Below are 57671 nucleotides of genomic sequence, written 5' to 3' on the forward strand. Positions count from 1 at the left end.
GAGTTTTTTCAAATTCCTTTTGTAGTAAGAGCAGTTAGTATTGATGCATTTATGTATTTTAAAATGCTTACGCTCCTTACGTTCAGAGAGTGTGCTACCGCAGTAAGGACATTTAAATACTAGTGGCTTAGTTGCAAAATTAGACTCCTTAAAGGTTAGACCACATACTTTGCATTGGTATTGACCCTTATTACCATTATTATCATAGATATATTGGTGCGGAGCGCCACATTTAGGACACTTTATTTTAGTCGGTATAGACTTACCATTACGTCGTTTTACAGGAGTTACGATTTTATTGTATTTATGGTTATAGTAAGCTAAAAGTAATTTGTAATCTACACTATGAAATTTAATTATTTTAGGAAGTTTATCTATTTTAAATTTTTGATACTCTGGGCTATTTGAATCATCAAAAGATAATTGTCCAAGTGGTATATATTTAGAAATAAATATGAGTAATTGAAAAATTATATTAATTAAATATTGATTATATGCTAGTAAATAAGTTATAATTGAATCCACAATAACGACAACCTTTCTAAGTTATTTTTGTTTGTTAGGAGATTCAATTTTAACATAGAAATCAGGGGGTCGTTGTTTTTTTATACAAAAAAACTTCTAAAACCTTGATATATAAAGATTTTTAAAGAAAGAAGTGTAAATAAACTTTACACTATCTATTTGGGTGAGGAGAGAGATATATGAAAAAGTTTAAACTGGGATCATTTGATTTTTGGCAAAAGTTTGGAAAAGCATTATTAGTAGTAGTTGCTGTAATGCCAGCAGCTGGTATAATGATTTCTTTAGGTAAAGTAGTAGGCATGACATCAGATGCTAGCTTTATAACAGCAGTAGCAAGGGTTATGGAGGATATAGGATGGGGCATTATCAATAACTTACATGTTCTATTTGCAGTTGCTATTGGTGGTTCTTGGGCTAAAGAACGTGCCGGCGGTGCATTTGCAGCTTTACTAGCATTTATACTTATTAATAGAATAACAGGGTCTATGTTTGGCGTAACATCTGATATGTTAGAAAATTCAAAAGCAACAGTAGATTCTTTATTAGCTGGATCATTACCAGTATCTGATTATTTTACTTCTATTCTTGGTGCACCAGCACTTAATATGGGAGTTTTCGTAGGTATTTTATCAGGGTTCTTAGGAGCAGTAATATATAACAAATTCTATAACTTCAACAAGTTACCAGATGCATTAGGATTCTTTAATGGTAAAAGATTTGTACCTTTTGTAGTTATCGGTGGATCAGTTGTAGCAGCAATTATATTATCATTATTCTGGCCATTTATTCAAAGTGCATTAAATTCATTTGGACAATGGATAGCAACATCTAAAGATACTGCACCAATATTAGCACCATTTGTATATGGTACATTAGAAAGATTATTATTACCATTCGGATTACATCATATGTTAACTATTCCAATGAACTATACAGAACTTGGAGGAACATATACAATTTTAACAGGTAGTGCACAAGGAAGCATAGTATCTGGACAAGATCCATTATGGTTAGCTTGGGTTACAGATTTAAATAACTTAAAAGCTGCTGGAGATACAGCTGCATATAAAGAATTATTAAATACTGTTACACCAGCAAGATTTAAAGTAGGACAAGTAATATTATCATGTGCATCACTTATCGGTGCTACATTTGCAATGTACAAAAATGTTGATCCAGATAAGAAATCTAAGTATAAATCAATGTTCTTCTCAGCAGCACTTGCAGTATTCTTAACAGGTGTATCTGAACCAATTGAGTTTATGTTTATGTTTGTATCACCAATCCTATTTGTATCTTATGCAGTTATGACAGGTTTAGCTTTTGCAGCAGCAGATATAGTACACTTAAGAGTACATGCATTTGGTGTAATAGAATTAATTACTCGTACACCAATGATGATAAAAGCAGGTTTACTTGGAGATTTAATTCACTTTTTAATAGCATGTGTAATATTCTTCATATTAAACTTTGTAGTATTTAACTTCTTAATTAAGAAATTCAATATCGCTACACCAGGACGTAATGGTAACTATGTTGATGATGAAGCAGATGAAAATGCAGGAAATGAAAAGAAAGTTGATTCAAAAACAGCTAATGATGAACAATGTATAAAGATTATTGAATTATTAGGTGGAAAAGAAAACATAGTAGATGTTGATGCTTGTATGACAAGACTTAGAGTTACTGTAAAAGATCCTTCAATCGTTGGAGATGAAAAGGCTTGGAAAGCATGTGGAGCATTAGGACTTGTCTTAAAGGATAAAGGAGTACAAGCTATTTACGGACCAAAAGCCGATGTGTTAAAATCTAATATACAAGATATATTAGGGGTGTAATATAAATGAAATTATTAACAGTTAATTGTCATTCATGGCAAGAATCTGATCAAGAAAAAAAGATTGGTATATTAGCTGATAGAATAAAAAGAGAAAAGTATGATGTCATTACTCTTCAAGAGGTTAGCCAGTTAATAGAATCAGAAGTATTATATGAAAATATAAAAAAGGATAATTACTTAGTTGTTTTAAATGAAGCATTAAAAAGTATAGGATGTAATGATTATAGCTTTGTGTGGGATTATTCCCACATAGGCTATGATATATATGAAGAAGGTATTGGTATACTTACTAGACATCCTATTGTAAACACAGAAAGCTTTTTTATATCTAAAGGTAAAGACAGAAGTTATTGGAAAACAAGAAAGATATTAAAAGCAACAGTTGATATAGATGGTACTGAAACAGATTTCTATACTTGTCATTTAGGATGGTGGGAAGATGAAGAAGAACCATTTAAATATCAAGCAGATAAGCTTCTAAGTAAAGATTCTAAAGATAGATTAGCATTCTTTATGGGAGATTTTAATAATAATGCTAATGTTAGAAATGAAGGTTACGATTATATGATTTCAAAAGGATTAAAAGATACTTTTATCCTTGCGAAGGAAAAAGATTCTGGTGTTACTGTAAAAGGTAAAATTGCTGGATGGGAAGAAAATAAAGTTGATATGAGACTAGATATAATATTTGCAAACAAAGAAATATCAGTAAAAAATTCAGCAGTAGTATTTAACGGTGATAATGAAGCAGTAATCTCAGATCATTATGGAGTAGAAGTAACTATATAGGAAATAAAGTTAAGAATATCGCTAACAAATTAATATTTGTTAGCGATATTCTTTTTTATATAATGATTATTTTGAAACTGACTTTGATTTGTATATATTACTAAAAAGTAAAAAATATCATTAGAAGTTTATACAAAGTTTTGCCATTAATAATATAGAAAATTACGAATTAAAACGTTTTCCCTTTTGAAAATAAAAACAATATGTTATTATACTTACATAAGTTGTAATAATTATATATTTTTAGGAGATGATATTAATGGGTAAAACTAAACTGGGATCATTCGACTTTTGGCAAAAGTTTGGTAAGGCATTAATGGTAGTTGTAGCAGTTATGCCAGCAGCAGGTCTTATGATTTCTTTAGGAAAATTGATAGGAATGACTTCAAGTGCAAACGTTATCGCAACAATAGCTTCAGTTGTAGAGGATATTGGTTGGGGAATTATAGGAAATTTAAACATATTATTTGCAGTAGCTATTGGAGGATCTTGGGCAAAGGAACGTGCTGGAGGAGCATTTGCAGCTTTAATAGCATTTATACTTATTAACAGAATTACAGGAACAATTTTTGGAGTAACATCTGATATGCTTAGTAAGGATGGTGCAACTGTAAACTCATTGTTAGCTGGTGCACTACCAGTAGGAGATTATTTTACATCTGTTTTAGGAGCACCTGCTCTTAATATGGGAGTTTTTGTAGGTATTATTTCAGGATTTTTAGGTGCAGTATTATATAACAAGTATTATAACTTTGATAAATTACCACAAGCACTTGGTTTCTTTAATGGTAAACGGTTTGTTCCTTTTGTTGTTATTGGAGGATCAGTTGTTACTGCATTGATATTATCATTAATATGGCCATTTGCTCAAGCTGGATTAAATGCCTTTGGAGAATGGATTGCTAAATCAAAAGATTCAGCACCAATATTAGCACCATTTGTATATGGTACATTAGAAAGATTATTATTACCATTTGGATTACATCATATGATTACTATACCAATGAATTATACAGATTTAGGCGGAGTATATACTTCTCTTGAAGGTGTAAGAGTTGCCGGACAAGATCCATTATGGTTAGCTTGGGTATCAGACTTAAATTCATTAAAAGATTCTGGAGATACAGCAGCATATACTGCATTGTTAAATGATATCACACCTGCAAGATTTAAAGTAGGACAAGTAATTTTATCTTGTGCATCATTAATTGGTGTAGCTTTTGCAATGTATAATAATGTAGACAAAGATAAAAAGGAAAAATATAAATCAGTATTTTTCTCAGCTGCTCTTGCTGTATTTTTAACAGGGGTAACTGAACCAATAGAATTTATGTTTATGTTTATATCACCAATACTATATGTTGTATATGCAGTAATAACAGGACTTGGTTTTGCATTAGCCGATATTATTAATTTAAGAATTCATGCATTTGGTGCAATAGAATTATTTACTCGTTTACCAATGATGTTTAAAGCTGGACTTGGTTGGGATTTACTTAACTTCTTAATAGCATGTATAGCATTCTTCTTCATTAACTTTGTAGTATTTAATTTCTTAATAAAGAAATTTGATATTGGAACACCAGGACGTAAAGGAAATTATATAGATGATGAAGCTACAGATACAAAGGCTGAAGACAAGGTTGCTTCAGAAACTACATCTTCTAATGATGAACAATGCATAAAAATAATTGAATTATTAGGTGGAAAAGAGAATATTGACGATGTAGATGCTTGTATGACAAGATTAAGAGTTACAGTTAAGAATAAAGATTTGGTTGGAGATGAAAAAGCTTGGAAAGCTGCGGGAGCATTAGGACTTATAATAAAGGATAAAGGTGTTCAAGCTATATATGGACCAAAAGCTGACGTATTAAAATCAAATATTCAAGATATACTTGGAATGTAATAAAGATAACTATTTTAAAGGAGGTATCGCAGTAACAATGAAAATTTGTTAGCGATACCTCCTTTTATTATATAACAAGATAGGGCACAGATTAGATGGTACAAGGCACAATTCAGTGTACAGTTAAGGCAGTTCACAGTTTCGGTTAATTTTCCCCTGTGGGGAAAATATTATAGTCCTGCGGACGGCGAATTACAATTGTATTTATAGATATGTTTAGTTCATATATAGAACTATTATACTTAAGTGTTGTTTTTCAGAAATCATGGGTTCACACTACAAGCTATATGAAGGTGCAACCTTCATTAGCCCCTCGTGATAGTTCTATATAAAATACAAATATATTAATGAAACTATCTTATTTTATACACAAAATTATTGCACTTAAAATCTCAGAAATTCCCCAAAGAGAATTTCATCAACAACTGTGCACTGATATATAACTGTGCCTTGACCTGTTCACTATTTAAGTTTATTCATCATCGATAGTATTTTCAACATCTTTTCCATAAGACTTGGAAGGTGTAATCATTAATTTATGTCCTTGTTTTTCTAAATCGCTATAAATAGATTTTGTTGGCATAAGCCATACTTCACCAGTTCCACTAAATACATTTAGAAGACCTTCACCAGAGGCTGCGGAACCAATAAGTGTTTTAGTTGACTTTTCAACAGTAAGTTCAACATCTTCAGTTCTTAAAAATGCGAAGTTACCATCAATTTTTAAATAGTCATCACATAATCTAAATTTCATTATTTCGGTAACAGGAACTGGAGACTCCAAAACTACAATTCCGGAACCAGATAATTTGGTTTGAAATAATCTTTCATTACTGAAAAGAGCAGAAGATGCAGTATTTAAAATAGATGTAGATATATTTACAGAGGATTCACAGCAAAAGAACATTCCAGGATCAACAATGATTTCTTCATCGTCTAATTCTAAAAGTAGATAATGTCCAAAAGAAGGTTCAAGATATATTGCACCGGAACCAGTGTATACTGGCTTTATCATTGATTCTTTATTTAGTTTAGAAGAAATAAACTTTTTGCCAAGACCTAATACTCCACCCATTTTAGAGGAAATATCAATATCGCCTTTTAAAAATGAAAGAGAACCAGATTCTAATTTAACAGAAGAATTATTTAATAGAATTCTTACTTGTCTTAATTTGACATTACTATCTTTCATATATTTAAATGCAACGGCAGATTCTAAAGAGTTGCCCCCATTTAGCATTGGATATTCAAGAATTTCAAAACGTGAATCATTTACCATGGAATCTATTATTGAAAAAGAATTTTCAATAGAAAAATTTGATCTCATTTTTAAACACCTCCGTAATTTAATATTATCATAAAAGGTTTGAATAGGAAAATTTTAAGGAAAACATAATCTTAGTAATTATTATATAGAATTTGGAGATAATAATATAGAAATAATAAAATTTGGAGGAAAATAATGTTTTCGCTAAAAGAGGAAAGTAGAAGAACTAAGATTATACTAATCTCAGTAACAGTTATTTTTATATTATTAGGTATATATGCAACATTTAAATTTGGAAACGATACGTTACTAGGAAGTTTAGAAGCTCCAGATAATGATGATGTGAAATTTATAAGAAGTGGATGGAATCTTTATGAAAGAGGTTATTATTCATATCATTATCCAGAAAATAAATCAGCGTTTATGATGCCGGGGTTACCTATTGTTATAGCAGGTTGTACTGCTATTTTTGGAAAGATGGGAGCAATCACAGCAGTAAGAATAATACAGGTATTATTGCAAGCTGTATCATTACTTTTAGTATTTTTTATTGCTAGAAAAATATTTAATAATTCTATTGTATCGTTATTAGCATTTATATTAAATGCAATATATTTGCCAAATTTATGGGCATCTCAACTTATTTTAACTGAAACTATATTTAAAACATTACTACTATTATTAATATATGTAACTATGTATGCTATAGAAACTAAAAAAGTTTTTTATTATATAATAGGGGGCATACTATTAGGGGTATCATCATATTTTAGACCGCAAGTAGCACTTTTACCAGTATTGGTTTTAATAATGTGGATAATAAATAAGAAATATACTTTTTTTGATATGGTTAAGTTTGCATCAATAGTAATAGTAATATTTGTTGCTATAATGGCTCCATGGTGGATAAGAAATTATGTTGTTTTTGATAAAGTGATATTATTCACATATGCTACAGGAAATCCAATGTTGCAAGGAACATATATAAATTATGATCAGAGTGTTAAATATACAACAGATATTGAATATAGAATAGATTATGATAAATTTCCTTATTATGAAAGAGATGAATTTAAAAATAATGAGACAGAAGTTGCTTTATCTAAGGAACGTTTTTGGAAGGTATTAAAAAATGAGCCGTTAAGATATATAGGTTGGTACACAATAGGAAAAACTACTCATAATTGGATAAAACCATTTTATTGGGTGGAGATATATAATATTAATTTGAATATTATTTTTGTATACCATTGGATATTATTAATTTTTGCAGTGGCAGGATTTATATTTTATTTATATAAGAGAGGAAGAAATTTAAATTTTCTGTTTATATCTATGATTATATTGTATTTTAATTGTGTATACTTGCCTTTTTATGCATTTTCTAGATATATGTATCCAGTTACATCACTTATGATTATATTATCTGTATATGGCATTTATACAGTATATGAGTTAATAAGATATGGATATTTTGATAAAAATAATATGGGAATATAAAATATATAGTTGAAATCTTTGGTAAAAAATGGTATACTATTTTAGTAGTAATTTTTAAGGAGTAGTATTTTGTACGGTGATCAATTAACTGATAATCAATTATATACTATAGCAAAAAAGAGAGTGGAGGATAAAAAAGATTTTTTCTTTCATCTAATTATATACATATCAATAAATATAATCTTATGGATTATTACAATTAGCGAATCAGGAAAGATAATAATTCCAATATCAACCACTGTAGGTTGGGGAATTGGTGTATTAAATCAAGGTATTAATTTATTTTATAATGAGAAATCTGGTTCTGTTGAGAAGGAATTCAAGAAATTAAAAAGAAATTTTAATGAAGATGAGCCAGAAGAATAGATTAGTTATTATCAGTTTTGGCATTGTTATAAGCTGAATAATTTATAAAAATTTCTCCAGAATTTTTGTAAAATAAAACTGCAGCAATGATAAATAAGAGTTTATTATTGCTGCAGTTTTTTATAATTCATTTAAGTTGAAAGGTGTTGATTGATAAACATAATAGTTTAACCAGTTTGAAAATAATAATGATGCAGTAGCTTTCCAACGTATTAGTGGTGCTTTTGTATCGTCATCGTTTGGAAAATAATTTTTAGGTATAGATATATCTAAACCTCTTTCTTTATCTCTAAAATATTCTTTAGCAAGAGTATCTGCATCATATTCAGCATGTCCAGTTGAGAAGATTTGACGACCGTCTTTTGAGATAATCAATTGAGGACCTGCTTCATCGGACTCTGTTATAATAGATAACTCTGGATGCTTTAATATATCTTCTTTTCTAACTTCAGTGTGTCTTGAATGAGGACAATAAAATACTTCATCAAATCCTCTTAAAAGTGTAGTTTCAGGTCTAATTACTCTATGTTCAAAAACACCAAACATTTTATTTTTTAGTGGATGTTTTTCTATTCCATAATGATAGTACAATCCAGCCTGTGCTCCCCAACATATATGAAGTGTTGAATAAACATTTTTCTTACTCCATTCCATAATTTCACAAAGTTCATCCCAGTAGTGAACTTCTTGGAACGGCATTTGTTCTACAGGAGCCCCTGTAATTATAAGACCATCAAATTTTTGATCTTTTACTTCATCAAAAGTATTATAAAACTTTGCAAGATGAGCTGCAGAAGTATTTTTTGAAATATGAGTTTTAGGGTGTAAAAGCACAAACTCAACTTGAAGTGGAGTATTAGCTAAAAGTCTAAGTATTTGTGTTTCTGTAACTATTTTTGTTGGCATTAAATTAAGAATTGCAATTCTTAGAGGACGTATATCTTGCGTTGAAGCTCTATCTTCAGTCATTATAAAGATATTTTCTTCTTCTAATATTTTTTCTGCTGGTAATCCCGCTGGTAATTTTATTGGCATATGTGAAAGCCCCCCTATAGTAAACAATAAAATTTTAATATATTTAATATTATATCATTTATTTTATTGTAATTGATAAAGGATTAATAATATTAATTACAAAGGCTATCTATTGAGAAAAATAATAATATGTGATAGTCTAAACTAAGCAAATAGAGAATATAGGGTGATAGTATGAAAAGAGAAGTACCAGTTAAGAAAAATGAAGAATATATAATTGATATAAAAGGTTTTGGTCATGATGGTGAAGGTGTGGGTAAAGTGGATGAATTTACACTATTTACACCAATGACTTTAAAAGGTGAAAAAGTTAAGGTAAAAGTAGTTAAGGTAAATAAAAACTTTGGTTTTGGAAAGTTGCAAGAAATAATAGAGCCAAGTGAAAATAGGGAAGAACCAGTTTGTGAAAATTATTATAAGTGCGGAGGGTGCCAATTACAACATCTAAACTATAAAGGTCAATTAGAGTTAAAAAAGGAAAGAGTTAAAGATGTATTAGAAAGAATTGGTGGGTTCACCGTAGGAAAAGATATTGTATTAAATGATGTCATTGGTATGGAAGAACCTTATAGATATAGAAATAAGGTTCAATTACCAGTTGGTGAAGATGAAAATGGTATAAAAATAGGATTCTATGCGAAAAAGAGTCATAGAATTATTGATATGGATAAATGCTATATTCAAAATGAAGAGGGAGAGATTATCACAAAGCTTTTAAAAGAGTGGATGAGAATTGAAAAAGTTTCTGCTTATGATGAGAGTACTGGTGAAGGTATAGTAAGACATGTTATGGTTAGAAAAGGCTATAAAACTGGAGAAGTTATGGTAGTAATAGTAACAAATAAGAAGAAGGTTAATGGTCTTGATAAATTAGCAGAAATTCTAAAGGAAAATATTGAAGGGTTAGTTTCTGTAATTCAAAATATTAATACAAAGAAGACAAATGTAATTTTAGGGTTAGAAAATAAAATTATATGGGGAAAAGAAGATATTGAAGATTATATAGGTAAGTTTAAGTTCAAAATATCTCCATTATCATTTTTTCAAGTTAATCCTATTCAAACAGAAGTGTTATACAATAAAGCATTAGAATATGCTAATCTTACAGGAAATGAAGTAGTATTTGATGCTTATTGTGGTACAGGGACAATATCATTATTTTTAAGCCAAAAAGCGAAAAAGGTTTATGGTGTAGAAATAATAGATGAAGCAATTATAAAAGCAAGAGAAAATGCTGTGGAGAATAATGTGGATAACGTTGAGTTCTTTACAGGAAAATGTGAAGAAGTAATTCCTAAAATTATAAAAAAAGGTGTAAAAGCTGATGTAGTTGTAGTAGATCCGCCAAGAAAAGGCTGTGAAGAATCATTATTACATGCTATAACAGAAATAAATCCTAAGAGAATAGTATATGTAAGTTGTGATCCAGCAACTCTTGCTAGAGATCTTAAAATTTTAAGAGAACTGGGATATATGGCAGAGGAAGTAACACCGGTAGATATGTTTCCTCATACTGCACATGTCGAGACAGTTGTTCTTTTGTCCCAACTGAAACAAAAGCCGGATGATTACATTAATGTCACAATTGAACTTGATGATGTGGATATAACATCTGCAGAGACTAAGGCAACATATGATGAGATAAAGAAGTATGTGGCTGAACATAATGCCGGCATGAAGGTTTCCAATCTGTATATCTCACAGGTAAAGAGAAAATGCGGAATTGAGGTTGGAAAGAATTATAATTTACCTAAAAATGAAGATAGTAGGCAACCACAGTGTCCAGAAGATAAAGAGAGTGCAATTGTGGAGGCATTGAAGCATTTTAAGATGATTCAGAAGAACTAAAAAGAGTCTGATAAATCGGAATTGACAGAGGTAATGAAATGTTTGAAGAATTAGGAATTAGTTTTGACACAGCACTAATCGTCTTACTTGCATTATATTTTATAGTTAAGTGGGCGGTCAAAAATGGAATAAAAGAAGCCTATAGGGATATTACAGGGAAAGTCACTACCGAGTATATCGTGGCAGAACAAATATGTAACGAACTCGGTCTTAACGAAGAGGAAAAATAGTTAATAAAGAGAGGTGCATATGCTATGCCAGGTATACTCGTGGTTGAAGATGATGAAAATTTAAATCGTGGAATTACATTTTCACTGAAAAAATCCGGATATGAGGTTTTTTCAGCAGAATCAGTGAAAAAAGCGAAAAGAATTGCAAGTGATAATAATGTGGATGTTACCATTTGTGATGTGAATCTTCCGGATGGGAATGGACTGGAATTTGTAAGGTGGATGAGATGCAATTATAATACATACATTATTTGTCTTACAGCACTAGATCAGGAGATGGATCAGGTCATGGGATATGAAGCAGGGGCAGATGATTATATTACAAAGCCGTTTAGTCTTTCGGTACTTCTTTTGAAAATAGAAGCACATTTCCGCCGCAGACAGGAGAAAACGGAAGTCGGAAAGATGATTTCGGGAGATATCGTATTTATCGCAGGAGAAATGAAAGTCCTGATAAAGAGTCGTGAAATCAGTCTGACAAAAACGGAGTTGAAAATGCTGACTTTTTTTCTTCAGAATCCTAAACAGATTCTTTCAAAAACACAAATATTGAAAAATGTGTTTGATCTGGAAGGGGATTTTGTGGATGAAAATACAATCGCTGTCAATATCAGAAGACTCCGTGAGAAAATCGAAGACAATCCGGCTGCACCGGTCTATATAAAGAATATCAGAGGTCTTGGGTATATATGGAATCAGGAGGTAAGGCAGTGACAAAGAGATATCGCAAGAAGATTACAGTAGTGCTCTCCTTGGTATTACCTGTCATATTATTGTTTGCAATATTAAATTGCTTTACCACGTATGTGTTTTATGAAGATTATAAATATAAAATGAATCTTATGACAGAGATTGCTGCAAAGGAAGAATTTTATGGGCTGGATGCTGTTTCGGAATTGCTTAAGGATAAGGATATTGAAACTAACGAACAGGGAAGGCGATTATTGGAGCAATATGGATACTGGGGGAATAAAGGAAATGCATTTTATTCGCAATTCCGGCATCAGGTTATGGTGACCGGTGCTGTAAGCACTGTGATATGCGTGCTTCTTTTGACTTTTTTACTTTATTGGAAGAAAAAAGAAGATGCGTGTCATCAGAAAATTTTAGACCAGTTGGAAGAAATTCTGATAAGATTCCGTGAAAATAAATTTGATGATTTACTGAAAACGGAAAATCATGCAGAACTGGAAAAATTGAATGACCAGCTTGAAGCAATCGGACATCATATTCAGTTGATAAAGGAAGAAGCAAGGGCAGAAAAGGAGAACACGAAAGAAATGGTTTCTGATATTTCTCACCAGTTAAAGACACCGGTTGCAGCTTTGGATACATGTTTTAGTGTGCTGATGCAGAATGACTTAAGTGCCACAGAACAGGAGGAGTTTCGTATCCGTTGTCGGAGTGCTCTGGATGGACTGGAGACATTATTGCAGTCGCTTCTTGAAATATCCAAGATGGAAACTGGACTGATTCAGATTAATAAGAAAAAACTTCCGCTTATGGATACTGTCATATCTGCTGTGAACCGCACTTATCCTAAAGCGGATGAGAAAGAAATTGAATTCGTTTTTGACTATGAAAAAGAGCTGGAAACATGCACGATTATGCAGGATAAAAGGTGGCTTGGTGAAGCTGTGATCAACGTTCTGGATAATGCGGTCAAGTACAGTCCGTGTGGTTCAAAAATATTTATCCGGTTACAAAAAAGAAACTATCTTGTAAGAATGGAAATTGAGGATCAGGGAATTGGTATTCCGCAGAATGAGTATCACAAAATTTTTCAACGATTTTACAGAGGAAGTTCCAAGGAGGTCATGGAAAAGAGTGGTACAGGAATCGGACTTTTTCTATCGAGAGAAATTATCGAAAAACACGCAGGTACGATTACGGTAACCTCCGGCAAAAAGAAAAAAGGAAGCATGTTTGTGATTCAATTACCATATGTTGGTTAAATTTTAAGTGAGCAGAAATCTTACAATTCTGTAAGATTTCTGCTCGTTTTTTGAAAGTGAAATGAAAGATTGTCCTGATACAATTTGGATGTAGGTTGAAAAATGACCAAATATATAAACAGGCAAAGAAAGCGTGCTGAAAAGGTACGCTTTACAGAATTGAAAAGGAGGCAACACATGAGTGTGATATTAGAAACCAAGCAGCTTTGTAAGTTTTATGGCGCAGGTGAGAATCAGGTCAAAGCGGTCAATCAGGTGGACATTCAGATTGAGCAGGGAGAATTTGTCGCAATTGTTGGAAAGTCAGGTTCCGGTAAAAGTACATTACTTCATATGCTTGGAGGGCTAGACACCCCGACAAAAGGCAGTGTTACTTTAGCAGGGAAAGATTTATACAGGATGAAGGAAGATGCCCTTGCTGTTTTCCGCAGAAGAAAAATCGGATTTGTTTTTCAGGCATTTAATCTGGTTTCATCTGTTAATGTCTGGGAAAATATTGTACTGCCACTGGGGCTGGATGGAAGAAAAGTGGATGAATCGTATGTAAATGATATTATTGCAACTCTGGGGATTGAAAACCGGATTTATAATCTGCCAAATCAGTTATCCGGAGGACAGCAGCAGAGAGTAGCAATTGCAAGAGCACTGGTGAATCGTCCGGAAATTATATTTGCAGATGAGCCGACAGGCAATCTTGATTCTAAGACCAGTGATGAGGTAATCGCTCTGCTTAAGATGACAGCAAAAAAATATGGACAGACAATTGTAATGATTACCCATGATGACGAAATTGCACAGGTCGCTGACCGTATTCTGGTGATTGAGGACGGACAGGTGGTGGATTTCAGATGAAGACAATAAGCAGGATTGCATATAGCAATGACAAAAGGAACAGGACAAGAAGTATACTGATCATGATGGCAATCTGTCTGACCACGATGCTGCTTGTTATCATCAGTACTGTGGGAAATGGGGTAATTCATTTACAGAAAAGTCAGGCGGCAAGCTCATACGGAAGTAACTACGGCCTGTTTATCGCCGCAGATGGTACGCAATTAAAAGAAGTGGAACGCAGAGCTGAGATATCTGATATCGGCATCATGTGTACGGAGGGCATCCTGAAAGGAAATGAAAATGGCGGCTTTGTCAGTGCGGATGAAACGGTCAGGAAAATGCTTCCCTATAATCAGGAATATGTGTTGAAGGAAGGTACCTATCCGGAAAAGGTGCAGGAAATTGCCGCAGGACGCGCTTTCTTTGATGCAGTGGGATACCATGATGTAAAGGTCGGAGACACCGTAACATTGGAGTACCGTTCCGGCATGCAGTCGGAATACGCACCGGTGGAATTTACTGTAAGCGGGATTTTATATGACCGGGATGAATATACCATCGAGGCTTCCTATGTTGTATTCGGTTCGCAGGATTTTTATAATGAGCGTGTTGCGGAGGGTGACAGGCAATATAATATCTATTTTACCTTGAGCGATTCTGCAAATGTATCTATGAATAATGTTGCGCCTGTTATAAAAGAAATCGCGGATTCCTGCGGCATTGACCAGAAAAACGTGATCATCAATGACCTCTACCTGCAGTGGGTATTGCAGCCGAGCTATGAAATGATTGTGGTTTGTGGAACCCTGATCCTCGGAATCGTGCTGTTTTCCGTTGTGGTCATTTATAATATCTTCCAGGTCGGGATCGCCCAGAAGGTTCAGGAGTACGGAAAAATCAAGGCGCTGGGTGCAACCAGAAAGCAGATGAAGCAGTTGATCTTTCGTGAGGGCATTCTTCTGGCGGTTCCTTCGATACCGCTGGGGCTGCTGTTTGGTTTCCTGATTGCAAAAGTCAGCTTCAACTGGCTGGTGGAGCAGGGAAATCTGGTATCGTCCGGAATCAAGAACCATCAGGTGCCTCTGTTTTCACTGACAATTATGCTCATCTGCATTTTTGTATCGTTTCTTACGGTCGTTTTGGCTCTGCGCAAACCCATGAAAATTGTTTCACGGATTTCACCCATCGAAGCGACACGGTATCTTGACGGCTCCAAAACGCAAAAACAGGGCAGACGAAAAGGCAGAAAAGATGTCACCGTTTTCTCCATGGCAATGGCAAATGTGACAGGCAATCCGAAAAGAACCATTGCTACGATTCTTACCATGGGGCTTTCCTGTGTATTGTTTGTAATTATCTCTAATTATGTTGGGAATATTGACACGGAGCACGAGGCGCGGATTGCAATCAACCATGGACAATTTGAGTTGCAGCTGGATTATTCCCAGAATTATGATGAAGCCTATTCGGAGAATAATCTGGACACAATCCTACAGAACAACCCACTGAATGATTCTTTGATTAAAGAAATCAAATCCATCCCCGGTGTAACGGATGTACTGACGAGAGAAATCGTCTCTGCAGATTTGAACGGAACAAAATTTCCGGTTGCAATCGTAAATCAAGAGGATTTTGAAATGATGCGCGGGGATGGCGATATCGGTTCCATGGACTATGCACAGGCTGTCAAAAACGGGGATGTTTTCTTTGGCTGGTCCATGTGGATGGAAGCTGACGGGTATTCTGCGGGTGCACCGATTACATTCAACTTTGATAACGGAAGCGGAACCTATACCTATCATGGAAAAATCGCAGGCTCCTTTGTAAGCGCGGACACTTATCTGGTCATTCCGGAAGAAGTATACCGCTCTGTAAATCCGAAAGGGACATCTTATGGATACCTGTGGGTGGATTGTGCTAAAAAAGATGTGGCATCTGTAGAGCAAAGCCTGAATGACCTGCTCTCCGATACTTCTCATATCAAGCTGAACACCTATCACGCAGAATTGCAAACCGCAGAATACGCAAGCCGTATGATGAAGCTTGGCTGCTATCTGTTCATGGCAATTGTCGGTCTCATTGGGTTTATGAATCTGGCAAACACCATGATCATCAATATCACCACGAAGAAGCAGGAATACGGTGTGCTGCAAGCGGTAGGCATGACCAATAAGCAGTTGAATCTGAGCTTACAAATACAGGGCTTGATTTTTACGGTTGGCACCATCTGCGTCGCACTTGCTGCCGGTCTGCCCCTTGGCTATGCACTGTTTTCCTATGCGAAGCATAATGGGATTTTTGGAATGAACGTTTATCACGTTCCTCTTATCCCGATTCTTGTTATGATTCTTCTGGTTGGTATTCTACAAATTGTGCTTTCCTGTGTTTTAAGCAGTAATCTGAAAAAGGAAACGCTGGTAGAAAGAATAAGGTATCAGGGATAGCAAGTAATATGTAATGAACTAGGTCTTAACGAAGAGGAGAAATAGATACTTTCCAGATTTGTATGTATGGTAAATCTAAACTGTATTTTAGCAATATTTCCTGAGTGGGGGCAGAAAGTGCCCCCACTTTCACTATTTGGGGGCGAAAAGCGCCCCCCGGAATTCAAAAATGGCTCCATTTTGCGCCCCCTGTTTTTTAAAATCTGGCATCTAAACAAGATTACAATGAAATCAGAACATAAAAAGTGGGGGCAAAAAGCGCCGTCAAAATCATAAAGTGGGGGCGGAAAGCACCCCCACATATAATAAACAAAGGGTTCAAGGGAAAAATCCCTTGCTAGAACAGCATTTGGATGGAGACATCTCTAATGCGTATCTAGCCGTCGCCGGGGACTAATATATAAGAAGGAATATTGTTTGAGCAGGAAAAGACATAGAAGACTCTGGTTATATCGCAGGATATGTGCCTTGAAAGAATTGATTTGCGATAGATAGAAATATTTGAAAACTACCATTCAGTAAAATCTATTCCATTTTAGTAAGTCTTGAGATAAAATATGTTCTGTGAATTATTCACAAGATAATATTTTGAGGAGGCTTGGCAATGAACAAGGATTTTGAACGTTGCTGCAGCTTTCTTGCAGACATGATCATTAAATATGCACCAGAGATAAGAGATGAAGTAGAGATGTGTATGATGATCAAGGATTCCATTGATGACGAGAAAGCTAATAGGCAGAAACAATTTGACAGGTTCTGTTATTACTTAGGCGGAGTAAAACAGCTTCTGGACGAAAAGACTGCTTAGGCAACCGGCGTCCTGCGGATAATTGGTCTTACGTCAATATATTGGACACAAAAAGTCAAACTTTTTTTATTATACACTTCTAGCTGATAGCTCACATTGTTCTGGAGTCATGTAATTTATAGCTGAATGTAGTCTTCTTCTGTTATATCATCCTTCTATGTATTTAAATATAGCTATTTTAGCTTCTTCGAAGGTACGGTAAGTATTTCTATATACTTCTTCTTTTTTTATTGATGAATGAAAAGATTCTATACAAGCATTATCATAAGGACATCCTTTTTTACTAAAGGATTGTACAATACTAAATTCCTTACATAAATCTTTTAAATCATTACTAGTATATTGAGATCCTAAATCACTATGAAATATTAATTTATTATCTTTATGAGGATTTTGATTGTGATAAGCTCTCTTTAGAGCTTTAATAACTAAATCATCTGTCATTTTTTTACCGAAAGCATAGCCAATAATTTTTTTAGAATATAAGTCAAGTATAGAAGCTAGATAACACCAACCATCTTGTGTAGTATGAATATATGTAATATCTCCAACCCATTTTTAATTAATGGAAGTAGTGGTAAAATCTCTTTTTAAAACGTTTTCTAAACCATCTTTTACTTTCTTATTTGAATGAGGTTTATATTTTTTACAGTTATTGCATAAAGCCCGAGTTCAGACATTTTTCTTTGAACTCTTTTCAATGAAACAGTAAAGCCTTCTGTGCTAAGTATATAATGAATTCTAGGTGCTCCATATATACCTTTATTAGATTTATATATTCTTATAATAGCTGCTTTTAATTCCTCATTTTCTATTTCTCTTGCAGATTTAGTTTTATCAAAAGATTTATAATATGTACTTCTGGCTACGCCTAAAACGGTGCACATAGTCTTAATATCATGATTGCTTTTATTAGCATTTATAAATTCTATTACTTGTTCTAATTTCTTGTTGCAAATATGGCCATAGCTTTTTTTAATATTTCATTTTCCTCTTTAAGTCTACTATCATATCCTTATATTCTTGATCATATCTTCTGCCCTTTCCCATAATGGACACATCTTTTCTTAACTAAATAATATTTTACTTAGTTCGATTTAATGTGTCCACTACTTTATACTAACATCAAATTTAATCTTTTCTTCTGGAGAATATTTATTCATACAAAAGCTCCCTCCTAGATAAACAGTTTTATTATTTCAACTGTCTACCTAAAAGGGAGCATATCATAGATCGCCCTATCGGGATATTTTAATATATTTTTTAATTAATAAAAGGTACCAAAACTTTGACACTTACACAGCTTCATATTATTATGGACCACTAAAACCTGAACAATAGAACTTGATTTGTTAGTAAATTGATGATATAGTAACTTTTGAAAATAGGGGAGCTCACAAGTTAGTGGGCTGAGAGTAGGCTGAAGGTCTTGACCCTTAACCTGATTTGGATAATGCCAACGTAGGAATATATTATGACGTACTTTTACGCGGATATACTCACTTTGGTATATCCGTTTTTTGAATACATTTAGAAGAAAGTAGGGGAAATATTATGTTAGGAACTTGTATTGAAAATGTAAGGAATAAGATGCCATTAGTACATAACATAACTAATTATGTCACAGTAAATGATGTTGCAAATGTATTGCTAGCTTGTGGGGGAAGTCCCATTATGGCTGATGAAATAGAAGAAGTTGAGGATATTACATCAATTTGTGGTGGCTTAAATATTAATATAGGTACATTAAATAAGAGAAGTATTGAAGCTATGTTTGCTGCTGGTAAGAAGGCAAATGAATTAAATCATAAACTTTTATTAGATCCTGTTGGAGCTGGAGCTAGTGAACTTAGAACTAGTACTGCAATAAAATTAATGGATCAATTAAAGTTTGATGTTATTCGTGGTAATATTTCTGAGATTAAAACATTGGCTCTTGGGAGTGGTAGTACAAGAGGAGTAGATGCTGATATAGCTGATAAGGTTACAGAAGAAAATCTTGATGAAGCAGTTAAATTTATAAAAGATTTTGCAAAGAAATCTGGTAGTACTATTGCCATTACAGGTGCCATCGATTTAGTAAGTGATGGAGATAAGTGTTATGTAATTCGTAACGGAAGATCAGAAATGGGGAAAATCACTGGAACTGGTTGTCAACTATCTGGAATGATTACAGCATTTATTGTAGCTAATTCTAAAAATAATTGTGAGGCAGTAGCAGCAGCAGTTTGTACAATGGGAGTTGCAGGAGAAATTGCATGGTCAAGAATGCAAGAGGGTGATGGTAATGCTACTTATCGTAACCGTATAATAGATGCAATTTATAATATGGATAAGGATACATTAGAGAAAAAAGCAAATTATGAAATTAGATGATAAAAGAAGAGAGGAAAGATATTATGAAGCCAGTATTAACAATTGCAGGAAGTGATTCTAGTGGAGGCGCTGGTATCCAAGCCGATATTAAAACAATGATTACCAATGGTGTATATGCTATGAGTGCAATAACAGCATTAACTGCACAGAATACTATTGGAGTAACATCTGTTATGGAAGTAACACCAGAATTTTTAGAAGATCAGCTTGATAATATTTTTACAGATATCTATCCAGAAGCTACTAAGATTGGAATGGTTTCTTCTACGTCATTAATTAAAGTTATTGCTAGTAAATTAAAAGAATATGGAGCTAAAAATATTGTTGTAGATCCAGTTATGGTAGCAACTAGTGGTGCAAAACTTATAAGTGATGATGCCATAGACACACTGAAAAGAGAATTATTTACTATAGCATCGATTTTAACACCAAATATTCCAGAGGCAGAGATTATTTGTGAAAGAAAAATAGAAACAGAAGAGGATATGATAGAAGCTGCTAAAATCATTAGTGAAAAATATAATTGTGCTGTGCTTTGCAAAGGCGGGCATCAAGTAAATGACGCTAATGACTTATTATATTATAATGGTAAATATCAATGGTTTTATGGGAAGCGTATTAATAATCCTAATACTCATGGAACAGGCTGTACATTATCTAGCGCCATTGCATCCAATCTTGCAAAGGGCTATGATTTAAACACAGCTGTGGATAAAGGAAAAAACTATATTTCCGATGCTTTAGCGGCAATGCTTAATTTAGGAAAAGGTAGTGGCCCAATAAATCATGGTTTTGATATAACAGGAAAATATGCAGAGTAATGTAGTGAAAAAATATAACTTATAGAAAAAGGCGGCATCGCATTAACAAATGAAAAGTTGTTAGTGATACCGCCTTTTATTATTATACAATGTAGAGAACAAGAACTGTGCACTGATTAGCCCATTAAGAAGTCAAGTATATTCCAACCATCGATTGATTTTGCTTTATACAATTCAGTAAAACCACATTGACTGCAACTTATTGTTATAAACTTTTTGTTTTGTACATCGAATATTTTTGCAAAGTTACCACCTGTAGCTTGAAATTGATCATGATCATAGTGAGTACATCCACATTTAGGACATACATATTGTTGTTTTTCCATAATAAAACCTCCATATATTTGTTTAATAAAGTTGTCCACTGCCTTCTTCCATTTCTAAGGCTTTAATTCTTTTAGGCATAATAGGATGACTAGAAGATAAATTATAACACCATACAAAAAATCCTCTTACTTCATTAGCATAATTTAAATAGTCTTCAATATCAATAGATTTATATAAGTGTTTTCCAGCCATTAAAGACAGCATAGCATTTATACCATTATCACCGGTAACTTTTTGTGCTAATCTATCACAACTATATTCTCTTGTTCTAGAAGCTGTAGCTCCTAAAATAGGAATAAGACTAGAATAAAGAATAGATATATTATATAAAAAAGTAGCATGTTTTAACTTAATATGAGACAATTCATGAGCTATAACAAAAGAGATAGAATCTAAATCATGATGCTCTCTATAAGCTATTTCAAAAAGATCTGCATTAACTTGTATATATTGTTTTCTAATTATAAAAGCAGAGAAAGCATTTAACACACCATTTTCTTGAACAATATATGCTTCAGGGACTTTTTTTAGTCCTAAAATATGAGAGTATGTTACTATTCTTTCATATATGTCTGGGAAATTTTTTTCTGTTATTCGTATAGCTCTACTTCGTACTCCTGCATACATGAAGTTAACTGAAAATGGTAGTACTAAAAGCATTGCTAGTCCATAGCAGAAAATCTTAACATCAGTAGGTATATCTTCGATATCGGTTTCATCACTATCTTGATTATTGTATGTTTCAACTATTGATTTCTTAATGGTATTATAATTATTTTTAAAATTATAAGCAAATATAGAGATTGCAGATACAATAATCAATATATTTATTATTACAAGGGCCCTATACCAACGTTTTTCAGATTTATGCCTACATTTTTTTATTTTATTATTATCTAGTATTTCATTAGAATTTAATAAGTTGTCCAATTTATCATCTCCAGATATTAGAATTTGATATAATTATAGCAAATGCTTTTGTTATAATAAAGATAACAAACTGTAAATAGGTGAGAAAATGAGATTTAATAGGTTATTTGAGATTATATATATACTGATTAATAAAAGAACTATAACAGCAAAAGAATTGGCAGATAAATTTGAAGTATCTCAGAGAACAATTTATAGAGATATTGATTTACTATCTTCTGCAGGTATTCCCATATATACTACTAAAGGTAAAGGTGGAGGAATCGGAATTTTAGATAATTATGTATTAAATAAATCGATGCTTTCAGAAGGTGAACAAAATGAGATTATAGCTGCATTACAAGGGTTGAGTGCAATAAATTATACCAATGTAGATGACGTACTTTCAAAAGTCAGTGAATTTTTTGGTAAGAGTAATGAAAAGTGGATAGAAGTTGATTTTTCTGATTGGAGTGAAAATCAAAAAGAAAAGTTCAACATTATAAAAGAAAGTATTATTAAAAAAGAGGTTATATCCATAGAGTATTATAGTAGTTATGGAGAAAAGAGTAAACGAGTTATAGAACCTTTGCAATTAATGTTTAAGGGAAAGTCATGGTATATAGTAGCATTTTGTAGAGTTAGAGAATCAATAAGAATATTTAAAATTAATAGAATACGTAAGATAGAGGTATTGGAAGAACGGTTTACAAGATGCTTTAAAAAAGATATGGATATGGAAATTACTGAACCTAGTGATATTCAATGTATAAATATGAAGATGAGAGTTGATGCATCACAAGGATATAGGGTTTATGATGAATTTTCAGAGGATGAAATTTATAAAGAAGAAGATGGCTCATTTATTGTAAGCACAACTTATCCTATAGGTTCATGGGTGTATAGTTATATTCTTTCTTATGGATCTTATGCAGAAGTTATAGAGCCTCAATATTTGAGAGATGAAATTAGAAAACTATTAAGGGAAACTTTAAATAAATATTTATAATATGACAAACATGGGTCAGTTTATCATTGATATTATAAGTACATAAAAAATAATTATTTATGGAGGGATATTAATGGAAAATATGAATTATTGTCAAAGTTGTGCAATGCCTATGGGAGGAGAAAAAGATCTACTTGGTACTAATGCAGATGGAAGTAAGAATGAAGAGTACTGCAAATATTGTTTTAAAGATGGAGAGTTTATAGCAGATATATCTATGGATGAAATGATAGAGGATTGTATTCCTCATGTTGTAAATGCTAATAGTAACATGACAGAGGAATCTGCTAGGGCAATGATGAAGGAAGTATTTCCAAAGTTAAAAAGATGGAGTAAGTAAGAATATTAAGAGCTTTGCAATTAATTTTATAAGCAAAGCTCTTAATATTTTATTTTTATTACTTAGAACTTGTTAATGTAAGAAAAAGGAGATATACTATAACAAATATACATATATTTGAAGTTTGGGGATGAAATTCATGATTATAAAAACGATAATAGAGAATACATCAATTTCTGATGAATTTCAAAATGAACATGGTTTAAGTTTATATATAGAAACAAAAAAACATAAAATATTATTTGATTTGGGGAAAACGGATTTATTTATTGAGAATGCAGAAAAATTAAATATAAATATTAAGGATATTGATTTAGTTATTATTTCTCATGGCCATTATGATCATGGTGGAGGATTAAAAAAGTTCCTAGAGGTGAATACTAGAGCAAATATTTACATTAATAAACATGGTTTTGAAGAGCATTACTCAAAACGACCTACAGGTATTATTGAAGAAATAGGTTTAGATAAAGGATTAAAAGATAATAGTAGAATTATTTTTGTAGATAAATATTTAAGGCTTGATGAAGAATTAGAAATCTTTTCTGGAGTAAGAAATAATAATTTATTATCAAAATCTAATAATGTATTACTTATGAAAGAGGAAGGACAATTTATAAAAGATAACTTTAATCATGAACAAAATTTAATTGTAAAAGATAACGATAAATTAGTATTAATTGCTGGATGTGCCCATAGAGGAATATCAAATATAATAGATGAGTTTATTGATATAAAAAGAGAGGAACCGAAATATGTATTAGGAGGATTTCACCTTTCAAGTCCTAGTCACAAGAAAAGTGAAGATACCTCTTTAATTAATGAAATAGGATGTTATTTAAAAAGTAAAGATTCTTTTTACTATACATGTCATTGTACAGGACTAGCTCCTTATAATCAGTTAAAAGATATGTTAAAAGAAAGATTACAATATTTATCTACAGGTACATGTATTGAGATATAGCAATTATTATAATTGAATATTAAGAATTGTTGATAACTCAGTTATATCTTTTGCTATGTATGTGGCTCCAGCGTTAGTAAGTTCTTCATAATCTCCATAACCATATAATACTCCAATGGAATCTATTCCTAATTCTTTAGCAGCAGTTATGTCATATTTTCTATCACCAATCATCACAATATCGCATAGAGAAGTTATGTTATTAGAAGATAAGGCGTATTTAATAATATCCATTTTTTTAGATAGACTTCCATCTAAAGTGCTACCACTTACAAAATCAAAATACTTAATAATATCAAAATGTTTTAATATTTTTTCTGCATATATTTTCGGCTTTGATGTTGCTAGTATAACAGTTTTATTATTATCTTTTAGTGATTTTAATAATAAATCCATATTTGTATATAGAGAATTTTCAAAGATACCTTTATCGGAGAAGTATTCTCTATATTTTTTTATTGCTAAGTCTGTTTCAATGTCATTAAAATTATAGTACTCCTTAAAAGATTCCTGAAGAGGAGGTCCTATAAACTTATATAAATCTTTATTGTTAGAAACTTCTATGCCAAAAGATTTTAATGCGTATTTGACGGAATTAGTTATTCCTATCATAGGATCGGTGATAGTACCATCTAAATCGAATAGAATAATTTTCTTATTCATAAAATACCTCCTTATATTAAGTTATAAGATTTTAATATAAAAATCCATAAAGTTAATGTTACCGAGCTTAGAAGAGTAGTTAATACAACGATACTAGAAGTCAAGACGCCATCATTATTCATATTCTTAGCCATAATATAACAACTTGCAGTTGTAGGAGAGGCTAACATAATTACAAGAGCTATTAATTTTGCATCTGTAAAGCCCATTAAAATAGCTATAGGAAGAAATATGGCAGGTTGAATTAGTAATTTTATTGACGAGGCAATAATTGTTGGTTTAAGCTTCTTTAGAGCTTTTCGACCTTCAAATCCTGCACCAATTGCTATAAGAGCTAATGGCGATGCCATAGCAGCAAGACTACTTACTGTTTTAGTAATTATTATTGGAAATTTTATATCAATTACTGATACCATGAGACCAGCAATAATAGCAATAATAATTGGATTTTTAGCAATATTTATTAAAGAGTGTTTGATTTTATCTACAATTCCTTCAGTAGATGATCCAGCCCCTTCCAAAGTAAGAACTATAACTGAATATATATTATATAAAGGAACAGTACCTATAATCATCAAAGGAGCCATGCCAGAGTTACCATATATATTTTGAATAAAAGCTATTCCAAGAATAGCAGCACTACTTCTAAAAGAAGCTTGTACAAAGGCACCCACCATAGATTTATCTTTCATAAATATTTTTGTTAAAATCCATATAGTAAAAAAACATATAGTAGTTGCAATTGAGCAAAATAATACATATTTTAAATCCCAAGCTTCTTTTATATTAGTAGTAGAAATATCATGAAATAGGAGCGCTGGTAATGTTATTGTAAAGTTAAACTTATTTGATACCTTAACAAACTCATCATTTAGAACTCTAATTTGTTTAAGTATATATCCTAAAACTATAACTAAAAATATAGGAATTGTAGCATTTATACTATAAAAAAAGCTATTCATCTTTACCTCCGTATTATTGACTAGATTGGTTTTTAATATTATAGCATATAAAGAAAAAATAGGGAAAAGATATAAAAATTTAATATATCAAGAGAATATAAAAAGAAACGATAGATAAATATAAGCACAAATGATAAAGGGTAATTAAAAATTACTAAGTTAACTTTTATTTTGGGGGCAATATTTATGAAACATTATTATGAAGAAGGTTTAATGATTTTTAAGCTTGAGGGAAAAGTTCATAAAAAGATTCTTTTGTATAATGCAAATTTTCAGAGTCACATTAAAGTAAGACATCCGGAAATGGATTTGAATAAGATTGAAAGTATCTTAAGGGATCCAGATTATGTATTTAGAATGTCAAATAACAATCCTGAATGTTATTATGAAAAGATAATTGGGGAACATAATTATAGGGTTGTTGTTTCAAGAAGAAAAAAACATGTAAAAGAAGTAGTAACAGCGTATGAGATTAATAACGAAGAAGAGTTTACAATAAAGCATACTCATTGTATATATGATAAGAATAATGAGTTGCATTACACAAAAATTAATGAAACCTTAGAGAATGATATGGACTATTTTTACGAATTGTTTAACGTTGTAAAATAATCTAGATGGGGTATAACAAATGAAAAATCAGTATTTAGGAGAAAATATGAAAAGTTGATTTAAAGTTATAAAAAACAAACTTTAAATCAACTTTTTCTTATTTATATAGTAAAATTAAATATGAATAAGAAAAAATGTAATAAAATCATAAAAAATAGTGTATACTAAAGTTAGGTGGAATTTTCACCTTGATAAACCAAATAAGGAAGCAAAAGTTTGCTTCCTTATAGGATACTTTTATTTAGTATAGGGACTTTTCAAAGATAGATTTAGGGCATCTTTGAAAAGTCTTTATGCTTATTTGAGGACGTTTATTAGTACATATGCAATAACACACATTATACCAAATAAAAATATCAAAATACTTAAGAATCTCTCATTCTTGGGGCTACAACTAAAGTTGAATTTTTTGTTGCCGCTAATACCTGATATTTTCATACAAGGTTCCTCCATTCTAAAGTCCATTATTAAACCAAAATACTCTACAATTTAACTTACTAATCAAAGATAAATGGGGACTTTAACATAATTCTTTGTTATATAAGAATTCAGATGTACTTCAGTAAATTAATAACTATGAATGGAAATAAATGAGGAATCTTTTATAAAATTTAATGAAATCTTTAGAACTTGAATACGTTAACAATTAAATGTTGATTTAATTGTTAAAATGCTTCATTAAATTTTTATTCTGTGCCCTAATAATATATTAACATATTTTACATAATATGTATGTAAAATGTGATGAAAAATATTTTATAAAATTTTAGGAATATTATATAATCACGATTACTGGGTATAAATTAAGAATATAAAATGCTTCATGTTCGATGTATTAGTTTTACAAATAAGGTGCTATAATATAATTGTGTAATATATTTCATTTTATATAAAAAAATGAAATAAACTCAATTTTAAAAAAGGGGAAGTCTTTTATGGAGAAATTTTTTAAGCTAAAAGAAAATGGTACAACTATTTCAACAGAAATTATGGCAGGGATTACTACGTTCTTTGCAATGGCATACATAATTTTTGTAAATCCATCTATGTTAATACTGGCAGGTACAGCAGATAATCCAATGCCCGCAGGAGCGGTTTTTTTAGCAACAATAATAGCTTCTGCTATAGGTACATTGGTAATGGGGCTTTTTGCAAATGTTCCCTATGCTCAGGCACCAGGTATGGGACTAAATGCATTTTTTACTTTCACTGTCTGTGGAGCTTTAGGTTTTACATGGCAACAAGCATTAGCAATGGTATTTATTTGTGGACTAATCAATATCACTATAACTGTTACAAAGATTAGAAAGTTAATCATTAAGGCAATACCAGAGAGCATACAACATGCTATTGGTGGAGGAATTGGAATTTTTATTGCTTATATTGGAGTAAAAAATGCAGGACTTATAAATTTCACATCAGATCCAGGAACTTATAAAGTTTTAGATAGTGGAACATCTGTAGCAAACAGTAGTGCAGTGCCAGCGCTTGTTAGCTTTAATACACCTGCTGTTATTTTATCATTAATAGGAATTATACTGATGGTTGTTCTTTTGATTTTTAAAGTAAAGGGAGCAATTATTATAGGAATAGTAGTTACTACAATAATAGGAATACCTCTTGGTGTAGTTGATTTGTCTGCAATAAATACTACAGCAGGATTAGGAGAATCATTTAGACAATTATCAGATACGTTTTGTGTCGCTTTTGGAAATAAAGGTTTATTATCTTTATTTAGTGATACATCACAAATCCCATTAGTGTTAATCACAATATTTGCATTTAGTTTATCAGATACTTTTGATACAATAGGTACTTTTATTGGGACAGGTCGTCGTACAGGAATATTTAGTGCAGAAGATCAAAAAGCTCTTGAGGATGGAAAAGGATTTAAATCTAAAATGGATAAAGCATTATTTGCAGATTCAATAGCTACATCAGTAGGTGCTATTTTAGGTACTTCAAACACTACGACTTATGTTGAGAGTGCAGCAGGAATAGGTGCTGGAGGCCGTACAGGACTAACAGCTGTAGTTACAGCTATATTATTTTTATTAAGTATGGTATTAGCACCTGTTATAGGAATCGTACCATCACAAGCAACTGCACCAGCATTAATTGTAGTTGGAATTATGATGCTTTCATCATTTAAGGAAATAAAGTGGGATGATTTAGAAGAAGCTATTCCAGCATTCTTTGCAGCTATATTTATGTCATTTTGTTATAGCATATCATATGGAATTGCATCAGGATTTATCTTCTATTGTATAGTAAAAGTTTGTAAGAATAAAGCAAAAGAAATTCATCCAATTTTGTGGGTTTGTACTGCTTTATTTATAGTTAATTTTATAATTCTAGCAATAATATAGGTTAAAAAGGGAGGTGTCGCATTGACAAATGAAAAGTTGTTAGCGATATCTCCTTTTATTATGGTACAATTTCAGCGCACAGTTAAGGCAGCTCACAGTTTCGGTTAATTTTCCCCCTGTGGGGAAAATATCATATGTTCAATTCACAAACTGTGCACTGTGAACTGACAATTGTGCACTGATATATACCTGTGCCATGTGCCTTCATACTTGTGCCTTGACATTCTATTTTATTAAAAAACTGCCACACTTTAATCTTTGACTCATTTGTGAGCAGCCTTTTTTGCAATGATTTTAATAATAAAATGTTAATAAATTTTTATTTTCTTAGTAATATGTTGACATTAAATAAAAAAAGGAGTATATAAAATATAGAGGTTAGCACTCAACTGGTTAGATTGCTAACAAAACGAGATTTGAGGGTTATATTGAAAGGAGAGGTTTAGCGTGGAAACTAAACAATTTAAAGCAGAATCAAAAAGATTATTAGATTTAATGATTAACTCTATTTATACTCATAGAGAAATTTTCTTAAGAGAACTTATTTCTAATTCTAGTGATGCTATTGATAAGATTTATTATAAAGCATTAACAGATGATTCTATAACTTTTGATAAAGATAATTATTATATAAAAGTATCTATAGATAAAGATAATAGAACTTTAAAAATTTCTGATACTGGTATAGGTATGACTAAAGAAGAACTTGATGATAATCTTGGAGTTATTGCTAAAAGTGGTTCTTTAAAATTTAAAAAAGAAAATGATACAGAAGATGGTCATGATATAATTGGTCAATTTGGTGTAGGTTTCTATTCTGCATTTTTAGTTGCAGATACAGTAACTGTTATTAGTAAAGCTTTTGGTAGTGATGAAGCTTATAAATGGGAATCAAAAGGGGTAGAAGGGTATACAATAGAACCATGTGAAAAAGATTCTGTTGGTACAGATATCATTCTTAAGATAAAAGAGAATACTGAAGATGAGAAATATGATGAATACTTAGAAGAATACACTATTAAGTCTATAATCAAGAAGTATTCAGATTTTATAAGATATCCTATTAAGATGGATGTTACAGAAAAGAAATTAAAAGAAGGTACTGAAAATGAATATGAAGATGTTATAGAAGAAAAAACTATAAATAGTAGAGTACCAATCTGGAGAAAGAATAAAAATGAATTGACTGATGAGGATTATGATAATTTTTATGCTGAAAAGCATTATGGTTATGATAAACCAATAAAACATATCCATGTAAGTGTTGATGGAATTGTAAGTTATAATTCTATATTATATATTCCAGAAAAAACACCATATGATTTTTATACAAAAGATTACGAAAAAGGATTAGAACTATATTCTAATGGTGTTATGATAATGAATAAATGTTCTGATTTACTTCCAGATTACTTTAGTTTTGTAAAAGGTATAGTAGATTCAGAAGATTTATCACTTAATATTTCAAGAGAAATACTACAACATGATAGACAACTAAAACTTATTGCTAAAAATATTAAAACACAAATAAAGAATGGTTTATTAGATACATTAAAAAATGAAAGAGATAAATATGAAAAGTTCTATGCTTCTTTTGGAAGACAATTAAAATATGGGGTATATAGCGAGTTCGGTAGCCATAAAGAGGATCTTCAAGATTTATTAATGTTCTATTCTTCAAAAGAGAAGAAATTAGTAACATTAGATGAATATGTATCAAGAATGCCAGAAGATCAAAAATATATTTATTATGCAGCTGGAGAATCTATTGAAAGAATAGAAAAATTACCACAAACTGAAATGGTATCAGATAAAGGTTATGAAATCTTATACTTTACAGAAGATATTGATGAATTTGCAATTAGAATGTTAATGTCATATAAGGAAAAAGAATTTAAGTCAGTATCTAGTGGTGATTTAGGTATTGAAGATAAGGATCAAGAAGTAACTGAAAGTGAAGAAAAAGAAAATAAAGACTTATTTGATGCAATGAAAGAAGTTTTAAGTGATAAGGTTAAAGAAGTTAAGGCTTCAAAGAGAATGAAGAAGTATCCTGTTTGCTTATCAAATGCCGGGGATCTTACTATAGAAATGGAAAAAGTTTTAAATTCTATGCCTAATAATGAAAATGTAAAAGCAGAAAAAGTATTAGAAATAAATATGAATCATGATGTATTTAAATCTTTAAAATCAGCTTATGAGAATGATAAGGATAAGTTTAATTTATATACAAATGTTTTATATAATCAAGCATTACTTATAGAAGGATTACCAATAAATGATCCAGTTGAATTTACTAATAACATATGTAAGATAATGAAATAATGCTAAAGAAAGCTTTGGAAGTAACGATTAATTTTCGTAAGTACCAAAGCTTTTTTTTATAATGTAATTTCTTATTAAGATAATGTTAATATATTATTAATATAGTTATGATATAATATTTTAGAAAAAACCTGCAAAGGTTAATGAAGATATGTAACTATATTACAAAAAATGTGGAAAAATACACAAAAATGTAGTATTATGTATTTATGGATTAATAATAGTTTATTAAGAAGGAGAATAGCAATGAAGTTAAAAAAGAGATTGATTTCTTTAGGGTTATGTGTTGCTCTTGTATTTGGAAGTAGTACTTTTGCTTTTGCCGACGGTTCAAGAGTAGTAACATTAGGTGCGAATTTAAATGAAGAACAAAAAGATAAAATGTTAAAATATTTTGGTGTAGACAAGAATGAAGTGGTTGTATTAGAAGTTAACAATGATGAGGAAAGACAATACCTAGAAGGTGTTGCTTCAGAAGCACAAATTGGGACAAAAACTTTTTCTTGTTCATATGTAGAACCAAAGGAATCTGGAAATGGTATAAATGTAAAAACAGCTAATGTTACATGGGTAACAAGTTCTATGGTAGCTACAACACTTTCAACAGCTGGATTAACTGATGCAGACTGTGTAATTGCAAGTCCATTTCCAGTGTCAGGTACTGGTGCATTAACTGGTATAATGAAGGCATTTGAAGATGCTACAGGTAAAAAGTTGGATGAAGATAAAAAAGAATTAGCTTGTGAAGAATTGATTACCACTGGGGATCTTGGTGATGATATTGGACAAGAAAAAGCAACAGGAGTAGTTAATGATATAAAGAAAGATATAATAAAAAATGGTACAAGCGATGCAAAACAAATTGCTGATACTATAAATAATGTAACTAATAATTATAATGTAACATTAACTGATGAACAAAAGGAACAAATTCAATCATTAATGGAAAAAATAGCAGCACAAGACTATAATTATAAAGAAATGAAAGATACATTAAATGGCATAGGAAAAACAATATCTGATAAGTTAGATGCAATGGGTGAAAAAGTAGATAAAGGTTTCTTTGATGGAATGAAAGATTGGTTTTCTGGAGTTGGAGACTGGTTTTCAGGTATTTTCAGTAGCAAAGATAAAGATTCAGGTATTTTAGGTGAGACTAATGACAGTGTTCTTGGTGACAATGTAAAAATAGATTCTACTGATGATACAGTTGTTAATAATACGTCAGATACAAATAAGTCAAGTGAAGAGGGATTCTTTAAGAAGGTTTGGCATTGGTTCACAGGATTATTTAGTAGTGATGACAGTGATAATTCACAAAATTCAAATGAAACTGAGGACAATTCTACAAATGAAAATGTAGATAATTCAGAAAGTAATGCTGATAATAGCAATGTTGAAGGTGAAGAATCAAGTAACTAAGTTGTATAATATTGAAATTTGATTTTAAAGAGCTGTGGCACAAATGAGTGTGGCAGCTTTTTAAATGAAATAGAAGTGTAGGTCACAAGTATGAGGACACAAGGTACAGGTATACATCAGTGCACAGTCAGGTATATATCAGTGCACAATTGTCAGTTCACATTGCACAGTTGTTGATGAAATTCCCTTTAGGGAATTTCTGAGATTTTAAGTGTGATAATTTTATGTATAGAATAAGTTGGTTTCCTAAATTGCGAAATGTGAATTGATTGAATTGTGAATTGAACAAGTGATGTTGACAATATGATAAAATTGTAAAAAATATATAAAGATGGATAATGTATATTGAATAAATGTAAAAAAATGCTATAATGATATATACAAAGTAGTTATATTTGATTGGGGTGAATATATGTGTGGAGAATATAATTGCAATGAAGTAATAGATATTATAAACATTTTAAATAAACATAATGCCGGAAGTAAATTAAGTTTAGAATATATAATGACATGTTTAAATAGATATGAAAAAGTCGCAAAAGAATTATCAGAAAAAGAGGATAATATAAGAGATTGGGTTATCATTGGAGATATACTATATAATATATCTAACTATTATTTAGGGTATAAAAATAAATATGATAAAGATAAATGTGGTATGGATAGAATGTTTAAGGATTTATACATATTAGAGACACATTTAGATAAAATAAAGATAGGAAAAAGATTAAATAAAAGGCTAATGAAAAAGTTTATTAAAAATCTTAAAATTTTTAATGAAGAAGAGATATTATTAAAACGAATTAATATTAACAGATTTTATTATGATAATATTGATAAGAATGACACGATAAAAGAAATAGTCGATAAATATTTAGAATATAAAATTATTGATGATGAAATTGAAGTTCATAAAAAAGAATTTTATTTATTTATAGAAATGTGGAAAGATAATAAGATAAAATCGCTTTTAAAATATGATACTGAATTATATTTTAGATTGATACGTATATTTGAAAAGTTAGACTATTTAAAAGATAAAGAAGTTACAAAAGAGAATTTAAAAAGACAAATATCAATTATTGATAAAGAGTTATATCCATTATTAGATGAATATACTAATAATAAATAGAATGAGGGTTATACATATGCTATTAAATGAAAAAGAAATAGATTATTATATGGAATGTATAGAAGAATTTATGAATCTTGAAGAATATAGATCTATGAGTGAATTTATTCAACATGGAAAGGTATCTTGTCTTGAACATAGTTTATCTGTAGCATATTATAGTTATCTTATCAGTAAAAAGTTTCATATTAATGTTGATGCAAGAAGCCTTATCAGAGGAGCTGCTTTGCATGATTTCTTTTTGTATGATTGGCATATAAAAGAAGGTAGAAAAGGATGGCACGGATTTAGGCATCCTAAAATAGCTTACGAAAATGCTATTAAGTATTTTGATATAAATGATATAGAAAAAGATATAATATTAAAACATATGTGGCCGTTGACTATTAAAATTCCTAGATGTAAAGAGGCATTTATTGTGACATTTGTTGATAAGATGTGTTCTTTAGCAGAAACATTTAGAATATATCCGTCTTTGATTTCACCATAAAAGAAAATTATTTTTAGATGAATAAATAATAGTAACTAGGAAAAGATAATACCACAAAATTAATTTGGAGGTGTTATTATGGATAAGAATCATGATGGAATGATAGGAGGATTACCTGTAAATATCAATAAAGAAATTCCTACTGCCAATAGTGATGCTAAGTCAATAACAGCTTTGATAAAACATTCAGGAGATGTGGTAGGATATCAACTTTCAGATGGTGCAAAGGTAACAAAAGAAGAAGCAATTAATATAGCTAAAGCTGGAGGAATATCTGGAGTAGCAATAAGTACTAGAAATGGAGAAGAATATTTGAGAAGTTTACCGGATCAAAGTGAAGGAAACAATTTAAGTTCTTTACCATCTATAAAAGAATAAAATATAGTTATTATGGAGACTGTCGCACAGATTAGTGTGGCAGTTTTTTTATAAAAATTAAGTGGATATCATAATAATATGCATTAGTATATAGTTTTAATGAGATATAGTAATAAAGTTTTATGGTATAATGTTACGTAAGAGAAATAAAAAGGGGGACAATTATGAAGATTGAAACAAAGTGTTTACATGAAGGATACAAACCGGGAAATGGGGAACCGTTAGCATTACCAATATATCAAAGTACTACTTATAATTATGATTCTACAGAACATATTGGAAAGTTATTTGATTTAACAGCAGAAGGACATATGTATTCTAGAATATCTAATCCTACTGTAGCAGCAGTAGAAGAAAAGATAGCTGCCTTAGAAGGTGGAGTAGGAGCATTATGTACCACATCAGGACAAGCTGCGATATTAATAAGTATTCTTAATATATTAGGTGCTGGAGATCATTTTATTAGTACATCTAAAATATATGGAGGTACAATAAATTTATTTTCTGTTACATTGAAAAAGTTTGGAATTGAATGTACTTTTGTAGATCAAGACTTACCAGAAGAGGAATTGCAAAAATACTTTAAGGAAAATACTAAAGCTGTATATGGTGAGACACTTGCAAATCCAGCATTATCAGTATTGGATATCGAAAAGTTTGCAAGATTAGCTCATAAAAATAATGTACCATTTATTATAGATAATACTTTTGCTACACCTATACTTTGTAGACCAATTGAGTATGGGGCAGATATTGTTGTACATTCTACAACAAAATATATGGATGGACAAGCAATACAAGTTGGTGGGGTTATAGTAGACAGTGGTAATTTTGATTGGTGTAATGGAAAGTATAAAGAGTTTACTGAGCCAGATGAATCTTATCATGGAGTAATATATACAAAGGATTTTGGGAAGGCTGCATTTATTACAAAGGCAAGAGTTCAGATGATGAGAGATTTAGGAGTATACCCATCAGCTAATGCAGCGTTCCTATTAAACTTAGGATTGCAAACATTAGCAGTTAGAATAGAAAGACATTGTGAGAATGCAAAAAAGGTAGCAGAATATCTTAATAATTCAGAAAAAGTTGAATTTGTAAATTATCCAGCGTTATCTGATAACAAGTATTATCAATTGTATAAGAAGTATTTACCTAAAGGATGTAGTGGTGTTATTTCTTTTGCAATAAAAGGAACAAGAGAAACAGCAGTTAAATTTATGGATTCATTAAAGTTAGCATCAAATGCTGTTCATGTTGCTGATGTACATACATTAGTTTTACATCCAGCAAGTTCAACTCATAGGCAACTTACTGATGAACAATTAGTTGCTGCAGGGATAAGTCCCGGGTTAATAAGATTATCAGTAGGAATTGAAAATATTGAAGATATTATTGCTGATTTGGAGCAAGGATTTGAAAGAATATAAAAGTAGTAACTTATCTGAAGACTTATAACTATTATAAATATATAAGTAATGTGCTTTTGGGGTATTAGATGGAACATATAAATAGTGGAAGTATTATGACATATTCAGCTGTTCAAGGTGCTATTGTTGGTGGAGCAATAGAAGGTATAGAAAAGTTTAAAGATGGACAAAGGATAAGTAATAAAGAAATACTTAAAAAATCTATAGTTACTGCTATAGATTTTACTATTAAATCTGTATCTACTATAGTTATAAAGATAGCTACGGATAAAAGAATTTTAGTTTTCATACCTAAAAGTACGTCATTTACTAAGTTAAGTAATATAATTTCAGTGCAAGTAGATAATATAAAAGTTATTATAAGGATATCAACAGGTGAGTTGACAATAAAAAGCGGAATAATAAAGATGATAGAAGCTACAATATCAACATTTACAGCAGTAATAGCTTCTAACAATGGGACAATAATAGGAATGAATTTGGGGATGTTAGTAGGAAATGTTGCAGCAGTAATTTGTAGCTTTATAGGAGGAACATTAGCCTACATAATAGGTGATAGAGGTGGATATATAATATCAAAGTATTCAGAAAAAATAATTACCAATATGTCCCGACATATTTTAGTTATATAAGTTGGAATATTATAGGTAGATGTTTCAAGTATATGAAATAGTAAAATAAAAGGGGGGTAGTAATGACGGGAAAAGAAAATCTAGAAGTTGATTTAGGTAAAGAAAAAAGAGATTCATTTAAATCTAAAAGTGGTTTTATTATAGCATGTGTAGGTTCAGCTGTTGGAATGGGAAATATATGGATGTTTCCATATAGAGTTGGACAGTATGGGGGATCTGCTTTTTTAATTCCTTATTTTATATGTGTTGCTATTATTGGTTTTACAGGTGTTATTGGTGAAATGGCATTTGGAAGAGCAATGAAAACTGGACCAATAGGGGCTTTTGAAAAGGCAACAAAGTTAAGAAAAAAAAGTTTTGGCAAATATATTGGAATTATTCCAGTAATAGGAGCGTTAGGTATAGCTATTGGATATTCTGTAGTAGTGGGATGGTTTATAAAATTTTTGGTAGCGGCTATTACTGGAGATATTATGAGTGTTTCCAATACTGGAGAGTACTTTGGAAACTTGGCTACTAACTTTGGGAGTATAGGATGGCATATACTTGGATTAATTATTACATTTATGATAATGATTTTAGGGGTATCAAAAGGTATTGAAAAGCTTAATAAAATATTAATGCCAGCATTTTTTATTTTATTTATAATATTGTTGATTAAAATCATGACACTTAATGGTGCTGGTGAAGGGTATAAATATTTCATTATTCCAAAGTGGAAGTTATTGTTGAATCCTAAGACATGGGTATATGCATTAGGACAATCATTTTTTTCTTTATCCTTAGCAGGATCTGGTACTATTGTGTATGGTAGTTACTTAAAAAAAGATGTTGACATAGTAGATAGTGCTAAAAATGTAGCAATTTTTGATACATTAGCAGCGATACTTGCTGCATTAGTAGTTATTCCAGCAGTATTTGCGTATAATATGGATCCTACAGCGGGACCACCATTAATGTTTATAACATTACCAAAAGTATTTCAAGAAATGCCTATGGGTCAGCTTTTTTCAATAATATTTTTTATAGCTGTAATTTTTGCTGCTATTACATCATTAATGAATTTATTTGAAGTACCTATAGAAGCTTTACAAGAAAGATTTAAAATGTCAAGAAAAGTTGCAGTAATCATTGTTGCCTTAATTTCTTTTTTAATAGGAATATTTATTGAAAGTGGAGACAGCGTTGGAAAATGGATGGATATAGTTTCAATCTATATAATACCTTTAGGAGCTTTGCTAGCTGGAATTATGTTCTTTTGGATATGTCCTGATGATTTCGTTTATGAAGAAGTACAAGCAGGAAGAAGTAAGAGGATAGGTAAGTGGTTTAGACCTATGACTAAATACGGTTTTGTTGTTTTAACAATTATAGTATATATTTTAGGCATATTTTATGGAGGAATAGGATAAAAAATAATTAAAAGGGCTATTGTAATAACGATTAAATTTAGTAAACAATAGCCTTTTTCAGTGTATTGTTAATTATAGATATAAGTTCTTATAATTTATTATAAAATATATTTTTTATTATATAAATAAATGAGAATTAGTTGCAATTAGTATAATAGATATTTACAATATAAAATAACACTAATATATAAAGGAGAGACAGTTATGAATCCGACGGCATTTACAATACTAGGATTAGAAATAAAATGGTACGGTATATTAATAGCTACTGGTATGTTATTGGGATTATTTGTAGCAAGTTATACATGTAAGATAAGAAAGGTAAACTATGATGATCTTTTGACAGCAGTATTAATTATATTGCCTATAAGTTTTATAGGAGCTAGATTATATTATGTAATTTTCAATTATGAAAATTATCATAGCTTTATTGATGTTATAAATACACGAGAAGGTGGATTAGCTATTCATGGTGGAATAATAACTGCTATAATTACTACACTTGTTTATTGTAAAATAAAAAAATTTAGATTTTTAGATTTTGCAGATGTAGCAGCGCCTTCAATAATATTAGCACAAGCTTTAGGAAGATGGGGAAATTTTGTTAATGGAGAGGCTCATGGGGGACCAGTATCGGAAGAATTTATAAGCCATTTTCCTAAGTTTATAGCTGAGGGAATGAATATAAATGGTGTTTACTATCATCCTACATTTTTATATGAATCAATATGGAACATAGTGATTTTTGCTATACTTATTTATTTATTAATCAAGGTAAAAAGAGTAGGAGTAGTTTTCTTTACATATATAGGATTATACTCCTTAGGAAGAGTGTTTATTGAAGGGCTAAGAACAGATAGTTTAATGCTTGGACCAATTAGAATGGCACAGTTAGTAAGTATTATTGGTGTTGTTGTATCAATTGTTTATTTAGTTTCAATAAAAAAGAAAGATAAAAATTAATAAAGGACTGTGGCATAAAGCTTTTTAGTATGTCACAGTCCTCTATATTTTATATAATGTAGAATTATTATGATCTAAGTTGTAATTTAAACTATTATTTGATTAATGAAATTATTTCATCTATTTTTTTAGCTCCAAAGTGAATTTCTTTATCATTTACAATAATTGCTGGTACACTCATTACTTTGAATTTAGTTTTTATATCTCCAAATTCAGATAAGTCAATCATTTCAGCCTCCACATTTTGGTTTTCTATAGCAATCCTTTGAGATGCTACAACTACATCCGGGCAGAAATGACAAGCAAGAGATACAGCAACTTTTATGTTAGTTGGTTTATCGATATTTTTTATAGCTTCTAATGTTGAGTTTTCTATAGGTTGACCAGCACTTCCTAAGTTGTAAATAGAAAGTACAAATGAATTTAATTCATGACCACCAGGAACTCCATGGAATTTAACACCACTATAGTTTCCTTCAGAATCTAAGAATGCAACTACTGGAAATTTATCAGCATTTATTTTATTTTCAATAGTTATGTTTGCACCTTTTTTATAGATTTCAGTTTTTATTTTATCGCTAAGATTAGAAATATCTAATATTAAATCACGAAGTTCTATAGATTTAGGTAAAGATTCATCAACGATAGAAACTAATGTAACAGGTTTTGTTAATCTAGAGAAAACACCTTTAAGTTGATTACGTAATCCATCGTTTAATAATTTACTTTGCCCACCTATAACTTCATTTGTAGTAGAAGTGGTTGTATCTTTTGATACTTTTTCTTGTGTAGGTTCAAAGTCATCTTTTATTCCTAATCTTTCTTTTTCTTCAGAAATATATTTCTCAGCACACGTTGCAGCAATAGCACCATCAGCAACGGCGGTTACAACTTGTCTAAGAACTTTAGGTCTTAAGTCACCAGCAGCATATACTCCAGGAATATTAGTTTCCATATTTTCGTTAGTGATTATATATCCAAGGTTATCCATATCTATAGAGTCTTTAAATAGTGAAGTTTGTGGTTGATATCCTACAAATATAAATATACCAAATGTTCCATCTTCCTTAGAAGCTGTATATTCAAAAGTTTCTTTTGTAATATTATTTATAAATTTACAATGATTCAAAATACCGTCACCAGAAGCTTCAACTATTTCAGTATTAAATTTGACTTCAATTTTAGGATGTGCTAATACTTTATCGGCAATAGATTTTGCACAAGTAAATTCTGGTTCTCTAGCAATAACAGTAACTTTTTTAGCAAATCTAGTAAGGAATATAGCTTCTTCAGCAGCTGCAAATCCTGCACCTACTACAAAAACATCTAGATTTTTGAAAAATTCTCCATCGCAAGTAGCACAATATGCGATTCCACGTCCAGAAAACTCCTTTTCGCCAGGGAATCCAAGTTTTCTTGGGGAAGCTCCAGTAGCAATTATAATAGCTCTTGATTTTAATTCACCTTTATTAGTATATAACGTTTTAACTTCACTATTAAAATTTACAGAAGTTACTTCAGCATCTTGAAATTTAACTCCAAAGTTACTAGCCTGAGTTTTCATATCTTCCATTAATCCACTACCACTATGATGAATAACACCAGGATAGTTTACTATTTCTGAAGTAGTTTTTATTTGTCCACCTATAGTTTCTTTTTCTAAAACTAATGTATTTAACTTTGCACGTCCAGCATATATAGCTGAAGATATTCCAGCAGGTCCCGCACCTATTATAATCAAGTCATAAATTGTATTCATATATACCTCCTTAAAAGTTTTTAAATTAAAAATATACAGTTGACATGTTATGATATCAATTCTATATTTCTAATTTATAATTAGTATAATGGGGTATTGCAAAATAAGATTTATGCAATACCCCTATATATAAAACATTTATAAAGGGATTTTAAATATTATAGTTTACCAACTAAATCTAATCCTGGAGTTAAAGTTTCAGCTCCTGGAGTCCATTTTGCTGGGCAAACTTGATCGCCATGAGCAGCTACAAATTGAGCAGCTTGAACTTTTCTTAATAATTCTTCAGCATTTCTTCCAATTCCTAAATCATGAACTTCGTAAGCTTTTATTTCACCTTCTGGATTTACAATGAAAGTTCCTCTTAGAGCTAAACCTTCTTCTTCAATCATAACACCAAAATCTCTAGCTAATGTTCCTGTTGGATCACCAAGCATTGGGTATTTAATTTTTGCAATTGTTTCTGAAGCATCAGCCCATGCTTTGTGAACAAAGTGAGTGTCTGTTGATACTGAGTAAACTTCACATCCGATTTCTTTAAACTTTTCATAGTTATCTGCAAGATCTCCTAATTCTGTTGGGCAAACAAAAGTAAAGTCTGCTGGATAGAAAAAGAATACTGACCATTGACCTTTAGTTGAATCTAAAGAAATTTCTTTGAAATCTCCATTGTGATAAGCTTGAACTTTGAAATCTGATACTTTTTTATTTATTAATGACATAAAATCATCCTCCTAAACTCTATTCTTAATTAATAATAATTATCTTTTAATGATTACTATTTAATAATAATTATTAATTAATAAAAAGTCAATACTAAATATATATTTATTTTTAAATAGTTTAACTTTTTTTATTAGAAAGTATGTAGGTTAACAAAAATAATTGAACATTAAGGAATAATCGCAAAATGTAGAAAAATTACTTTATTTAGGATAAAATGGTATAAGAAATGTGTGAAGATATTTGATTTTAGTAAATGGAGGACTAATATGTTTAAAAGCAAAAAGGAAGAGTATATTTTAGCAATAGGAAAAAATAACTTTTATGTTAACTATCCTGATGGAGAAGAGGATACTATATTTGTGAAAAACATAAAATTAAATCCTAACGTACCTTTTTTTCATTATTTATTTGATACTTATGCACTAATAAAAGAGATAAATATTAATAAGAAACTATTTAATAAAAATATTTTTTATACATTAATACAGGATGACACTAGCAAAGCTGATATGAAAATATTAAGTGAATATCTTAAAAATATTGGAGTGCAAGAAATAGCATGGGTTCCTCAAAATATTATGATGAGTAGTGATGAAATGGAGCAATATATATCTATTTCCAAAACTATAAGATGTTTTATTGTTTCATATATAAATGTAGAAAATGATATTAGAGGTTGTAAAAAGAAAGTTTTCTTGGATAAAGATGTGACAATAGATACAGTTGAAGAAGTAGTTAATGATATTAGGATTGAATTTGGTAAAGATATTAATGTGTATATAAATAATATAGATAATGATATGGATGAGTTTAAAAATATAGGTACACTTATCAGTAAAAATGAAATTTTAGATAATACCAGAAAGTTTTTCAGTTATGGAAAATAGATTGGGGGGATAATTATAGCGTAAAATAGTCTGTTTTGTTTATTAGAAGATGATGCTAATCATATAGATAAAGTAATCTTAGAGGATTATTGTAGGGAATATTTGAATACAAGTAAAGTATCTTTTATTGAACAATCTGTAGTATTAAATATGGAACATAATAAGTCCGTTACAGTTTCTAAAACAAAAAGATCTATTGTAGTAGCTTATATTGAAAATAATTCTGTTATAAAAAAGAATTTATTAGATATAAAAGTAGAAATAGCTGAAGTAGAAGAAATAATTAAGGATTACATGTATACTAATAGATTTGAGAGTATACCATTATATATAAATAATATTAATGACGATATGAGTGAATTTAGCTTCATGGGAACATTAGTTGGAAAAGAAGTTATATTTGAAAATACAAGAAGATATATTGAGAAGAAATAAGTATAAAAGTACAAGATATATAGGATATAGCAAAAATCATTTTTGGAGGTGCCGCATTAACAAATGAAAAGTTGTTAGAGCGATACATCCTTTTATTATGACAAAAGGCACAAGTAAGGTTAATTCACAATTCAGTCAATTCAAGCAATTCATATTTTCAGTGCAAGCAGTGCACTGATATACACCTGTGCCTTGTGCCCTCGTACTTGTGCCATAGACTTCTATTTTGCTGAAAAAACTGCCGCACTTTGATATGATTACTTTGTGCGACAGCGTCATGAAAATGCATTGACTATGAACTATTTTAATTTATTTAACTAAGTAAGTTCCTTCAGAATCTTGAGTAATAAGTCTTTGCTTCATTAAACCACCTAAAGCTTTTTTAAAGTAATTTTTTGAACAATTAAAAACTTCTTTTATTTCTTCTGGTGAACTAGCATCGCAGAAAGGAATAAATCCGTTATTTTCTTTAAGGAGATTTAAAATCTTATCTTCAATAAGTAATCTCTCATCTTTTAATGAATGAACTCTTGTTGTTAATGAAAGCGTACCATCTTCATAGATCTTTTTAACTCTAACAGTAAGTTTTTGACCGTGATGAAGAGTATCAAAATATTCATTATGAACTAATATACCTTTATATAATCCTTTTACTGCTACATAAGCAGAATTAACAGAAGAGAATCCGTAAACATAACCAGGAACTATATCTCCAACAGCTATATCAGTTGCAAATTTGATAAAATCATCTACTTTAGGGGTAGCAGCAAGTCTACCTGTCTTATCAACATAAAGGCTAAAAAGATATGATCCACCTTTTACTAATTTAAAAGTTTGTTGTTTAAAAGGAACTAATACATCTCTTTCTAGACCGATACTTACAAATGCTCCGAACTTTGTTATATCAGTAACTTTAAGATAGCCTATATTACCAACAGTTAATAGTGGCTCTTTTAATGTAGCGATAATTCTATCAGATGAATCTCTATATATAAATGCATCTACATTGTCACCTACAGCAATTTTTTTGTTATTTAATGATTTTTTAGGTAATAGAACATCATTGCCATCAGAGTCAGTAAGGTAATAACCAAACTCTACTTTTCTATCAACCTTTAAATTATTGAATTTTCCTAAGTTCAATATTCACACCTCCTAGTGTTGTAAATTATATTTTAACATAAAGTATATAGTAATAGCAAAATTAATATTAACAACATATATTAATAGAAATCGATTAATTTAAAATGGAGGTTTTTTATGATAAATTCAGCAGCTTCCATCATTCTTTTTCTATTATGGATCATATATTTAGCTTTATTAGCATACACTATATATAAGGTATATTCGTTAAAAAATAAAAGCAGTTATTCGAATAAGTTGGTAAAAGAGGTAATAATTACAGCTGGTTTACAGATATTTATATTTATTTTATGGATATTATTTTATTATTTTATTACTAATTTAGCCATGGTTTTTTTGTTGACTATTATAGATATGATACTTGTATTAAATATGATACTTACAGTAGCTAAGTTAGATTATGATCCGTTAAATAGTTATATACCATATTTATATTCTTTTTCTATTATATCTATAATTGTGTATTGGTTATGGATTATGAATTTATAGTATAAAGTATTACCAATAGTTATATCATTAATTATTGGTAATATTTTTTTCTCTAAATCATAGACTTATATAAAGTAATAATAAAGTAGGGGGATAATGTGGAACTTGTATCATTTAAAGGAGAGTATGACTTTATTTTATTAATAGCTATTGTTTTAGCTATGGTAATTATGTCTGTAGTAGTATCATTATTTAATCCAAATACAAAAGAAGAATATTATAGTTTTAATAGACCTAAATTTGCACCACCAGCTATTTTGTTTAAAATTATATGGATAATACTATACATACTTATGGCATGGTCATTTTATAGAATTATTTTAATTACTAATACTGGAGAAAATACTGTAATACAATTAACGTTATTTATATCACAATTAATAATAAATTATTTATGGTCTTTTATATTTTTTAAATTCAGAAAAAGGAAACTTGCATTATTTAGCATCGTTATATTAATATTATTAGTAATAGCATTGATAGTTTCATTGTTTAAAGTGGACATATTGGCGGCTATTTTATTAATACCATATTTGATATGGTTATTATTTGCGTTTGTATTACTAGTAGATATAATTAAAAAAATAAAGAAAGATTAGTAAATGTTAAGAAACAAGGTGATAAGGTGATTTTATTAAAGAATGGCGAGATTCATACAGTAACTAATGGAATCTTCTACGGTGACATACTTATTGAAAATGGTAAGATAAGAGAAATTGGAGTTAATATAAATATAGATGGATGTGAAACTATTGAGTTAAATGGTGCATATGTGTCTCCAGGATTTATAGAATCTCATTGTCATGTAGGATTACATGGTCAAGATGTAGGAGCTGGTGAAGGGGTAGATATTAATGAAAGTACAGATCCTATTACAGCGTCACTTAGAGCTATAGATGGTATAAATCCTTTTGATAGTGGATTTCAAGATGCTAGAGAAGCAGGGGTAACTACTGTTCTTACAGGACCAGGATCAGCTAATGTAATTGGAGGGACTTTTGCAGCAATAAAGACTAAAGGAACAGTAGTTGATAAAATGGTGATAAAGGAAGCAGCAGCACTAAAGGCAGCTTTTGGAGATAATCCAAGGAGAATTTATAAGAGTAAGAATAAGATGCCATCAACTAGGATGGGAGTCGCTGCAATCTTAAGGGAAAATCTTTATAAAGCAGAAAGCTATAATCATAAAGTTAATATTTTAAAATCAAAAGGTGAGTATTATGAAAGAAACTTAAAATTAGAAACTTTAGGGAAGGTTTTAAATAGGGAACTTCCATTAAAATGTCATTGTCATAGAGCCGATGATATAGCTACTGCAATAAGAATAAAAAATGAGTTTAATATAGATATAACTTTAGATCATTGTACTGAGGGACATCTTATTAAAGAATATATAAAAGAAAATAAAGTACCTGTTATCGTTGGACCAATACTTTCATCTAGAGGAAAACAAGAACTTAAGAATAAAAATATAAGTGCTATTAAGGAATTATTTGATGAAGGATTAGAAATTTCTTTAACAACAGATTATCCTGTAATGCCTTTTGTAGGTTTACTTAACACTGCTATTGAAGCTTGTAAAAGTGGAGTAGATGAAGAAGATGCGTTAAGTATGATTACAATAAATGCAGCGAAAATTATAGGAATTGACAATAAAGTTGGTAGTATTGAAGTTGGAAAAGATAGTGATTTGGTAATCTTTGATAATAATCCATTTAAATATGTTAGCAAAATTTTGTATACCATAATAGATGGTAAAATAGTTTATAATAACCTTGACAATAATTAAGGAATAAAATAATATTTAATTAAGTAATTAAATATTTTAACTCGGTGAAGGAGAAAAGTAACATATAATAAGCTTATAGAGAGTAGATGATGGTGGAAGTTCTACAGTGGATATATGCGAAAAGAGCTGTTGGAGAGTTTTTTATACAAGTGGACATTATGTCAAATAGAGTGGTACCGCGGAAAATCCGTCTCTTTGTATGAGACGGATTTATTTTTTGTAAATAATATTTATATATGGAGGTTGTAATATGGATTATAAAGTTTTAATTAGTGAAAAAATTGCAGAAATAGTTGATTTAGATGCAAAGACTATAGAAGATAAAATAGAAATACCACCTAAATCAGATATGGGAGATTTTGCATTTCCATGTTTTATTCTTTCTAAGGTGATGAAAAAAGCTCCTAATTTAATAGCTGTAGACCTTGCAGAAAAAATTAATAAAGATAATTTAGAAAAGGTTGAAGCATTAGGACCATATTTAAATTTCTTCTTAGATAAGTCTGCTTTTGGAAAACAAGTATTAGAAGGTGTTTTACAAGCTGGTGAGGAATATGGAAATTCTAACTTTGGTAAAGGTGGAAATGTTGTTATAGATTTCTCATCACCTAATATAGCAAAACCATTCCATGTTGGACATTTATTCTCTACTGCAATAGGTAATGCATTATACAGAATGTATAATTCTCAAGGATATAATTCAATAGGAATAAATCACTTAGGGGACTGGGGAACACAATTTGGTAAGCTAATATCTGCATATAAGAGATGGGTTGACGAAGAAGCTCTTCAAAAAGATGCAATAAAGGAACTTTTAAGAATATATGTTAAGTTCCATGATGAAGCAGATATAGATCCATCATTAGAAGATGAAGGAAGAGCATATTTCAAGAAATTAGAAGATGGTGATGAAGAGGCTGTAGTACTTTGGAAGAAGTTTAGAGAATCTTCACTTAAAGAATTCCAAAAGGTTTATGATAGACTTGGAGTAAAATTTGATTCATATAATGGTGAAGCATTCTATAACGATAAGATGGATGTTGTAGTACAAGAATTAAAAGATAAGAATCTTCTTACAGAAAGTAATGGAGCTCAAGTTGTAAATCTAGATGAATACAATATGCCACCATGCATAATCTTAAAGTCAGATGGAGCAACAATTTATGCTACAAGAGATTTAGCAGCAGCATTATATAGAAAGAAAAAGTATAATTTTGTGAAGAGTCTTTACGTAGTTGGAGGACCACAAGCATTACACTTTAAACAAGTTTTCAAAACTTTAGAATTAGCAGGACATGAGTGGGCAAAAGATTGTACTCATGTAAGCTTTGGATTAGTTAAGTTTGCCGATAGAAAACTTTCAACTAGAAAAGGAGAAGTTATTTTCCTAGATGATTTACTAAAAGAATCAGTAAATAAAACTCTTGAAATAATTAATGAAAAGAATCCAAATCTTAAAAATAAAGAAGAAGTAGCAGAAAAAGTTGGAATAGGTGCAATGGTATTTACTTATCTTAAAAATTCAAGAGATAAAGATATAGTATTTGATTGGAATGATATGCTATCTTTTGAAGGGGAAACAGGTCCATATGTACAATATACTTATGCTAGAGCAAAATCTATCTTAAGAAAATTCGGAACAGTAGAAGGAGAAGTAAATTACGGTTTATTAACTTCTAAGGAAGAATTTGAACTTATTAAGACATTAGATGGATTAAACGATGCTATATTAAATGGAATAGAAAGAAATGAGCCATCTGTAGTTACTAGATATGCTATAGATGTGGCTAAAGCGTTTAATAAAGTATATAATGCATTACCAATAGGTACAGCAGAAGAAGATGTTAAGAAAGCAAGATTGAAGTTGGTAGAAGCAACAGCAATTGTTATTAAGAAGGCATTGTATTTAATTGGATTAGAAACTGTAGAAGAAATGTAATAAAAAATGTAATTTGAAGTAGGTGTCGCATTAACAAATGAAAAGTTGTTAGCGATACCTCCTTTTATTATGGCAGAAAACAGTGCACAGGTCAGGGCACAAGTAAGGGTATTTTCAGGGCACAGTTAAGGCAGTTTACAGTGCATAGTTTCGGTTAATTTTCCCCTGTGGTGAAAATATTATAGTCTGCCGACGGCGATGTATTTGGTGCATATATAAAACTGTTATACTTAAGTGTTATTTTCATAACCTGTGCCTTGTGCCTTCATACTTGTGCCCTGCACTTCTATTTTGATGAAAAAATTGCCACACTCTGATCATACTCCTTTGTGCAAGAACCCTTTTTTAGATAAAGTATAATTTAATTGAAAAAAATCAGAAAACATAGTAAAATATTTATATAATTTGAATTAATTTCACTTAAATATGTTGATGTATAATTCTATTTATTATCTATGTTGCTATAAAAAATTCATTTGATTAAAAGAAGCCTAAGTACTAGTTATCTTTGTAGAATAATCTTAAAAAGAAGGTGTTATTATTTAATTTACAAAGGTTTGTTATCAATTATGTAAACGTTATAATAGCGAAATGAGGGGAAGGGTATGGGAAAGTTATCAAAAAGATTGACTAGTTTAGTTACTACTGTTATTTTGACAACTACTATAATCTGTGGAGATATAAGAATAAGTCCGCAAGTTAAAGTAAAAGGTGCTACAACTTATACAAATGAATATGGTTTAGCAAAGAAAACAGAGGATGGAGTTATCTTACATGCATTTACTTGGAGATTTACTACTATAAAAAATAAAATGAAAGAGATAGCTGAAAGTGGTTTTTCAGCAGTACAGGTTTCGCCGGTGCAAAAGTGTTCAACTTCACCAGGACAAAATGTTTGGGAATGGGTTTTTACTTATCGTCCAACTGGTTATTCAATTGGTAATCATATTGTTGGTACAGAAGAAGAGTTTAAAGCTATGTGTAAGGAAGCTGATAAGTATGGAATAAAGATAATAGTAGATGTTGTTGCAAATCATTTAATAAGAGACAATGAGACAGATCCAGCTTTACGAGATAATAATGAATATTATCATAATGCTGGAGTGATAAATGGTGGAGACTATAATAATAATAGGTGGAAGGTAACTCATGGTGATTTGGCTATTGATTTGCCAGATTTAAATACTGGTCATAAGGATGTTCAAAAGAAGGTTATAGAATTTTTAAATAATTGTATTGATGATGGTGCTGATGGATTTAGATTTGACATGGCAAAACATATAGAACTTCCAAATGATCAAGGTGGAAGTGATTTTTGGCCTACAATTTTAGATGCGATTTACAAGAAGAAATCAGATGCATTTGTTTATGGAGAAGTGCTTCAAGATGCTACATCTAATTATGGAGAATATAATAAAATTATGTTTACAGGTGCAGATGCTTATTCACGTAATCTTAGAGATAAAGTTATTAGTAATAATAATATAGGAAATGTTAATGGAATTCTTGATTATAGCTGCGATGGGGGAAATCCTAGCAAATTAGTAACTTATATAGAAACCCATGATCATTTTGCTAATGATACAGGGGGATCTCCTAACATATATGGAGGAACTAGAGGATTTAATAATTGGCAAATGGAAAAAGGTTATACAATAGTGGCATCAAGACAAAAGGGAACACCACTATTTTTTGATAGACCAGCATTCACAGGAATGGTGGATAGAACAGCAAAGTGGCCTGGTACTTATGGATTAGCCGGACCAATGGGAGTATCACAAAATATGTGGAAAGATGCTGAAGTAATAGCAACTAATAAGTTTCACAATGCTATGATTGGAGAACAAGAGCATATTGAATCAATAAATAATAATACTGTATTAATAAAACGTGGTAACAAAGGTGTAGCAATAATAAATATGGACGGTGGAGCTGATGTAAATGTTAAGGTAGGTTTGCCAGATGGAAAATATAAAGATTTAGGCACTAGTGGTGGTACATTTGAGGTTTCTGGTGGCATGTTAAAAGGTAAAGTGCAAAGTGGGAAAACTGCTTTTATATATAAAGAAGAAGCCATAGTAAAAATACCTACACCAACAATTTCTATGGAAGGCGGAAGTTTTATAGATTCATTGGAATTAACTTTGGGATATACTAATGCTACATCTGGTACTTATAGTATTGATGGTGGATCTAATGTGACTTATTCTAATGGTGAAAAAATAAAAATTGGTGAAAACAATAAAATTGGAGATAAGATAAAAGTTACATTAACAGCTACAGATGGAGTGAAAACTTCAGATCCAGTAACTTATGTATTTAGAAAAAAGGATCCCAATGAGAGAAATATAGCATATATGGAAAAGCCATCATCATGGCAAAATGCATATGCTTATGTTTATAATGATGATCCTACAGCAACTACAGTAAAAGAAAATGCAAAGTGGCCAGGATTACCTATGACAAAAGGTGATGATGGAATATATTACTATGAGATGCCTGAAGATTATAATAATGCAAGAATAATATTTACTGATGGAACTAAAGAAGGTAATAAATATCCAACAGGAATAGATACTCCAGGATTAATAGTTGAAGGATCTATGATTTATAAAGATGGATTATGGGGGCCATATGATAATCCAAATAAGAAACCAACAGTTTCTATATCAAAACCTGGAGGAGAATTTATCGATAAGCTAACATTAACATTAGGATATACTAATGCTACATCAGCTGTGTATTATATAGATGGTGTAAAGCAAGGAACTTATACTGATGGAGAAAAAATTACTATAGGTGAAAAAAATAAAATTGGAGATATAATAAAGGTTAAATTAGTTGCAACAAATGGAGAAAAGAAGGCTGAAGAAGAGTATAGCTTTAAGAAAGTAAAGGAAGATGAAGAACTTTCTTTAGATAGTATAACTACTGATTTGAAGTCTCCACAATTGGAAAATAGCAAAATTAAGATAACTGCTAATGCATCAGGGGGTGTTGGTAATCTCCTTTATAAATTTGATATTAATGACAAAGAAGTTCAAGGATATTCTAGCAAAAATACTTATACATGGAATCCGAAAACTAAAGGGGATTATAAGATTAAGGTTATAGTAAAAGATGAAGATGGAAATAAAAATTATAAATATATTACTTATACTATAAAAGAGAAAAATATTAGTTTATCAGTAGATAGTTTTTCTGTAAATCCTAAATCTGTAAGGGTAGGAGAAACAGTGAAATTATCAGCGAATGCATCTGGAGGAAGTGGAACAATACAGTATAAGTTTGTAGCGAAAAAAGGTAACAATGAAACAATAATAAAAAATTACTCAACAACTAAAACTGTGACATGGACACCATCAGTAGCAGGAGAATATGAATTGTTAGTTTATGCTAAGGATAGTGAAGGCAATAGTGATTCTGCTACTACATCATGTACAGTAGAAGAATCAAGTGAAGAAGTAGTTATAACAACAGATAAAACATCACCACAAGTAACTGGAACAGCAATAAAGATAACTGCTAAGACAAAAAATATTAGTAATCCTAAATATATGATTTCAATATTTTCATATTCTGATGGATGGACAACAGTAAAGAAATATTCAACATCAAATGAGTATGTATGGACACCAAAAAAATCAGGAAAATATAAGATAGAAGTAGCTGTGATGGATGCTAAGGGAAAAGAGATATTTAAGAGATTAAACTATGAAGTTGCAGAAAAAGTTAAAAGGATTGAGGAGAATAATAGTAATATAAAATATATAGGAAAATGGTCAACAAGCAGAAATAAGAATCACAGTGATGGAGCGGTAAAGATATCGAATACCACAGGAAGTAGTGCAGAATTTAAGTTTACAGGAACAGGAATAAAGCTATTAGCATCAAAGTATAAAGATAGGGGTATAGCAAAGGTAATCATAGATGGAGAAAGTTACTCAGTAGATATATATAGTTCAAAAGCAATGTATAAGAATGTAGTATTTCAAAAGAAAGGATTAAAGTCTGGAACTCATAGTATAAAGGTTGAATATACAGGTATGAGAGATTCAAAATCAACAGGAAATCTTATAATAATAGATGCTTTTGACATAGTAGATGGAAATATAGTTGAGAAACCATCAAACAGAGTAGAGGAAAGTAATAGTAAAATAAAGTATTCTGGAAAATGGTCATTAAGCAGAAATAAAAATCATAGTAATGGAGCAGTAAATGTAGCAAAGTCTTCAGGGTGTAGTGCAGAGTTTAAATTTACAGGAACAGGAATAAAACTATTAGCATCAACATATAAAGATAGAGGTATAGCAAAAGTAACTATTGATGGAGTAAGTTATTCAGTAGATATGTATAGTGCAAAAGCAATATATAAAAATGTAGTATTTCAAAAGAATGGGTTAAAGTCTGGAACCCACACTATAAAAGTAGAATACACAGGGATGAGAGATTCAAAATCAACAGGAAACCTAATAATAATAGATGCATTTGATATAGTTGAAGGTAATATAATTTAAAAAATAAAACTGGCGCATTATTTTGAGCCAGTTTTATTTTTATCATTTTCTTTATATGAAGGACATTTAGAGGAGCAATTGCTACAATTACATCCTGATTTACTTTTTTTTATATTAGAGTAAAGGATATATACTGCTAATAAAACTATTAAACCACCAATCAATATTTCCATAAGAGTGCCTCCTTAAAATATTGCAGATCCTATATTAAAAATTATAAAGCTTGCAATCCAAGCTACTACAAATTGAAATACAACTGAAAATGCAGCAAATTTACCACCAAATTCTTTTTTCATTGCACCAATTACAGATATACAAGGAGTATAAAGTAGTACAAATACTAAGAATGAGTAGGCTGAAATAGTGGTAAAGTGTGATGGTAGGACACTAGATAATGATTGCCCAGAGCCATAAATTACCCCCATTGTACCTAAAATTACTTCTTTTGCCATTACTCCAGTTATAAGAGAAACAGAACTTTGCCAATCTCCAAATCCAAGAGGCGCAAAAATAGGAGAAATAAATTTTCCTATATGAGCAAGGAATGAATTATTGATATTATCATTGCTTATATATCCTGTAAAATTAAATGAAGATAGAACCCAAATTAAAACAGACATTGAGAAAATTAGTGTTCCAGCTTTTTTAATAAATCCAGAAGCTTTATCTAAAGTATTACGACAAAGATTTTTTATGTTTGGAATTTGATATCTAGGTATTTCAATAACCAATGGTTCATCATCATTTCTAAATGAAGTTTTAGAAAGTAAAATTCCCATTAAAAATGCTACAAATATACCTAGTAAGTATAATGAAAATATAATTTCTGTTTCATAACCAAAGAAAAATACACTAGCAAACAATGTATAAACTGGTAAACGTGCATTACAACTTATAAATGGCACTAAAAGTGCAGAAAGTTTTCTGTCTTTATCACTTTCAAGAGTTCTAGAAGACATTACAGCAGGAACAGAACATCCGAATCCTATTATAAAAGGTATAAATGCTTTACCTGATAGTCCCATACTTCTCATTAACTTATCCATTATAAAAGCAGTTCTTGCCATGTATCCGCTATCTTCCAAAGCTGATATTCCTAAAAATAAGCAAAGGATAACAGGGAAAAATACAATAACTTGTCCAACACCGCTGATTATTCCATCTATTATAAGTGAAGAAAACCAAGGTGAAGTATTTGACAATTCTTTGGAAAGGTATGGAGTAAGATAGTTATCCATAAGATTTCCAAGAAGGTCAGATAAAGGTTGTCCTACCCATGAAAAAGTAAATTTGAAAATTAAAAATAAAAGCAAAAAGAATATTGGAAAAGCTAGAAATCTATTTAGTACAATAGAATCTAATATTTTACTCCATTTATCTGAATCACTACGTCCTTCAGAAATAGTGGATGCTTTTAAAGTATTATCTATATAGTTGTAAGCTTCAGCTTCTGATGCAAAATAATATTTAGATGAAATAGTTAGTTTGCTAAGGTTTTTAGATTCAAGAAATTCTATAACTTTATCTAAAGTTTTTGTGTTAGTAGCTGAAATAGGGATTATTGGCAAACCTAAATTGGCTTCTAATTTTTTTAAGTCATAATTTATCCCTTTTTCTTTTGCTATGTCCATCATGTTTAATAGTAAAACTATAGGTTTATTAAATCTTTCTAATTCTGTAGTAAGATATAGGTTTCTTGATAAGTTTGATGCATCAACAATATTTAAAATTACATCGACATCTTCTGTTTCAAGAAAAGTTTTAGCAACCTTTTCTTCATTAGAATACGTATCCATTGCATAAATTCCTGGTAAGTCTACAATTTTAATGTTTTTATTTAAAAATCCTTCTTTTTTCTCTACGGTTACCCCCGCCCAGTTACCAACTTTATAATTGGAACCAGTTAATGTATTAAACAAAGTAGTTTTTCCGACGTTAGGATTACCGATTAGTGCGGCTGTTAACATTTTATGCCTCCTTGATGAATATATTTTTTGCATCTTTTTTTCGTAAAGCTAAATCAAATCCTCTAAAGTTTACTATTATTGGATCACCTAGAGGTGCTTTTCTTTTAACCTTTATTTCAGTACCTTCTAGACATCCTAGAGCTTTTAGTCTTTTTACTAATTTTTCTTCACAGTCTATTTTGGTTATTAAGGCTGATTGTTCTAGTCTTAAATCTGTTAAGCGCATATACTCCTCCTAATTTTAAATTTATGAAAAATATATAATAATATGAATAATAGAATGATATTAATTATAAAAATTATTTTAAATTGAATATGTTTATCAATAATATTATATGTAGGATAAGTAAAATTTGCAATGCTATGAAAAAGGGAATGATAAATAAAACTGTTGACAATAGTATAACAACGAAATATAATAGAAATACCATAATGAAATACTAACTTATCAAGAGAGGCGGAGGGATTGGCCCAATGAAGCCCGGCAACCTGAGAAATTAAGGTGCTAAATCCAACAGTTTTAGACTGAAAGATGAGGAATAACGTGTATAAACTCGAGTTTTCCTCGAGTTTTATTTTTTTTATTAAAAATGTTGACATTAATATATTAGTAGTAAAAAAACATAGTATATCAATAGGAAATAAGTATAATGTAACAGGAGGAGTATAATGATTGAAATAAAAAACTTATCTAAGAGTTTCGGTGATGTATCAGTTTTAAAAGATATTAATTTAACTATAGATAAAGGTGAAATATATGGATTAGTTGGACAAAGTGGTGCGGGAAAATCAACATTGCTAAGATGTATAAATAGACTTGAGACATATAATGATGGATCGTTAAAAGTTGAAGGAAAAGAAGTTAAAGAATTTTCAGAGAAAGAAATAAGAAATTTTAGAAAAAATTTAGGAATGATCTTTCAACATTTTTCATTATTAGAGAGAAAGACAGTATATGAAAACATTGCACTTCCAATGGAGTGTTGGGGATATCCTAAAAATAAGATAGAAGATAGAGTAAATGAATTATTAAAAATAGTAAATTTAGAAGAAAAAAAGAAGTCAAAACCAAGAGAATTAAGTGGGGGACAGAAGCAAAGAGTTGCAATAGCTAGGGCATTAGCATTAGAACCAAGTGTGTTACTTTGTGATGAGGCTACATCAGCATTAGATCCTAGAACAACAAAATCTATATTAAAGCTATTAAGAGAAATAAATGAAAAGTTAGGCATAACAATAGTGATTGTTACTCATCAAATGGAAGTTGTAAGAGAAGTTTGCAATAAAGTTGCTATTTTAGAAAAAGGTGAAATAGCTGCAGAAGGACATGTTGAAGAGTTATTTTTACATCAACCTAAAGCTTTAAAGAGTTTATTAGGGGAAGCAGAAGATGAATTGTTACCAGAAGAAGGCACTAATATAAGAATAGTATTTCCAAAGGAAAGTTCTGAAGGATCAGTTATAACATCAATGGCAAGAGAATTAGATATAGATTTTTCTATAGTTGGAGGTAAACTAGAAAAGTTTAGAGATGATGTATTAGGTGCTTTAATAATTAATATTGATGAAGATAATATTAGTAGAGTTAAAGATTATTTAGATAGTAAGAAAGTTGTATGGGAGGTAATAACTAATGACAGATAATTTTCCATTATTTTTACAACAAATATTGTTACCAGCGCTAAAAGATACATTATATATGGTTGTAACATCAACAATATTGGCATCGATAATAGGTTTTATACTTGCAATAATATTATTTGTTACTGATAAAGATGGATTAAGACCCAATAAATATATATATAAGATTTTAGACATAATAATCAATGTATTAAGAAGTTTTCCTTTTATAATATTGATAGTAGCAATAATACCTTTTACAAGATTTATAGTTGGTAAAAGTATTGGTGAGACAGCAGCTATTGTTCCTTTAACTATAGCAGCAGCGCCATTTATAGCAAGAATAATTGAATCAGCACTGAAAGAAGTGGACAAAGGTCTTATAGAAGCAGCTAAATCTTTTGGAGCATCTAATATGCAAATTATATTTAAGGTTGTTGTAAAAGAAGCAATGCCATCAATAGTATCTGGAATAACACTTTCTATAATATCAATAATTGGATATTCAGCCATGGCAGGAGCTGTAGGTGCCAATGGTTTAGGTAAAGTTGCCATAACATATGGTTACACTAGATTTGATAATAAAGTAATGTTCTATACCGTTGTATTATTAATAATAGTTGTACAATTAATACAAACAGTGGGGAATGTTTTATATAAAAAATTGAAATAATAAAACTATAGGAAAAAGGAGAGATTGAATTATGAAATTTAAAAAACTAATAGCATTATCATTAACAGCAATAGTGGGGTTATCATTAACAGCTTGTGGAAGTGATAAAAAGGCAGAAGACAATGGGAATAAAACTAAGATTGTTGTAGGAGCTTCACCAGTTCCACATGCAGAAATTTTGGAAGAAGCAAAATCAATATTAAAAGACAAAGGATATGATTTAGAAATTAAAACTTTTGATGATTATGTATTACCAAATACAGCTACAGAAGAAGGAAGTTTAGATGCTAATTTCTTTCAACATGCACCATATTTAGAAACATTCAATAAAGAACAAAACACACATTTAGTAGCAGGAGCTAAAATACACATAGAGCCAATGGGAGCATATTCAAAAAAGATAAAAGATATATCAGAACTTAAAGATGGTGCTACTGTATCTATACCTAATGATGGATCTAACGGTGCAAGAGCATTAAAATTATTAGAAGCTAAGGGACTTATTAAGCTTAAAGATAAAGAGATTCCTTCTGTATTAGACATAAAAGAAAATCCTAAGAATTTAAAAATAACTGAAATGCAAGCAGAACAATTACCAGTTTCACTTGATGATGTGGATTTATCAATTATAAATACTAACTTTGCAATTCAAGGAAATTTAAATCCACTAAAGGATGCTTTATTTATTGAAGGTAGTGATTCTCCATATGCTAATATTTTAGTTACAAAGGAAGGTAATGAAAATACTGAATGGTTTAAAGCATTAGAAGAAGCATTAACTTCAGACAAAATTAAGACTTTTATAGAAGAAAAGTACAACGGAAGTATTGTACCAGTATTT

Annotated in this window: 51 protein-coding genes, 2 pseudogenes and 2 riboswitches (1 of these 55 running past the window's edge); of the genes and pseudogenes, 38 read left to right on the top strand and 15 right to left on the bottom strand. The window is 30.4% G+C overall.

Annotated elements, in window-relative coordinates:
• Window positions 1-525 (bottom strand): annotated as a pseudogene (locus KQI30_RS01605) (transposase); the annotation flags it as partial.
• A 179-nt stretch (window positions 526-704) separates the two neighbouring features.
• Between KQI30_RS01605 and KQI30_RS01610 the strand changes: the two are divergent.
• The 3 genes from KQI30_RS01610 (at window position 705) to KQI30_RS01620 (ending at window position 5063) form a co-directional block, all read left to right on the top strand.
• Window positions 705-2363, top strand: coding sequence for a PTS transporter subunit IIBC (locus KQI30_RS01610; protein WP_216461410.1), 1659 nt, complete (start codon window positions 705-707; stop codon window positions 2361-2363).
• Between the two features lie 5 nt (window positions 2364-2368).
• Window positions 2369-3154 (top strand): endonuclease/exonuclease/phosphatase family protein, encoded by a 786-nt coding sequence (locus KQI30_RS01615; RefSeq protein ID WP_216461411.1) that lies wholly within the window; start codon window positions 2369-2371, stop codon window positions 3152-3154.
• A gap of 259 nt (window positions 3155-3413) precedes the next feature.
• A complete protein-coding gene (locus KQI30_RS01620) occupies window positions 3414-5063 on the top strand; it encodes a PTS transporter subunit IIBC (RefSeq protein ID WP_216461412.1) in 1650 nt (549 codons plus the stop codon).
• A 472-nt stretch (window positions 5064-5535) separates the two neighbouring features.
• On the opposite strand, the gene KQI30_RS01625 is transcribed toward KQI30_RS01620, so the two are convergent.
• Window positions 5536-6390, bottom strand: coding sequence for an AIM24 family protein (locus tag KQI30_RS01625; protein WP_216461413.1), 855 nt, complete (start codon window positions 6388-6390; stop codon window positions 5536-5538).
• Between the two features lie 135 nt (window positions 6391-6525).
• Between KQI30_RS01625 and KQI30_RS01630 the strand changes: the two genes are divergently transcribed.
• A complete protein-coding gene (locus tag KQI30_RS01630; protein WP_216461414.1) occupies window positions 6526-7830 on the top strand; it encodes an ArnT family glycosyltransferase in 1305 nt (434 codons plus the stop codon).
• A gap of 69 nt (window positions 7831-7899) precedes the next feature.
• The gene (locus KQI30_RS01635; protein WP_216461415.1) at window positions 7900-8196 is read left to right on the top strand and encodes a 2TM domain-containing protein; all 297 of its coding nucleotides are present in this window, start codon (window positions 7900-7902) and stop codon (window positions 8194-8196) included.
• A 120-nt stretch (window positions 8197-8316) separates the two neighbouring features.
• Here the strand turns inward: KQI30_RS01635 and metA are convergent, their stop codons facing one another.
• A complete protein-coding gene (gene metA, locus KQI30_RS01640) occupies window positions 8317-9231 on the bottom strand; it encodes a homoserine O-acetyltransferase MetA (RefSeq protein WP_216461416.1) in 915 nt (304 codons plus the stop codon).
• Window positions 9232-9405: 174 nt separating this feature from the next.
• Between metA and rlmD the strand changes: the two genes are divergently transcribed.
• The 7 genes from rlmD (at window position 9406) to KQI30_RS01675 (ending at window position 17350) form a co-directional block, all read left to right on the top strand.
• Window positions 9406-11079 (top strand): 23S rRNA (uracil(1939)-C(5))-methyltransferase RlmD, encoded by a 1674-nt coding sequence (rlmD, locus tag KQI30_RS01645; protein ID WP_216461417.1) that lies wholly within the window; start codon window positions 9406-9408, stop codon window positions 11077-11079.
• 38 nt (window positions 11080-11117) lie between these two features.
• On the top strand, window positions 11118-11309 hold the full coding sequence (locus tag KQI30_RS01650; protein ID WP_216461418.1) for a DUF6019 family protein: 192 nt from the start codon (window positions 11118-11120) through the stop codon (window positions 11307-11309).
• 24 nt (window positions 11310-11333) lie between these two features.
• Window positions 11334-12023, top strand: a complete 690-nt coding sequence (locus KQI30_RS01655; protein ID WP_216461419.1) for a response regulator transcription factor — start codon at window positions 11334-11336, stop codon at window positions 12021-12023.
• Complete coding sequence (locus KQI30_RS01660) at window positions 11999-13264, top strand: sensor histidine kinase (RefSeq protein ID WP_216461420.1); 1266 nt, start codon at window positions 11999-12001, stop codon at window positions 13262-13264. Before KQI30_RS01655 ends, KQI30_RS01660 begins: the two co-directional genes overlap by 25 nt.
• A gap of 177 nt (window positions 13265-13441) precedes the next feature.
• On the top strand, window positions 13442-14116 hold the full coding sequence (locus KQI30_RS01665) for an ABC transporter ATP-binding protein (RefSeq protein WP_216461421.1): 675 nt from the start codon (window positions 13442-13444) through the stop codon (window positions 14114-14116).
• On the top strand, window positions 14113-16542 hold the full coding sequence (locus tag KQI30_RS01670) for an ABC transporter permease (protein ID WP_216461422.1): 2430 nt from the start codon (window positions 14113-14115) through the stop codon (window positions 16540-16542). Before KQI30_RS01665 ends, KQI30_RS01670 begins: the two co-directional genes overlap by 4 nt.
• A gap of 604 nt (window positions 16543-17146) precedes the next feature.
• A complete protein-coding gene (locus KQI30_RS01675) occupies window positions 17147-17350 on the top strand; it encodes a hypothetical protein (RefSeq protein WP_216461423.1) in 204 nt (67 codons plus the stop codon).
• A gap of 147 nt (window positions 17351-17497) precedes the next feature.
• On the opposite strand, the pseudogene KQI30_RS01680 reads toward KQI30_RS01675, so the two are convergent.
• Window positions 17498-17896 (bottom strand): annotated as a pseudogene (locus KQI30_RS01680) (IS3 family transposase); the annotation flags it as partial.
• 68 nt (window positions 17897-17964) lie between these two features.
• Window positions 17965-18237 carry an IS3 family transposase gene (locus KQI30_RS01685; protein ID WP_216461424.1) on the bottom strand — a complete coding sequence of 91 codons (273 nt, stop codon included), beginning with the start codon at window positions 18235-18237 and terminating at the stop codon, window positions 17965-17967.
• Window positions 18238-18726: 489 nt separating this feature from the next.
• A riboswitch (TPP riboswitch) is annotated at window positions 18727-18836 on the top strand.
• 68 nt (window positions 18837-18904) lie between these two features.
• On the opposite strand from KQI30_RS01685, the gene thiM reads away from it, so the two are divergent.
• Window positions 18905-19726, top strand: coding sequence for a hydroxyethylthiazole kinase (thiM, locus tag KQI30_RS01690; protein ID WP_216461425.1), 822 nt, complete (start codon window positions 18905-18907; stop codon window positions 19724-19726).
• 23 nt (window positions 19727-19749) lie between these two features.
• The gene (thiD, locus tag KQI30_RS01695; protein ID WP_216461426.1) at window positions 19750-20547 is read left to right on the top strand and encodes a bifunctional hydroxymethylpyrimidine kinase/phosphomethylpyrimidine kinase; all 798 of its coding nucleotides are present in this window, start codon (window positions 19750-19752) and stop codon (window positions 20545-20547) included.
• A gap of 116 nt (window positions 20548-20663) precedes the next feature.
• Here thiD and KQI30_RS01700 read toward each other — a convergent pair whose 3' ends face one another.
• Both KQI30_RS01700 and KQI30_RS01705 read right to left on the bottom strand, forming a co-directional pair.
• On the bottom strand, window positions 20664-20873 hold the full coding sequence (locus KQI30_RS01700) for a zinc ribbon domain-containing protein (protein ID WP_216461427.1): 210 nt from the start codon (window positions 20871-20873) through the stop codon (window positions 20664-20666).
• Between the two features lie 22 nt (window positions 20874-20895).
• Window positions 20896-21804 carry a M48 family metallopeptidase gene (locus tag KQI30_RS01705; protein ID WP_216461428.1) on the bottom strand — a complete coding sequence of 303 codons (909 nt, stop codon included), beginning with the start codon at window positions 21802-21804 and terminating at the stop codon, window positions 20896-20898.
• Window positions 21805-21892: 88 nt separating this feature from the next.
• Between KQI30_RS01705 and KQI30_RS01710 the strand changes: the two genes are divergently transcribed.
• The 3 genes from KQI30_RS01710 (at window position 21893) to KQI30_RS01720 (ending at window position 24096) form a co-directional block, all read left to right on the top strand.
• On the top strand, window positions 21893-22792 hold the full coding sequence (locus tag KQI30_RS01710) for a helix-turn-helix transcriptional regulator (RefSeq protein WP_216461429.1): 900 nt from the start codon (window positions 21893-21895) through the stop codon (window positions 22790-22792).
• A gap of 73 nt (window positions 22793-22865) precedes the next feature.
• Entirely contained in the window at window positions 22866-23132 is a 267-nt protein-coding gene (locus tag KQI30_RS01715) for a zinc ribbon domain-containing protein (protein ID WP_216461430.1), read from the top strand.
• Window positions 23133-23271: 139 nt separating this feature from the next.
• Window positions 23272-24096, top strand: coding sequence for an MBL fold metallo-hydrolase (locus tag KQI30_RS01720; protein WP_216461431.1), 825 nt, complete (start codon window positions 23272-23274; stop codon window positions 24094-24096).
• Between the two features lie 6 nt (window positions 24097-24102).
• Here KQI30_RS01720 and KQI30_RS01725 read toward each other — a convergent pair whose 3' ends face one another.
• Window positions 24103-24759 (bottom strand): HAD hydrolase-like protein, encoded by a 657-nt coding sequence (locus KQI30_RS01725; RefSeq protein ID WP_216461432.1) that lies wholly within the window; start codon window positions 24757-24759, stop codon window positions 24103-24105.
• 11 nt (window positions 24760-24770) lie between these two features.
• Window positions 24771-25721: an AEC family transporter gene (locus KQI30_RS01730; RefSeq protein WP_216461433.1), complete on the bottom strand. Its 951-nt coding sequence runs from the start codon at window positions 25719-25721 to the stop codon at window positions 24771-24773.
• 186 nt (window positions 25722-25907) lie between these two features.
• Between KQI30_RS01730 and KQI30_RS01735 the strand changes: the two genes are divergently transcribed.
• The 11 genes from KQI30_RS01735 (at window position 25908) to lgt (ending at window position 38886) form a co-directional block, all read left to right on the top strand.
• On the top strand, window positions 25908-26333 hold the full coding sequence (locus KQI30_RS01735) for a hypothetical protein (protein ID WP_216461434.1): 426 nt from the start codon (window positions 25908-25910) through the stop codon (window positions 26331-26333).
• A 935-nt stretch (window positions 26334-27268) separates the two neighbouring features.
• On the top strand, window positions 27269-28702 hold the full coding sequence (locus KQI30_RS01740) for an NCS2 family permease (RefSeq protein WP_216461435.1): 1434 nt from the start codon (window positions 27269-27271) through the stop codon (window positions 28700-28702).
• A 447-nt stretch (window positions 28703-29149) separates the two neighbouring features.
• Window positions 29150-31027 (top strand): molecular chaperone HtpG, encoded by a 1878-nt coding sequence (gene htpG, locus KQI30_RS01745; protein WP_216461436.1) that lies wholly within the window; start codon window positions 29150-29152, stop codon window positions 31025-31027.
• Between the two features lie 246 nt (window positions 31028-31273).
• A complete protein-coding gene (locus KQI30_RS01750) occupies window positions 31274-32449 on the top strand; it encodes a DUF1002 domain-containing protein (protein ID WP_216461437.1) in 1176 nt (391 codons plus the stop codon).
• Window positions 32450-32861: 412 nt separating this feature from the next.
• Window positions 32862-33581 carry a hypothetical protein gene (locus KQI30_RS01755; RefSeq protein ID WP_216461438.1) on the top strand — a complete coding sequence of 240 codons (720 nt, stop codon included), beginning with the start codon at window positions 32862-32864 and terminating at the stop codon, window positions 33579-33581.
• Window positions 33582-33597: 16 nt separating this feature from the next.
• Window positions 33598-34071, top strand: coding sequence for an HD domain-containing protein (locus tag KQI30_RS01760; protein ID WP_216461439.1), 474 nt, complete (start codon window positions 33598-33600; stop codon window positions 34069-34071).
• 78 nt (window positions 34072-34149) lie between these two features.
• The gene (locus tag KQI30_RS01765; RefSeq protein WP_216461440.1) at window positions 34150-34449 is read left to right on the top strand and encodes a DUF3892 domain-containing protein; all 300 of its coding nucleotides are present in this window, start codon (window positions 34150-34152) and stop codon (window positions 34447-34449) included.
• Between the two features lie 164 nt (window positions 34450-34613).
• Entirely contained in the window at window positions 34614-35879 is a 1266-nt protein-coding gene (locus KQI30_RS01770; RefSeq protein ID WP_216461441.1) for an O-acetylhomoserine aminocarboxypropyltransferase/cysteine synthase family protein, read from the top strand.
• A 68-nt stretch (window positions 35880-35947) separates the two neighbouring features.
• Window positions 35948-36511, top strand: a complete 564-nt coding sequence (locus KQI30_RS01775; protein WP_216461442.1) for a hypothetical protein — start codon at window positions 35948-35950, stop codon at window positions 36509-36511.
• Between the two features lie 62 nt (window positions 36512-36573).
• Window positions 36574-37923, top strand: coding sequence for a sodium-dependent transporter (locus KQI30_RS01780; protein ID WP_216461443.1), 1350 nt, complete (start codon window positions 36574-36576; stop codon window positions 37921-37923).
• A gap of 204 nt (window positions 37924-38127) precedes the next feature.
• The gene (gene lgt, locus KQI30_RS01785) at window positions 38128-38886 is read left to right on the top strand and encodes a prolipoprotein diacylglyceryl transferase (RefSeq protein WP_216461444.1); all 759 of its coding nucleotides are present in this window, start codon (window positions 38128-38130) and stop codon (window positions 38884-38886) included.
• A gap of 94 nt (window positions 38887-38980) precedes the next feature.
• Here lgt and KQI30_RS01790 read toward each other — a convergent pair whose 3' ends face one another.
• Together KQI30_RS01790 and ahpC are read right to left on the bottom strand one after the other, a co-directional pair.
• A complete protein-coding gene (locus KQI30_RS01790) occupies window positions 38981-40645 on the bottom strand; it encodes an FAD-dependent oxidoreductase (protein ID WP_216461445.1) in 1665 nt (554 codons plus the stop codon).
• 158 nt (window positions 40646-40803) lie between these two features.
• On the bottom strand, window positions 40804-41367 hold the full coding sequence (ahpC, locus tag KQI30_RS01795; protein ID WP_044036526.1) for an alkyl hydroperoxide reductase subunit C: 564 nt from the start codon (window positions 41365-41367) through the stop codon (window positions 40804-40806).
• 270 nt (window positions 41368-41637) lie between these two features.
• Here ahpC and KQI30_RS01800 point away from each other — a divergent pair, with 270 nt between their 5' ends.
• Together KQI30_RS01800 and KQI30_RS01805 are read left to right on the top strand one after the other, a co-directional pair.
• Window positions 41638-42258, top strand: coding sequence for a hypothetical protein (locus tag KQI30_RS01800; RefSeq protein ID WP_216461446.1), 621 nt, complete (start codon window positions 41638-41640; stop codon window positions 42256-42258).
• Between the two features lie 102 nt (window positions 42259-42360).
• Window positions 42361-42693, top strand: coding sequence for a hypothetical protein (locus KQI30_RS01805; RefSeq protein WP_216461447.1), 333 nt, complete (start codon window positions 42361-42363; stop codon window positions 42691-42693).
• A gap of 309 nt (window positions 42694-43002) precedes the next feature.
• Here KQI30_RS01805 and KQI30_RS01810 read toward each other — a convergent pair whose 3' ends face one another.
• Window positions 43003-43839 (bottom strand): CvfB family protein, encoded by an 837-nt coding sequence (locus KQI30_RS01810; protein WP_216461509.1) that lies wholly within the window; start codon window positions 43837-43839, stop codon window positions 43003-43005.
• Window positions 43840-43953: 114 nt separating this feature from the next.
• On the opposite strand from KQI30_RS01810, the gene KQI30_RS01815 reads away from it, so the two are divergent.
• The 5 genes from KQI30_RS01815 to KQI30_RS01835 all read left to right on the top strand — a co-directional run bounded on the left by KQI30_RS01815 (window position 43954) and on the right by KQI30_RS01835 (window position 52570).
• Window positions 43954-44325 carry a hypothetical protein gene (locus KQI30_RS01815; protein WP_216461448.1) on the top strand — a complete coding sequence of 124 codons (372 nt, stop codon included), beginning with the start codon at window positions 43954-43956 and terminating at the stop codon, window positions 44323-44325.
• Window positions 44326-44423: 98 nt separating this feature from the next.
• Window positions 44424-44924 carry a TspO/MBR family protein gene (locus KQI30_RS01820; protein ID WP_216461449.1) on the top strand — a complete coding sequence of 167 codons (501 nt, stop codon included), beginning with the start codon at window positions 44424-44426 and terminating at the stop codon, window positions 44922-44924.
• A 29-nt stretch (window positions 44925-44953) separates the two neighbouring features.
• On the top strand, window positions 44954-46114 hold the full coding sequence (locus tag KQI30_RS01825; protein WP_216461510.1) for an amidohydrolase: 1161 nt from the start codon (window positions 44954-44956) through the stop codon (window positions 46112-46114).
• 250 nt (window positions 46115-46364) lie between these two features.
• Window positions 46365-48053: an arginine--tRNA ligase gene (gene argS / locus KQI30_RS01830; protein ID WP_216461450.1), complete on the top strand. Its 1689-nt coding sequence runs from the start codon at window positions 46365-46367 to the stop codon at window positions 48051-48053.
• A gap of 605 nt (window positions 48054-48658) precedes the next feature.
• Window positions 48659-52570 (top strand): triple tyrosine motif-containing protein, encoded by a 3912-nt coding sequence (locus KQI30_RS01835; protein WP_216461451.1) that lies wholly within the window; start codon window positions 48659-48661, stop codon window positions 52568-52570.
• 17 nt (window positions 52571-52587) lie between these two features.
• Here the strand turns inward: KQI30_RS01835 and KQI30_RS01840 are convergent, their stop codons facing one another.
• The 3 genes from KQI30_RS01840 to KQI30_RS01850 are packed head-to-tail and all read right to left on the bottom strand — an operon-like array spanning window position 52588 to window position 54763.
• Window positions 52588-52743, bottom strand: a complete 156-nt coding sequence (locus tag KQI30_RS01840) for a FeoB-associated Cys-rich membrane protein (RefSeq protein ID WP_216461452.1) — start codon at window positions 52741-52743, stop codon at window positions 52588-52590.
• A 12-nt stretch (window positions 52744-52755) separates the two neighbouring features.
• Window positions 52756-54537 (bottom strand): ferrous iron transport protein B, encoded by a 1782-nt coding sequence (gene feoB / locus KQI30_RS01845; RefSeq protein ID WP_216461453.1) that lies wholly within the window; start codon window positions 54535-54537, stop codon window positions 52756-52758.
• Between the two features lies 1 nt (window position 54538).
• Window positions 54539-54763, bottom strand: coding sequence for a FeoA family protein (locus KQI30_RS01850; RefSeq protein WP_216461454.1), 225 nt, complete (start codon window positions 54761-54763; stop codon window positions 54539-54541).
• Between the two features lie 216 nt (window positions 54764-54979).
• A riboswitch (SAM riboswitch) is annotated at window positions 54980-55076 on the top strand.
• A gap of 130 nt (window positions 55077-55206) precedes the next feature.
• Here KQI30_RS01850 and KQI30_RS01855 point away from each other — a divergent pair.
• The 3 genes in view from KQI30_RS01855 to KQI30_RS01865 are tightly spaced (at most 31 nt apart) and all read left to right on the top strand, a layout consistent with a single transcriptional unit that may run on beyond the window.
• Window positions 55207-56181: a methionine ABC transporter ATP-binding protein gene (locus tag KQI30_RS01855; RefSeq protein WP_216461455.1), complete on the top strand. Its 975-nt coding sequence runs from the start codon at window positions 55207-55209 to the stop codon at window positions 56179-56181.
• A complete protein-coding gene (locus tag KQI30_RS01860) occupies window positions 56171-56830 on the top strand; it encodes a methionine ABC transporter permease (protein ID WP_216461456.1) in 660 nt (219 codons plus the stop codon). Before KQI30_RS01855 ends, KQI30_RS01860 begins: the two co-directional genes overlap by 11 nt.
• Before the next feature lie 31 nt (window positions 56831-56861).
• A protein-coding gene (locus KQI30_RS01865; protein WP_216461457.1) for a MetQ/NlpA family ABC transporter substrate-binding protein crosses the window boundary here: on the top strand, window positions 56862-57671 show its 5' portion. 3 nt of this gene lie beyond the right edge of the window; 810 of the gene's 813 nt are visible here — the first part of the coding sequence; the start codon lies at window positions 56862-56864; the stop codon falls past the right edge of the window.

This window comes from Clostridium bornimense (genome assembly GCF_018917145.1).
Taxonomy (GTDB): domain Bacteria; phylum Bacillota; class Clostridia; order Clostridiales; family Clostridiaceae; genus Clostridium_AN; species Clostridium_AN bornimense_A.

Excerpts from the sequence above, each read along its gene's own strand:
- KQI30_RS01610 (WP_216461410.1), top strand. The coding sequence starts at position 705 with ATGAAAAAGTTTAAACTGGGATCATTTGATTTTTGGCAAAAGTTTGGA.
- KQI30_RS01615 (WP_216461411.1), top strand. The coding sequence starts at position 2,369 with ATGAAATTATTAACAGTTAATTGTCATTCATGGCAAGAATCTGATCAA.
- KQI30_RS01620 (WP_216461412.1), top strand. The coding sequence starts at position 3,414 with ATGGGTAAAACTAAACTGGGATCATTCGACTTTTGGCAAAAGTTTGGT.
- KQI30_RS01625 (WP_216461413.1), bottom strand. The coding sequence starts at position 6,390 with ATGAGATCAAATTTTTCTATTGAAAATTCTTTTTCAATAATAGATTCC.
- KQI30_RS01630 (WP_216461414.1), top strand. The coding sequence starts at position 6,526 with ATGTTTTCGCTAAAAGAGGAAAGTAGAAGAACTAAGATTATACTAATC.
- metA (WP_216461416.1), bottom strand. The coding sequence starts at position 9,231 with ATGCCAATAAAATTACCAGCGGGATTACCAGCAGAAAAAATATTAGAA.
- rlmD (WP_216461417.1), top strand. The coding sequence starts at position 9,406 with ATGAAAAGAGAAGTACCAGTTAAGAAAAATGAAGAATATATAATTGAT.
- KQI30_RS01650 (WP_216461418.1), top strand. The coding sequence starts at position 11,118 with ATGTTTGAAGAATTAGGAATTAGTTTTGACACAGCACTAATCGTCTTA.
- KQI30_RS01655 (WP_216461419.1), top strand. The coding sequence starts at position 11,334 with ATGCCAGGTATACTCGTGGTTGAAGATGATGAAAATTTAAATCGTGGA.
- KQI30_RS01660 (WP_216461420.1), top strand. The coding sequence starts at position 11,999 with ATGGAATCAGGAGGTAAGGCAGTGACAAAGAGATATCGCAAGAAGATT.
- KQI30_RS01665 (WP_216461421.1), top strand. The coding sequence starts at position 13,442 with ATGAGTGTGATATTAGAAACCAAGCAGCTTTGTAAGTTTTATGGCGCA.
- KQI30_RS01670 (WP_216461422.1), top strand. The coding sequence starts at position 14,113 with ATGAAGACAATAAGCAGGATTGCATATAGCAATGACAAAAGGAACAGG.
- KQI30_RS01675 (WP_216461423.1), top strand. The coding sequence starts at position 17,147 with ATGAACAAGGATTTTGAACGTTGCTGCAGCTTTCTTGCAGACATGATC.
- KQI30_RS01685 (WP_216461424.1), bottom strand. The coding sequence starts at position 18,237 with ATGTGCACCGTTTTAGGCGTAGCCAGAAGTACATATTATAAATCTTTT.
- thiM (WP_216461425.1), top strand. The coding sequence starts at position 18,905 with ATGTTAGGAACTTGTATTGAAAATGTAAGGAATAAGATGCCATTAGTA.
- thiD (WP_216461426.1), top strand. The coding sequence starts at position 19,750 with ATGAAGCCAGTATTAACAATTGCAGGAAGTGATTCTAGTGGAGGCGCT.
- KQI30_RS01700 (WP_216461427.1), bottom strand. The coding sequence starts at position 20,873 with ATGGAAAAACAACAATATGTATGTCCTAAATGTGGATGTACTCACTAT.
- KQI30_RS01710 (WP_216461429.1), top strand. The coding sequence starts at position 21,893 with ATGAGATTTAATAGGTTATTTGAGATTATATATATACTGATTAATAAA.
- KQI30_RS01715 (WP_216461430.1), top strand. The coding sequence starts at position 22,866 with ATGGAAAATATGAATTATTGTCAAAGTTGTGCAATGCCTATGGGAGGA.
- KQI30_RS01720 (WP_216461431.1), top strand. The coding sequence starts at position 23,272 with ATGATTATAAAAACGATAATAGAGAATACATCAATTTCTGATGAATTT.
- KQI30_RS01725 (WP_216461432.1), bottom strand. The coding sequence starts at position 24,759 with ATGAATAAGAAAATTATTCTATTCGATTTAGATGGTACTATCACCGAT.
- KQI30_RS01730 (WP_216461433.1), bottom strand. The coding sequence starts at position 25,721 with ATGAATAGCTTTTTTTATAGTATAAATGCTACAATTCCTATATTTTTA.
- KQI30_RS01735 (WP_216461434.1), top strand. The coding sequence starts at position 25,908 with ATGAAACATTATTATGAAGAAGGTTTAATGATTTTTAAGCTTGAGGGA.
- KQI30_RS01740 (WP_216461435.1), top strand. The coding sequence starts at position 27,269 with ATGGAGAAATTTTTTAAGCTAAAAGAAAATGGTACAACTATTTCAACA.
- KQI30_RS01750 (WP_216461437.1), top strand. The coding sequence starts at position 31,274 with ATGAAGTTAAAAAAGAGATTGATTTCTTTAGGGTTATGTGTTGCTCTT.
- KQI30_RS01755 (WP_216461438.1), top strand. The coding sequence starts at position 32,862 with ATGTGTGGAGAATATAATTGCAATGAAGTAATAGATATTATAAACATT.
- KQI30_RS01760 (WP_216461439.1), top strand. The coding sequence starts at position 33,598 with ATGCTATTAAATGAAAAAGAAATAGATTATTATATGGAATGTATAGAA.
- KQI30_RS01765 (WP_216461440.1), top strand. The coding sequence starts at position 34,150 with ATGGATAAGAATCATGATGGAATGATAGGAGGATTACCTGTAAATATC.
- KQI30_RS01770 (WP_216461441.1), top strand. The coding sequence starts at position 34,614 with ATGAAGATTGAAACAAAGTGTTTACATGAAGGATACAAACCGGGAAAT.
- KQI30_RS01775 (WP_216461442.1), top strand. The coding sequence starts at position 35,948 with ATGGAACATATAAATAGTGGAAGTATTATGACATATTCAGCTGTTCAA.
- KQI30_RS01780 (WP_216461443.1), top strand. The coding sequence starts at position 36,574 with ATGACGGGAAAAGAAAATCTAGAAGTTGATTTAGGTAAAGAAAAAAGA.
- lgt (WP_216461444.1), top strand. The coding sequence starts at position 38,128 with ATGAATCCGACGGCATTTACAATACTAGGATTAGAAATAAAATGGTAC.
- KQI30_RS01790 (WP_216461445.1), bottom strand. The coding sequence starts at position 40,645 with ATGAATACAATTTATGACTTGATTATAATAGGTGCGGGACCTGCTGGA.
- ahpC (WP_044036526.1), bottom strand. The coding sequence starts at position 41,367 with ATGTCATTAATAAATAAAAAAGTATCAGATTTCAAAGTTCAAGCTTAT.
- KQI30_RS01800 (WP_216461446.1), top strand. The coding sequence starts at position 41,638 with ATGTTTAAAAGCAAAAAGGAAGAGTATATTTTAGCAATAGGAAAAAAT.
- KQI30_RS01815 (WP_216461448.1), top strand. The coding sequence starts at position 43,954 with ATGATAAATTCAGCAGCTTCCATCATTCTTTTTCTATTATGGATCATA.
- argS (WP_216461450.1), top strand. The coding sequence starts at position 46,365 with ATGGATTATAAAGTTTTAATTAGTGAAAAAATTGCAGAAATAGTTGAT.
- KQI30_RS01835 (WP_216461451.1), top strand. The coding sequence starts at position 48,659 with ATGGGAAAGTTATCAAAAAGATTGACTAGTTTAGTTACTACTGTTATT.
- KQI30_RS01840 (WP_216461452.1), bottom strand. The coding sequence starts at position 52,743 with ATGGAAATATTGATTGGTGGTTTAATAGTTTTATTAGCAGTATATATC.
- feoB (WP_216461453.1), bottom strand. The coding sequence starts at position 54,537 with ATGTTAACAGCCGCACTAATCGGTAATCCTAACGTCGGAAAAACTACT.
- KQI30_RS01850 (WP_216461454.1), bottom strand. The coding sequence starts at position 54,763 with ATGCGCTTAACAGATTTAAGACTAGAACAATCAGCCTTAATAACCAAA.
- KQI30_RS01855 (WP_216461455.1), top strand. The coding sequence starts at position 55,207 with ATGATTGAAATAAAAAACTTATCTAAGAGTTTCGGTGATGTATCAGTT.
- KQI30_RS01860 (WP_216461456.1), top strand. The coding sequence starts at position 56,171 with ATGACAGATAATTTTCCATTATTTTTACAACAAATATTGTTACCAGCG.